Genomic DNA, 55,103 nt, shown 5'->3' on the forward strand with positions numbered 1-55,103 from the left:
TGACCACCGGCGCCATGGTGCTGGGTGCCTTGCCGCTGGCGACGGCGCATGGTGCGGGCGCTGAAAGCCGCGTCCAGATTGGCTGGGTCATTGTGGGCGGCATGTCGCTGGGCACCCTGCTCACCGTGTTCGTGGTGCCCACCATGTACACCCTGTTTGCCCGCAAGGCCATACCGGGCGCCAACAAGGCGGCGGTTAAGGAACGGCCGGATGCGCACCCGGAGCATCCGGAGCTTGTGGCGAAGTAAGGTCGCTTGGTTCCGCTGAAAAATCGCTGAAAAGGTGCTGGATGGGCGCGTTAAATGGCGCCGTCGAACATCATCACGTCGACCTCGTCGCCCACGGCCACATTGCCCTGGGCGTGGTGCAGCACCATCAAGCCATTGGCCTCGGCCATGGAGCGCAGCACGCCAGAGCCCTGGCTGCCGGTGGTTTTGACCACCAGGGAACCATCGGCTGCCGTGGCAACCCAGCCGCGCTGGTATTCGGTGCGGCCCGGCTTCTTGCGGATGGCTTCGCTGCTGCGGGCCTTGAGCAGCGGCGCCGGTGCGGCGCTGGCGCCCATCATCTGCAGCAGGGCGGGGCGCACAAAAGCCAGGAAAGTCACCATCACGGCCACCGGATTGCCGGGCAGGCCGAACAGAATCGCGCCATGGGTGTTGCTATTCTTTTTGTAGCTTATTGCGCCCGTTGTTCCTGGGGTTGAGGCTGATTTTGTTGCTAATATGCGCCCCACGGCCATGGGGCGGCCGGGCCGCATGGCAATGCGCCAGAACGCCACATCGCCGAGCTTTTTCATCATCGTCTTGGTGAAATCGGCTTCACCCACGCTGACGCCGCCCGAGGTGATGATGGCGTCGGCCTCGGCCGCCGCGCGGGTGAACGCCGCTTCCAGCAGGGCCGGGTCGTCGCGCACCACGCCGAGGTCAATAACCTGGCAGCCCAGGCGGCTCAGCATGCCGAAGACGGTGTAGCGGTTGCTGTCGTAGACGGCGCCTTCGCGCGGTGCCTCGCCCAGCGACAAAATCTCGTCACCGGTTGAAAAGTAGGCCACGCGCAGCGGCCGCCAGCATGGAAGGGTTTTAAGGCCCAAAGAGGCCGCCAGCCCAAGTCGCGCGGGCGTGATTAGCTCACCTTTTCGTAGCGCCGGCTGGCCCTGCATGAGGTCCTCGCCGCGCAGGCGGCGGTTGTCGCCGGCACGCAGCAGGCCGGGCGGAATGCCGATGCGGCTGCCTTCATCGGCCGTGTCGGACGGCAGCCGCTTGACGAATTCCTGCGGCACCACCGTGTCCGCGCCCGGCGGCATGATGGCTCCGGTCATGATCTTGACGCACTGGCCGGCCTGGACGCTGCCTTGCCAGGCTGTGCCCGCCAGCGCCGTGCCCACCACCTGCAGTTCCAGCGCGGCATCCGCCTTGAGCTGTTGGCCGTCAAACGCATAGCCATCCATGGCCGAGTTGTCGTGGGGCGGCACATCAAAGGGCGAAATCACGTCTTCCGCCAGCACGCGGCCCAAGGCTTCGAACAAGAGCCGTTCGACGGCGTCCTGTACCGGCGTCACCAGCCGGGACAAAAAAGCCTGCACATCGGCGGCGGACAGGGCCTGCGGGTCGTAGCCCTCTAGCTCGGCGGCAATCTGGTCGAGTGTTTTCATGACGGGCGCTAATCGAGTCGGGATTCCAGCTGGTGCAGCTCGGCCAGCGTATTGGCATTGAAAAAACCGTGCGCGTCGTCGCCGGGCCGGTCAAACGGCACGACAACGGTTTTGTGCAGCGCGGTCCAGGCGTCAATCTTGCGGCCGCCGCCCTGCGTGAAACGCACCAGGCTTTCGAGCAGGCCGGTGCGCATCAGGCAAAACACCGGCTGCGGCCGCAGTTGCCCGTCTTCTTCCGGCGCGGTGGCCACGGCAAAGTCGGCCTCTTCGCGCGCAAAGGCTTGCGCCATGCGGGCCACCAGGTCTTGCGGAAACAGCGGGGTGTCGCAGGGCACGGTGAGCATGTAAGGTGTTTCGCAGCGCTCCAGGCCCGTGAGGAAGCCGGCCAGCGGCCCGGCGTACTCGCCCAGCGCGGTGCTGTCGGGCCAGACCGGCACGCCAAAGGACTCGTAGGCGGCGAGGTTGCGGTTGGCATTGATCATGATCTCGCCCACCTGGGGCGACAGCCGCATCAGTGTGTGCAAGGCCAGCGGCACGCCATTGAAGTTTTGCAGGCCTTTGTCGACGCCACCCATGCGCGATCCGCGCCCTCCGGCCAGGATCAGGCCCGTGATGGCTTCCGCGTGCAGCACGTCGATGTGGCTCATAGTCATTTCAATTTCTCCCGAAAACACCAACTGCGCTTACCGTCCCATCACTTTGAACCAGGCGGGCGGCTTTGTCAGTAGTTTCTCATGACCGGGCTTACCGCTTGTTAGCGGGACGGCCGGGGCATGCGTCGAAGAAGCGCTGCATTTCGCGGCTGTCCGCCGCATCGCTCGCGTGAGGCCGCGGCCAATCGACAGAAAGCCGCCTTAGCCGCCTATGTAGCTCATCTCCACGCGCTTGGCGCCGCCGTCGGGGCTGGCGTCCGGCGGCAGGGCCGCGCGCAGTTCCGAATACCGGTCGCCACGCGCCTGCCAGATATGGCCCACCGCCGCGGCGATCTGCTGATCGTCGTAGTTGCCGCGCAGCAGCGCGCGCAGGTCATGGCCCTGGCTGGCAAACAGGCACAAAAACAGCTTGCCCTCGGTGGAGAGCCGCGCCCGGTTGCAGTCGCGGCAAAAAGCCTGCGTGACGCTGCTGATCACACCGATTTCGCCGGCGCCATCGGCATAGCGCCAGCGCTGGGCGGTTTCACCGGGATAGTTGGGGTCTATGGCGGTGAGGGGGAACTCGGCCTTGAGGCGTTCAATCACCTGGGCCGAGGGCAGGACTTCGTCCATGCGCCAGCCATTGGTGGCGCCCACGTCCATGTATTCAATAAATCGCAGCACCACGCCGCTGTGGCGAAAGTGCCTGGCCATGGGCAATATCTCGGCGTCATTGGTGCCGCGCTTGACCACCATGTTGACCTTGAGGGGCGCCAGGCCGACTTTTTGCGCCACCTCAATGCCCTTGAGCACTTCGGCCACCGGAAAGTCCACATCGTTCATTTGCCGGAAGGTGGCATCGTCCAGCCCGTCCAGGCTCACGGTCACGCGCTGCAGGCCGGCGTCTTTGAGCGACTGCGCCTTTTTGGCCAGGAGCGAGGCATTGGTCGTCAGTGTGATGTCTAGCGGCTTGCTGGCGTTGGTGGTGAGCCTGGCCAGCATCTCTATCAGCACTTCCAGGTGCTTGCGCAGCAGGGGCTCGCCACCCGTCAGCCGGATTTTTTCCACCCCATGCGCGACAAAAATCTTCGCCAGCCGGGTGATCTCTTCAAAGCTCAGCAGTGAGCTTTGCGGCAAAAAGGCGTAGTCCTTGTCAAACACCTCGCGCGGCATGCAGTAGCTGCAGCGGAAGTTGCAGCGGTCCGTCACGCTGATGCGCAAATCGTGCAGCGGCCGGCCCAGGGTGTCGCTCAGCAGGCCGGTGGGCGCCTGCAACCGGGCAGGGATATGCGGTACGCGGCTTGCGTAGCGGATATCTGCCAGGGGAATTACTTTGTCTGCTTTGTTGGTCATGGTGGAGGGGCCCAGAAGGAGAATTTACTCCATTGGTCGAAACGCCCTCCTGCGGCAGAGCCTTATCCCCAAGGGCAGCGCGTTATTTGCGGCACGATTTTGCGCAGTGGGCCCCAATTTCACCGCAGGGCCGCCCCAAGGTGAAATAGGCATCTCGGGGCAGAGAGCTACACACAATGAGCGAACGTGGGGGCCACATTCACACACAGCGCGCGCCATCCACCTCGATGCACACGCCGCTGATGAAATCGGCCTCGTCGCTGGCCAGGTAAAGGGCGGCGTTGGCCACGTCCAGCGCGGTCGAAAAGCGTCCCAGCGGAATGCTGGCCCGAAAGCGCGCCTTGCGCTCTTCATCGAGCGGGCCGCCGGCAAACTCGGCCGACAGGCCGGTGTCGGGGTTGAACACCGGGTTGATGCAGTTCACCCGTATGTTGTCGGGCCCGAGCTCGGCCGCCAGCGACTTCGAGGTGGTGATGACCGCGCCCTTGGAGCCGTTGTACCAGGTCAGGCCGGGGCGCGGGCGCACGCCGGCCGTCGAGGCAATGTTGATGAAGCTGCCGCCGCCCTGGGCGCGAAACACCGGCGTGGCGTGAATCGTGGAAAGGTAAATGCTTTTGACATTGATGGCATAGCATTTGTCAAAGTCGTCTTCGCTGACGTCAAGCGCCGGCTGGTTGCGGTGCGTCCAGCCGGCGTTGTTGACCATCACGTCCAGCCTGCCATGGCGCTCGACGGCCGCCGCCACCAGCGCCTTGACCTCGCCTGACTTCGTCACGTCGGCGGCAAAGAAGGACGCCGTGCCGCCCAGCTTGACGATGGTGGCCGCCACTTTTTCGCCCAGTGCCGCGTTGATGTCGTTCACGATGACTTTGGCGCCCTCGGCGGCCAGCCGCCTGGCGATGCCTTCACCAATACCGCCGCCGGAGCCGGTGACGATGATGGATTTGTCTTTGACCCGCATGTTGATGGTCCTTCTGCTAATTGCTGGTTCTGCTGTCAGCTGATGTGATGGGGCTTGCCTTTTTGGGGCAAGAGGTTTTCGTCGACTTGCCTATTGTTGCTGATTGCGCGTTGAGGGTTTCCCTGCATGCCGAGATGCAGGGATACAGCCTCCTTCCACCTAGAATGCACGCACAAGGAACGGGGGGATTCATGAAATATCCATTTGCTCGCGCTAGTGCGGGTGTGTTGTTGTGCGCGTTCGCGCTTTTTACTGCATCCGTACAGGCGCAGCAGTCCAAAAATCTGGCTCCTGGGTTCTCGCAGCGAACTGCTGCATCCAAACTGGTGGTGGTGCCGGCTGATCTGGAACTGTTTTCAATTGGTGCGGGCGGCGTGCCAGAGCCCAGGGCCGACTGGACGCTGGCCGCTCAGAAAAATGTCAAGTCCGGCCTTGCTTCACGCAAGCTCCAGCTTGGTGCCGACGTGTTGGGGCTCGAAGAAAAAGACATGGACGAGCTTGCCGACATCAATTCGCTGCATGGCGCCGTCGCCCAGTCCGTCTTCCTGCACCACATGATAGGGGGCGCCCTGAAGCTGCCCACCAAGAACGATGCGCTGAACTGGTCCATGGGGGATGCCGTCAAGCCACTGAAGGACAAGACCGGCGCTGACTACGCCTTGTTCATCTGGATCCGCGACAGCTACGCCAGCAGCGAACGCAAGGCTGCGATGATCGCATTGGCGGTGCTGGGTGTCGGTATTGCGGGTGGCTCCCAGGTCGGTTACGCCTCACTTGTCGATTTGAACGACGGGCGGATTGTCTGGTTCAATGATTTGCGCCGGGCTTCGGGCGATTTGAGGGAGGCCGAGCCAGCGAAAGAGACGATTGAGGCTCTTCTCCAAGGCTTTCCAGTTTCCCGATGATGGGCATGGCTTCCAGCGGGCGCCGTGCATTTTTACGGTCAGCCTGCAAGCACTGCCTCGGCATGGGCGCTCTGTTGCCGGGCCTGCCGGCATTGGCGCAAGACAGCGCAGCAACGGCCGACGACGCCAGCTCGCCGCTGCCGGCGGAACGCTTCACCCGCCCCGCGCTGGAGACGGACGAGGGTGGTTTATGGGGAATGATGGACCGTGAAGAGACGCGGCTGCGGCGCAGCCCCTTCGTGGTTCGTGACCCCGAACTGAGCAAGTACCTGCAGGACCTGGTGTGCCGGCTGGCGGGAGACCATTGCCCCGACATCCGCGTGCATGTGGTGCGGACACCGCTGTTCAACGCCTCCATGGCGCCCAACGGGATGATGCAGGTCTGGACCGGGCTGCTGCTGCGCGCAGAAAACGAAGCGCAACTGGCGGCCATCCTGGGGCATGAGATTGGCCATTACCTCGAGCGGCATACCCTGGAGCGCTTGCGCGACATGCGAAGCCGGGCCGCCTTCGCCCAGTTCATGGGGATGTTCGGCGTGGTGGGGGCGATCGGCCAACTGGGGGCGCTTGCAGGTGCCTTCGCCTTTTCCCGGGAGCACGAAACACGTGCCGACCGCCTGGGAATGCGCCTGATGAAGCGCGCCGGCTACGACGGCCAGCAGGCGGCCCAGGTATGGGACAACCTGCTGGGCGAGCTCAAGATCACCGGTGGTCGGGACGTCGGCAAGCGCAGCCCCATGATGGCCACACATCCACCCGTTGAGACGCGCCGGGACGATTTGCTCAAACTTGCGGGAGATGCTTCCGGAAGCACCGGCGCCGCGGAATACCAACAGGCCATCTCGCGCCACCGTTTTGGCTGGCTCCAGGACGAAATCCGGCGCGGCCAGTTTGAGGAAAGCCTGGTTCTGTTCAACCGCCTGCTGGCGCGTAACGCCCAGGATTCCCAGGCACTGTACGCGCGCGGCGAAGTCTATCGGCTGCGCGCGGGCAAGGGCGACCTCCAGGACTCCCTGAATGACCTGACGCGCGTGACGGCATTCGAGCAACCACCCGCCGAGGCTTTCAGGGCGCTTGGCCTGGTGCAAAAGCAGCGAACCAACGCTGCCTCTGCGGCTCAGGCGTTTGAAAAATATCTTGCAGCAGCCCCCGAGGCCGCTGATGCCGGTCTCATCAAAAACTATATTGCGGAACTCAAACCATGAAAAAAATCCTGATCCTTCTTGTGCTCGCCTTCCTGTCAGGCTGCATGTCCATCTCCAAGGTCGAAGGCGAGCAGGTGGTCAATAGCCGCATGGTCGTCAAGGTGACTGATGCGTGGAACAAGGTGTCCCCGCCGGGAACCAAACAGCCTTTTGACATGTGGACGCAGGAGGGCATGACGCTTGACCATCTGCGCCTGTGGGCAGCAGTCAAGCCGGGCCAGGCCCTGGTGATACGTCCGGCCGGCAATGTGCCGGTTGGCCAGAAAGCCCCCCGCGTGCCGACCTACAAGTCCGGCATGCAACTGGATCAGCTGGTCAATCTCTTTGAGGTCATGTATTCGGCGGACGGCTCAATTGTCAACACGACCAAGGTTGAACCCACTGTATTCGCCGGCGAAAAAGGCGTGCGTTTTGAATTTTCTGTAACGCGAAAGAGCGATGACGTTCAGCTCAATGGCGTGGGCTGGGTCAGCCAGCGCAAGGGCGAGCTCTTCGCCGCCACCTTCATCGCGCCCAGGCTCTCATTCTTCCCGCGGCTGTTGCCCATGGCCGAGAGCATTGTTCGGACGGCGCAAATCAGGGGTTAATCAAAAGTCGCCGGCAAAGGAGGCCGGCTCTGGCGGCGGCATGATACTCGCCGGCACGTCAACCGTGCCGCACGGCCACCGTCTTGAGCGTCGTAAACCCGTAAAGCGCCTCAAAGCCCTTTTCGCGCCCATAACCTGAAGACTTCACGCCGCCAAACGGCAGCTCGACGCCGCCGCCGGCGCCATAGTTGTTGATGAAGATCTGGCCGCTTTTCACGCGCTTGGCCATGCGGAACTGGCGCGCGCCGTCGCATGTCCAGATACCGGCCGCCAGGCCGAATGGCGTGGCATTGGCGAGTTCAATGGCATGCGCTTCATCCTTGAAGCTCATCGCGCACAGCACCGGGCCAAACACTTCTTCCTGTGCCAGCCGGTGGTTCACGGGCACATCGCGCAGCAGCGTGGGCGCTTGGTAAAAGCCGGTATCGGGGGCTTCGTCCACGATCTGGCCTTGCGCCACCATGGGGATGCCGGCGACATGTGCGTCGCTTAAAAAGTCCCACACGCGCTGCTGCTGGCTCTGGCGGATCAGCGGGCCGACGTCGAGGTCCATGGCGGCGGGGCCGACGCGCAGGTTGGCAAATGCCTGCCCCAGGCGCTCCAGCAGGGGTTCGTAAATGGACTGCTCCACCAGCAGGCGTGAGCCGGCCGAGCAGGTTTGCCCGGCGTTTTGCACGATGGCGTTGATGATGGCGGGCAGGGCGGCGTCGAGGTCGGCATCGGCAAACACGATTTGCGGGCTTTTGCCGCCCAGCTCCAGGGTGACCGGGCAATGGCGCTCCGCCGCCGCTTGCTGGATCAGCGTGCCGACGCCGGGGCTGCCGGTAAAGCTGATGTGGTCAATGCCGGGGTGGCGCGCCAGCGCATCGCCGACCTCATGGCCGTAGCCGGTCACGATGTTGAGGGCGCCCGCCGGAAAGCCGACCTCGGCCGCCAGTTGGGCCACGCGGAGGAGGGACAGGCAGGCGTCTTCGGCCGGTTTGACCACGCAGACATTGCCGGCAGCCAGCGCGCCGCCCACGCTGCGGCCAAAAATCTGCATCGGGTAGTTCCAGGGAATGATGTGGCCGGTGACGCCGTGCGGCTCGCGCCAGGTCATGACGCTGTAGCCGTCCAGGTAGGGAATCGTGTCGCCGTGCAGCTTGTCGCAGGCGCCGGCGTAAAACTCGAAGTAGCGAGCCAGCGCCGCGGCATCGGCTCGGGCTTGCCTGACGGGTTTGCCGCAGTCGCGCAGCTCGATCAGGGCCAGTTCTTCGGCATGCTCGGCCACCTTGGCCGACAGGCGCATCAGCAGGCGGCCGCGCTCCGCGGCGCTGAAGCGGCTCCAGACCAGTTCCAGGCAATCCCGGGCGCTGTGCACGGCCACATCGATGTCGTGCGCGTTGCTGCGCTGGATCTCGTCAAAGACCTGGCCGTCGGAAGGATCGATCACCGGAATGGTTTTGCCGGAAGAAGACGGAACGGATGCGTTGGCGATGTAATTGAGCTGCATGCATCTCATTTTGCTTCAAATCGGTCCAGGGCCAGGTGCCTGGGAAATGATGGCGAAAAATGGCTCTAGCCCAATGTAGTCGGGCGCAGGTAGCTATCAATCCTGTAGCGACCTAGGGTTTACGTGGGCGCGCTGTCGGCAAAAGCAGAAAAGCGGCCGCAGCGGCCCGTGCCGCTAAAACCGTCAGGCAACCATGTCCGCTTGTCTGAACGATTTCACTTCATCGCTTTGTTGATGGGGCAGGACATCCGCTCTTCCCATTCGCCGCTGCCGTCCCAGATAGTGGGACTCCATCCGATGTGCTGGGGCAAGCACTCTTGATGCCCGCCCAGCCCTGATCTCAAAATGAACGCGCGTCCATAAAGGTGCACGACCGCCATGGCGTTCAGTTTTCAACCAGTGAGACAAACATCGGCATGTACATCGGAGAACAACTCATCAATCCCGGCGCCGAGCGCTTGCGCCTGTCGGCCCAGCTCGGTGTGGAGCAGGTCGTTATCGACAACCGCGGCACCGGGCTGGTGACGCCCGGCGGCCTCTGGGACGCGGGCAAACTGCGCGAATACCGTGAGTGGGTGGAGAGCTTCGGCCTGAAGATCGACCTGTTCGCGCTGGATGTAGGTTCCATCCTGCTGGACTTTCTGACCGACGAAGACGGTGCCCGCCGCCAGGCCGAGGTGCTTCAGAAGAACATCCAGATCGCGGCCGATGCTGGTCTCACTGCCCTGAAATACAACGTCCAGATGGTGGGAATTACCCGCACCGGCCTGCGGCCGGGGCGCGGCGGTGTGCAGTACTCGGGCTTCAAGCTCGCAGCCTACACCCCCGAGGCCGACCGCCAGCATTCATACTGGGGTGTGGGTTATCCGACCAACCAGGACGAGGGCGACGCAGAATCCGCGTTGCTCTGCGGACAGAAGATGGCCAGGGAAGTGCCGCCTGTCACGGAGGCGGCCGGCTGGCGCGCGATTGAATTCCTGGTGTCCAGCCTGGTGCCGGCGGCTGAAAAAGCCGGCATCAGGCTCGCCTGTCATCCGCATGACCCGGCCTATCCCGTGGGCGGGCTCAACGGTGTGGAGCATGTGCTGGGCTCCATCGAAGGCCTGCGCAGGTTCCTGCGTTTAAGCGACAGTCCCGTGCACGGCCTGAACTTCTGCCAGGGCACGGTGGCCGAGATGGCGCCCGAGCCGCACGCCTATGTGATCCGCGCCATTGAAGAATTCGCGCCGCGCATCTTCATGGTCCATTTCCGCAACATCAGGGGCGGCTACCTCGACTTTGCCGAGGTCTTCCCCGACGAGGGCGATGTCGACATGAACGAGGCCATTAAAGCCTACCAGCGCGCAGGCTATGCGGGCATCCTGTGCCCCGACCATGTGCCGCTGTCGGAACTGGACCCGAACCGCGAGCGCTTCATGTCGTTCGCGCTGGGCTACACGCGCGGCCTGCTGCACGCGGCCGGCTACCGCCCCAGGATCACCACGCTGGCCGGCTAAGAGTCCTTTTTTTCACAATAAACACTACAGCAGGAGACATCCATGATTCGACGCAACCTGATTGGTCTCGCAACACTGGTTGCATTTGGCACGGCCCTGCCGATGGCCGTGCAGGCGCAGACCGACTACCCGACCAGGCCGGTCAAGCTGATCGTGCCCTTCCCTGCGGGCGGCACCAGCGACATCATGGGGCGCATGATCGCGGACGAGTTGTTCAAGGCCCTGAAGCAGCCTTTTGTGGTGGAAAACGTCGGTGGCGCGGGGGGTGTCATCGGCACCGAACGCGCGGCCAAGGCCGCGCCGGATGGCTACACCCTGGTGCTCAGCGGTGTCGGCCAGAACGCGGTGGCGCACGGCCTGAATTCCCAGCTGGGCTACGACTCGATCAAGGATTTCGTTCATATCACCCAGATCCATTCGGGCCCCAATGTGCTGGTGGCCCACCCGAGCGCGCCCTTCAAGACCTTCAAGGAATTGATCGATTACGGCAAGGCCAACCCTGGCAAGCTCAATTACGGCTATACCCATGCGGCATCGGGTCACATGGCAATGGAATTGCTCAAGCAGACCGTGGGCACCTGTACCGGCACCAAGGGTAACCAGAACTGCAAGGGCCTGTTCATGGTGGGCATTCCCTACCGCGGCGGCGGCCCGATGATGACCGACCTGCTGGGCGGCCAGATTCCGATGATGTTCATCAACCAGGACGTGGCCCTGCAGCATGTGAAGGCCGGCAAGCTGCGGGCTCTGGCCGTCTCCAGCCTGTCACGCAACCCGCTTTACCCTGACGTGCCGACCATTGCCGAGTCGGGCTACCCGGGCTTCTCGGCGCTGTCATGGTCGGGCCTGTCGGCGCCCAAGGGCACGCCCAAGGTCATCGTAGACAAGCTGGAAGCCGCCGCCGTCAAGGCCATGCAAAGCCCGGCGATCCAGGCCCGCATGGAATCGCAGGGCTTTGTGGTGCCGCCGCTTGGCGCCGCCGACTACACGCAGTTTGTCCGGAAAGAACTGGACCGCTGGACCCGCGTGATCAAGATCGCCGGCATCAAGGCCGAATAAGTTAGCTCCACCTATCCCAACCCCCACCGCAAGAAAAGGAATTTATTGTGAATACCGAAACCGCCGCCGGCGCCGACCGCATTGAATGGGTCGAGGTCTCGCTCGTGTACCTGCCGCTGGCTGCGCCCATCAGCGACGCCAAGGTGCTGACCGGCCGCCAGAAGCCGCTGACCGAAATCGCCTTCATCTTTGCCGAGATCCGCACGCGCGACGGTTTTGACGGCATTGGCTTCGGCTATTCCAAGCGCGCCGGTGGCCCCGGCATGTATGCGCACGCCAAGGAGATCGCGTCCAATCTGCTGGGCGAAGACCCGAACGACATTGCCAAGCTGTGGGACAAGCTGATGTGGGCCGGCGCCTCCATGGGCCGCAGCGGGATGACCTCGCAGGCCATCTCCCCGTTCGACATCGCGCTGTGGGACCTGAAGGCCAAGCGTGCCGGCCTGCCGCTGGCCAAGCTGCTGGGCGCGCACCGCGACAGCGTGCAGTGCTACAACACCTCGGGCGGCTACCTGTCCATGCCGCTCGAGCAGGTGCTCAAGAACGTGGAGGCCTCGCGGGCCAGCGGCATTGGCGGCATCAAGATCAAGGTCGGCCAGCCTGACCTGCCGACCGACCTCAAGCGCGTGAAGGCCGTGCGCGAGCTGTTGGGCGAAGGCTTCCCCCTGATGGTGGATGCCAACCAGCAATGGGACCGGCCCAAGGCGCAGCGCGCCTGCCGGGCCTTTGAGCCCTTCGACCTGACCTGGATCGAAGAACCGCTGGACGCCTATGACTTCGAAGGCCACGCCGCGCTGGCCGCCAGCCTGGACACGCCGATTGCCACCGGCGAAATGCTGACCAGCTTTGGCGAGCACGCGCAGCTGATCATGGGCAACTGCAGCGACTTCGTGCAGCCAGACGCCCCGCGCGTGGGCGGCATCACGCCCTTTCTGCAGATCATGAGCCTGGCCTCTTTCAAGGGCCGCAAGCTGGCGCCGCACTTTGCGATGGAAATCCACCTGCATCTGGCGGCTGCCTACCCGGAAGAGCCCTGGCTCGAGCACTTCGAGTGGCTGGAGCCCATGTTCAACGAGCGGCTGGAGCTCAAGGATGGGCGCATGCATGTGCCGAACCGGCCGGGCCTGGGCTTCTCACTGAGTGAACAGGCGCTGGCCTGGACGGCGGAGAAGGCTGCGTTCGGCAAGCGGCCTTAGGGCAGGGCGGCCTTCAGTCCCAGACCCGAAGCCCTATCCAGGCCACGCCCGCGACGGTCGCCATGGGGAGCGACATCACACCGGGCACGTAGAAGAAGGCGGAGGCCACAGGGCTGGAGTGCTCGATCAGCCAGCCGATCGCGAAGAGCAGGGCGCCGCTGACCAGATAGCGCTTGATATAGCGCGGTAGCCAGCGGGCCTGGCCCTTGTTGTGGTGCCAGGCGGCCGCGCGCGCGAACAGGTCGCACTGGTTGACGTCCATGAACAGCCAGGCGAAGAAGAAATACCGGTACAGCAGCGAGTGGAAAGGGAGTTCCATCAGCCATCACTTTCGACTGTGCGATCAGATTACTCCGATCGCCGGTCTGGCTCAAGCCGCTTGCGAAAAAATACCTTCAGCCGGCGTGCCCTCGCTGGAAGCCATGGCCGTGACCGTTGCGCGCAGCGGCGCGCTGGATGCCCACCCCCCCCAGGCAGCGACGCCGGTGCGGGCGGGTGGCGGTACCAGGGCGGCAGCGCAGCGACCGCAGCCGGCCGGCAGCCGGCGATGTGGAGCCGCGGCGGGCGAGACGAATGCGTTGCGGTCGGGGAATACCGATGTGTGAGCGTCTGGCCGCCGCGCACAAATGCCGCAGAAGCCCACGGCGGTGATCCGCCGCTATTCGAGCGGCCGCAACTCCTGCAGCAGCGTGGGCACCAACTCGGACACCGTGGGATGGATGTGCATCGCGCGGCTGATGGTGGTGTAGGGTGCTTGGGCGTACATCACATCGAGCAGCGAGTGAATCACCTCGTCGCCGGTCACGCCGAGGATCGCGGCGCCGAGGATCGCCTGGGTTTGCGCGTCGACGACCACCTTCATGAAGCCCTGGCTCTCGCCTTTCTCCACCGCGCGCGAAACGCGCGTCATGGGCCGGGTGCCGACCAGCACCTTGCGCCCGGATTGCCTGGCTTCCGATTCGGTCATGCCGGCGCGGCCTAGCGGCGGGTCGATGAACAGGGCGTAGGCTGCGATGCGGTCCGACACCTTGCGCGGGTCGTTGTCGAGCAGGTTGGCGGCGACGATCTCGTAGTCGTTGTACGCGGTGTGGGTGAACGCGCCGCGGCCGTTGCAGTCGCCCAGTGCCCAGATCCCCGGCACGTTGGTGCGCAGTTGCTCGTCCACGGTGATGTAGCCGCGCGCGTCGGTCGCGACCCCCGCCCGGTCCAGCCCCAGGTCGTCGGTGTTGGGCACGCGCCCGACCGCTAGCAGCAGATGCGAGCCCGCCACGTCGCGCTCCCCGGAAGCGCAGTCCAGTCCGACGATGAGGCGCTCGCCCTCCCTGCGCGCAGTCATGCACTCGGCGTTGAGGCGGATCCCGATTCCCTCGCCCTCCAGGATGTCCTGCACCGCCTGCGACACGTCCTCGTCCTCGCGCTGGATCAGGCGCGGTCCTTTCTCGACAATGGTCACCCGGGAGCCGAAGCGCCGGTACATCTGGCCGAACTCGAGGCCGATGTAGCTGCCGCCGATGACGATCAGGTGCTCCGGCAGAAAATCCACCTCCATCATGCTCGAGTTGGTGAGATAAGGCACCTGATCCAGCCCGGGCATGGGCGGAATCAGGGCCCGGCCGCCAACGTTGACAAAGATCCGGTCCGCCTCCAGCAATTCGCCGTTCACCCGCACGGTACGGGGGCTCTCAAGGCGGGCGTGGCCCTGGTAGACCGTGCCGCTCGCCAAGCCGCGCATCCACTGTTCCACACCGCGGCTGGAGCGGCCGGAGATCTCATCCTTGCGTGCCTTCACCCGCTTCATGTCGACGCCCACCTCGGTGCCTATCGTCACACCGTACTCGGCGGCGCGGCGCGCCAGCTGGGCAGCGTAGGCGCTTGCGACCAGGGTCTTGGTGGGGATGCAGCCGGTGTTCACGCAGGTGCCGCCGAACGACTTGCGCTCGATGACCGCTACCTTCATGCCCGCGCCCGACAGCCGCCCGGCGAGCGCGGGGCCGGCTTGGCCGGTACCGATGATGATCGCGTCGAAGCGTTGAGTCATGGCTTTCTCCTTGGCGTCTTCCACAGTGTCAATTGCCGCGCAGGCTGCAGGACGCGCAGCGGACGGTGCGGCGGCGGATCAATTGCCCCGGTTGATGCACGTGGCGAAGGGCACATTTCGCGCCTTGGCCCGGACCCGTTACCGGGTGACTCCTTATTTTCCCCCAATCGCAAAAATTGCTCGCACGGGCACGCACGGACAGGAAATTCAGGCGCCCCAGGCAAAGTATCAGACCGGCCTCCATCGGGACGCCGCCTTGTTGCTACCCGGCCATTACTTTCGCATCAAGCTTTTCACCGGCTGAGCAGGCGCTGGCGTGGGCGGCGGACAAGGCGGAGTTCGGGCAATGAGAAGTCAAATCGGCCGCCGGCCCTTATAGAACAGGCGCAACCAGCTATAAAAAATATAGCTACTTTTTATGCGCTCTCGTGCTCAATGATCTGGAGCCCCGGGTCCGTCACCTGCGGCACGGCCACCGGCTTGCGTTCATCATCGAGCGCCACCATCGTGAAGCAGCCGCTGTGGGTGCGTTGGAAAATGCACCGGTCACTTTATGGTTTTGGTGGATGGCCAGGGTTCGAGCCCCTGCCTTTGTGTGCAAGGGCTGCTCTAACAATTGGCGAAACGGCGATGCCATGTGACGGTCATCGCAGTGCCCAGGCTGCCTGTGCGCTGGCGACGATCATCCCTGATCCGTGGATCAGGACACGGAAACCCATGGATTGGCGCGTCAGCACCGCATGGGCTTGGCAGGCTTATTCGGCCTTGATGCCCGCCGTCTTGATCACCTTGGTCCAGCGTGCTTCTTCACTCTTGACAAAGGCCGTGTAGGCTTTGGAGCCCAGCGGCGGCACCACAAAGCCCTGCGATTCCAGCCGTTGCTTCACAGTGTCAGACTGCAGGGCCTGAACCATGGCGGCTTCGAGCTTGTCGATGATGGGCTGGGGCGTTCCTTTGGGGGCCGAAAGGCCGGACCAGGACAGTGCTTCAAAGCCCTTGTAACCGGACTCGGCCACGGTCGGCACGTCGGGGTACAGCGGATTGCGCTGGGCACTCGTGACGGCCAGGGCGCGCAGCTTGCCGGCCTTGACGTGCTGCAGTGCCACGTCCTGGTTGATGAACATGATCTTGATCGTGCCACCCAGGATGTCGACCATCATCGGGCCGCCGCCACGGTAGGGAATGCCCAGCATGAAGATGCCGGCGGTCTGCTTGAACTGCTCCATCGCCATGTGGCCCGAGGCGGCCGGCGTGTAGCCGTAGTCCAGCTTGCCCGGATTGGCCTTGGCGTAGTCCACCAGTTCCTTCAGTGTCTTGAATGGCGTGCTCGGATGGACCACCAGCACATTGGGGCCGGAATGGACCTGCGAAATGTGAATGAAGTCGGTGTTCGAGTTGTACTTCAGGTTGGGGTCCAGCCCGTGGGCGACGGCGCTTTGGCCGACACCGGTCTGAGTCAATGTGTAGCCATCGGGCGCGGACTTGGCGCCCCGCTCCGTGCCAATCACGCCGCCGGCGCCGCCGACGTTGTCGACGATGAAGGGCTGCTTGAGAATTTTCCCGAGTTGCTCGGCCATCAGGCGTCCCATCACGTCACTGGTGCCACCGGCCGGGAAGGGCACGATGATCCTGACCGGCTTGTTGGGGTAGTCCGTCTGGGCCCATGTGGCCCCTCCGAATGCTATAAAACCGATAGCTGCACACGCCATTTTTACAAGGGTAAGACGCCTGTTTGACATAAATTTGTCTCCTGTTTATTGACGGAAATTCTTGAACCGCGACGCCACGGATTTCGTCGGCAACAAAAAGATGGCCGATGATCGCGAGCCCTCAAACTGGCGACGACGGGTTACGACGAAGTGTTCATCCGGATTGATTGACCGCTTCTCAGCGTCCCTCTCAGCGTCCGTTAGCCTTGCGCCAGACGGCGAAGTCGTCTTTCGATTGCTGCTCGGTGGGCGGGTACAGGCCGATGATGGAGCGGCCCTTGAGCACTTCCTCCGTCACGAAGTCCTCGAACGCGGTCATCTCCACCGCCTCGTCGGCAATCTCGTCGGCCAGGTGGGCCGGGATCACAAACACGCCTTCCTTGTCGCCGACGATCACATCGCCGGGAAATACCGCGACGTCACCGCAGCCGATCGGCACGTTGATGTCCAGCGCCTGGTGCAGCGTCAGGTTGGTCGGTGCCGAGGGGCGCTGGTGGTAGGTTGCAAAGGGCAGGGCCGCGATTTCGGGCGAATCGCGAAAGCCGCCATCGGTGACGATGCCGGCGGCGCCGCGCACCATCAGGCGCGAGACCAGGATGGAGCCGGCCGAGGCCGCGCGGGCGTCCTTGCGGCTGTCGATGACCAGGACCGCGCCTTCAGGGCATTGCTCCACGGCGACGCGCTGCGGGTGCTTGGGGTTCTGAAACACGGTGATGGGGTTCAGGTCCTCGCGTGCCGGGATGTAGCGCAGGGTGAAGGCTTCACCCACCATGTTGGGCAGGTTCGTATTGAGCGGGTGCACGTCCTGCATGAACTGGTTGCGCAAGCCGCGCTTGAAGAGGGCGGTGCACAGCGTGGCGGTGCTGACGGTTTTGAGCTTGTCGCGGGTTTCGGATTTGAGTGTCATGAAGGTCTCTCTTCTTTCTTGTCAGTAAATGTCGGGCTCGCCGACTGGCGCGCCAAACGAGGTTTCCAGAAAATCAAAATCACAGCCCTTGTCGGCCTGCTGGATATGGCGCGCGGCCATCCAGCCGTAGCCGCGTTCATAGCGCTTGGGAAGCGGCGTCCAGGCAGCCCGGCGCTGCGCCAGTTCTTCGTCGCTGACTTCCAGGTGGATGCGCCGGCCCGGCACATCCACCGTGATCAGGTCGCCGGTTTTGACCAGCGCCAGCGGGCCGCCGATATAGGCCTCGGGCGCCACATGCAGGATGCAGGCGCCGTAACTGGTGCCGCTCATGCGGGCGTCGGAGATGCGCACCATGTCCTTCACGCCCTGCTTGACCAGCTTGAGGGGAATCGGCAGCATGCCCCATTCGGGCATGCCGGGGCCGCCCTGCGGGCCGGCGTTGCGCAGCACCATGACATGGTCGGCCGTGACATCGAGGTTCTCGTCGTCGATGGCCGCTTTCATGGCGGGATAGTCGTCGAACACCAGCGCCGGGCCGGTGTGGTTGAGGTACTGCGGCGCGCAGGCGCTGGGCTTGATCACGCAGCCGTCGGGCGCCAGGTTGCCGCGCAGCACGGCCAGCGCGCCTTCGGCATAGATCGGATTGTCCAGCGGACGGATCACGTCGTGGTTGTAGACCTCGGCACCCACCAGGTTCTCGCCCAGTGGCTTGCCGGTGACGGTCAGCGCCTCAAGCTTGAGGTGGTCCTTGAGCACGCTCATCATGGCCAGCATGCCGCCGGCGTAGTAGAAGTCTTCCATCAAATAGGTGTCGCCACTGGGCCGGATGTTGGCAATCACCGGTATCCGGCGGCTGGCCGCATCGAAGTCGTCCAGACCGACCGCGCAGTGCTCTCCCGCGCGGCGCGACATGGCGACCAGATGGATGATGGCATTGGTCGAGCAGCCCATCGCCATGGCCACGGTGATGGCGTTTTCAAACGATGCGCGGCTGAGCATTTTGGCGGGGGTCAGGTCGTCCCAGACCATGCTCACCACGCGGCGTCCGCATTCGGTTGCCATGCGGATGTGGTTGGAATCAACCGCTGGAATCGACGAAGCGCCGGGCAGCGTCAGGCCTATCGCCTCGGCGATGCCGGTCATGGTGCTGGCGGTGCCCATGGTCATGCAGTGGCCGTGGCTGCGGGCAATGCCGCCTTCGACTTCCAGCCATTGAGCCTGGTTGATCTTGCCGGCGCGCCGTTCGTCCCAGTATTTCCAGGTGTCGGAGCCGGAGCCCAGCACCTTGCCTTTGACGTTGCCGCGCAGCATGGGGCCGGCGGGCATGTAGATGAAGGGAAGGCCGGCGCTCAAGGCGCCCAGCACCAGGCCCGGGGTGGTCTTGTCGCAGCCGCCCATCAGCACCGCGCCGTCGATAGGGTGGCTGCGCAGCAACTCCTCGGTTTCCATCGCCAGCATGTTGCGGTACAGCATCGTGGTGGGCTTGACCAGGGATTCGGACAGCGACAGTGCCGGCAGCTCCAGCGGAAAGCCGCCGGCCTGCAGCACACCGCGCTTGACGTCTTCCACGCGCTGCTTGAAGTGGCCATGGCAGGTGCCGATGTCGCTCCAGGTGTTGATGATGGCGATGACGGGCTTGCCCTCCCAGTCTTCAGGGCCGTAGCCCAGCTGCATCACCCGCGAGCGGTGGCCAAAGGACCGGACGTCATCCGGTGCGAACCAGCGCGCACTGCGCAGTTCCTTGTAGGTTTTCTGGGTCATGAGGTTCTGTTTACTTGAGTTCAATTCAATGAATGGCGGGCACCGTGCGCCCGGCGGGCAAGGCATTAATCAACCGTCAGCCTGTTGTCGATGATGATGCGTGCGTAGCGCTTGCGGTCAGCCGCAATCAGCTGGGCAAATTCAGCGGGCGTGCCGCCTTTGGCGACCGCACCCTGGGCCAGCAGCTGCTGCTGGATTTCAGGCGCCGCCACGGCTTGCCGAAGGCCCTGGGAAACCTTGTCGATAATTTCCTGGGGTGTGCCGGCGGGCGCCAGCAGGCCAATCCAGGAACCTGATTCGGCGCCGCTCACGCCGCTCTCCTGCAGGGTCGGTACATCGGGCATGGCTGAAACGCGCGACTTGCTGGTGATGGCCAGGGCCTTGAGCTTGCCTGACTTGATGAAACCCGAGGTCTCCAGCACGGATGCAAAAATCATGTCGACGTTGCCGGCCATCAGGTCGGTCATGGCCGCGCCGCCGCCCTTGTAGGGAACGTGAAGCATCTTGGTGCCGGTGGCAATCTTGAAGGTTTCGCCGGACAGGTGCGGCGAGCCGCCGTTGCCCGAGCTGGCATACGTCAGCTTGTCGGGCTGGGCCTTGGCCATATCGACCAGCTCTTTCACGTTCTTGACAGGCAGCGAAGGCGTGACGGCCAGCACAAAGGGCAATTCGGCGAACTGGCCCACCGGCACAAACGAGGTGTCGGGGTTGTAGCTGAGTTTCTTGTACAGCGTCGGGTTGATGGACTGCGTCCCGACGTTGCCGACCAGCAGGGTGTAGCCGTCGGGCCTGGCGCGCGAAACCAGCTCCAGCCCGACGTTTCCACCGGCGCCGCCCTTGTTGTCAATCACCACGGCTTGCCCCCACATTTGCGACAGGCGCTGCGCCAGGATGCGTGCGCCGATGTCGGTGCCGCCGCCCGCCACGAACGGAACAATGATGGTGACCGGTTTGGCAGGCCAGGCGGTCTGTGCCTGGGCACCGGCGCATAAAAGCAGCGAGGGGAGCAGCAGGCTGAAAAGCCGCTTGCGCAAGCGGGGTGGGGTGATCGTGAACATGGTTTGTCTCCTTATATCTTTCAAATAGTTCAAACTTCAGTGGTCAAGACATGGTTGAGAGTCTTGATTGCTGAACCGGTTGACTCACCGCTGTGCAGCCTGTGTCTCCGTTGCAAGATGCTGGCTTTGGGCATCTCTGTCAGGGGTCTGGCGAGGAATTAAAGCACTAATATATTAGTATGTCAATGCTATGATTTGTCTTTCCCGGCGCCCAATTTCATCCCATTTGACCCAACCCATCACTCAACTGCATGAACGCCCTCGCGAAAGTTGCTCCGCTCAAACTGGACCGCACCCGTCAGTCTGCCCCCCAGGTTTTCGAGGCGCTGCGTGAATTGATCGTGTCGGTCCAACTGCAGCCCGGCACCGTGCTGCAGCGCGCGGAGCTGGCCGAACACTTTGGCATCAGCCAGACCCCGATACGGGATGCCTTGCTGCGCCTGGGTGAAGAGCAACTGGTGGACATCTTTCCGCAACATGCCACGGTGGTCAGTCGTATTGATTTGTCGGCCGCATTACAGGCACATTTCCTGCGGCGGGCCATCGAGCTGGAAATCCTGACGACGCTTTGCGGATTGCCGGATGCAAAGCACCGCGAACTGGTGCAGCGTTTGAACACGAATCTGCTGTTGCAAGAAGCAGCCCTCAAACCGCTGGACCTTGCGAAACTGGCGTTGGCCGACCAAGCCTTTCACCAGGAAATGTACGAGGCCGCCAACGTGGGCCCGCTTTGGACCCTGGTGCGCAAGCAAAGCGGGCACGTTGACCGGCTGCGTCACCTGAACCTGCCGGACGAAGGCAAGCCCCAGGCCATCGTGCGAGACCACCGGGCCATCGTTGAAGCCATTGCGCGCAAGGACGCCCAGGGCGCGGAAAAAGCCTTGCGCCAGCACTTGGCGGGAACCCTCGCCTTTGTCGATGACATCAAGCACCGGTTTCCCGAATGGATCACTTCTGCTGACCAATAAGTAAGCCAATAGGTCATGAGCCATCCGGTTTCCGGTAAGCAACTGATCCCTGCACTAGACGGTGTAATCCACCGCCGCCCATTCAAAGTAGGTCTTGAAGTCAGCCACCAGTGCCTGGTGCGGCGGGTGGAACAGACGATTGGCGGGAACAGTGCGTTGCGCATTCATCTGCTGTCTCTAATGAGGGTGAACTGACAAGATTGAGAGAGTAAGAGCATTCACGCTGGTCGGAGACGATTCTCGCACCGGATGGTCTGGACCATCGCCGATCCGCACCGGACCTTCCATCCCGCGAAAGCCGGTGACGAGTTGCTCGACACTCGCGCTGAAGAGCCGGTACTTGGCGAAAGACGGGTCGAGGATGACGACGGCCGGATCCGGGTAGCGCAGGGACGGCATCCACTGGGCACGCACGCCGCCGGCGGCAAGCGCAAGGCCCGTCTTGATGAGATCGCGCCGGTTCGCACGATTGGCGGGAATTGTGTGTTGTGCATTCATCTGTTGTCTCCATTAAGGGTGGGCTGACAGGATTTCGGCTATTCGTTGATTTCACCGAGATTTCTTCCTCACCCCAGCCCCATCTCCAACTGCCCGCAATGAAACAGAATCCTTGCTCGGTAGTTGGTGAAGTTCCTGAATCCTCGGGCACTGGCATTGATGAGTTGGATGGCGCTATTGAAACCTTCAGCACAGGAGTTGGTAATTCGGTGCACGCTATGGTTGCGCAGACCTTGCTCGTGGCGACGCAGCATTTTTGCGACCCTCTTTACCAGCTTCAGCTGGCTGCGCATTGCATGATTGCTCCTAGGGAATTTTCGAGCGTGCAGCGAGTGACGCGACTGCCAAGTAACGGCGACAGCCTTGGCCATGCAGAGCCTTGATGGCGTTCACCAATAGTGTTCATCTCAAGGTCCTTGGTGTTATGGCTGCGATATTGCCTCCATCGATTCCGGTTTGGACCCAGTGCGGGTTAAGGGTAAACGAGAGTTCATGCATTTCCGTCCCGCACAGTGGGATGAAGTTGACTCGTAGCCCGTGCGCCGTCTTGCGAATGGGCGCATGGACTTTAATAATTCGCCAACCTCACAAACCGGAGACACCAATGCTGAATCTCATTCGCCCCGATGCCGACTTGGCCGCGGCACCATATCTGAAATCCCGTCGCGATTTTCTGCAGGCGGTGACAGCCACAGCTGCTACGGTCGCGCTGCCTTCTGCATGGGCGCGGGCTACGCCCCAGTTCGGCACCGCGCCGGTGCCGATCGGGATCATTGATGTGGCGGGTAACCTGGCCCTGACACAGAAGATTTTTGACAGTTACGCCAGTACTCACACTAACCGTGTGTCCCGTTTCAGCTTCACGCGTGCACCTGCTCCAGAACTAGCAGGCAAGCTTCGCGCGATGCAGGCCGCCAACCGGGTTGAGCTGCACATTGTGCTGACGGGGCTTGACGGCATCGCCGCGGGCATCGAACAGGGGGTCTGGCAAGACCTTAGTCCATACCATGCACAGATCGGCGCCCCCTCTGCGCTATATGACGGTGGCGCGGCGGCAATCCAGAGCCAAGCTGGTGGCAGCGGCATGCTCGTCGCCTATTCGCAGCAGGGGCCCGTTCTTGAATATATTCCCTCGCGCCTTGCCAAGCCGCCCAAAACCCTGGACGAGCTGCTCGCATGGACGCGGGCGAACCCCAAAAAGTTCTTTTACGCCCGTCCGGCCAACTCGGGGCCGGGCCGCACCTTCGTGATGGCGCTGCCCTACATGCTGGGGGACAAGGACCCGATGGATCCGGTCAAAGGCTGGGACAAGACCTGGGCTTATCTCAAGGAACTCAACAAAAACGTCGAGTACTACCCCTCGGGCACCACCCCCACGATGCGGGAGCTGGCCCAGGGCTCGCGCGACCTGATCGCCTCCACCATGGGCTGGGACATTTATCCACGCGTGCAGGGCATTGTGCCCAAGGAAGCCGCCGTGGTGGCTTTTGACAAACCCATTTTTGTCGCCGATGGCCAGTTTGCGGCCATCCCCAAGGGGTTGTCGGAAGACCGGCTCGCGGTCGCGCTGGACGTGCTCAAGTTCATGCTGCAGCCTACCCAGCAGGCCATGGTCTATGCGGACGGCTATCTCTATCCGGGTCCGGCGCGTAAGGGCATTACGCTGGCACAGGCGCCAGCCGAGAGCCAGAAGGTGCTCGGTGAGTTCGGTCGCTTGCCGTTTTATGAACCGCTGTTGGCCAGCACGCCGGTCAAGGCGCCGCTGGAGCCCAAGTCGCTCATTGCCATGTTCCGGGCCTGGGACGAGCAAATTGGTGGCCAGAAGGTCAAGAGCTGATATGCAAAAATTTCAAGAATTGCGGCTGGAGAACATCAACCTGAACTTCGGGTCGTTCAAGGCGTTGGAGGATTTCTCGCTCACCGTCAAGGCAGGCGAGTTCATTTCGTTGCTCGGCCCGTCTGGCTGCGGCAAATCGACGGCCTTGAACTGCCTGTCCGGGCTGCTGCAGGTGAGCTCCGGCAGCATCATGCTGGACAACACCCGCATCGATGTGTTGCCGCCTGAGCGTCGCGGCTTCGGCATGGTGTTCCAGAACTACGCGCTGTTCCCGCACCTCACGGTGCGCTCCAACGTGGCTTTCGGGCTGGAGATGCGCAAGGTGCCGAAGGCCGAGATCGACCAGCGTGTCGAGCGCGCGCTGGCCACCGTACAGCTCGCCAACCAGGTCGACAAACTGCCCGGCCAGCTTTCGGGTGGCCAGCAGCAGCGCGTGGCCATTGCGCGCGCGGTTGCGATCGAGCCGCCGCTGGTGCTGATGGACGAGCCCTTGTCGAACCTGGATGCGAAGCTGCGGCTGGAACTGCGCCACGAGATCAAACGGCTGCACCATGCGCTGGGTCTGACGACGATTTATGTCACGCACGACCAGGACGAGGCCTTGTCGTTGTCGGACCGCATCGTCGTGATGCGCGACGGACGCATCCAGCAGCAGGGTGCGCCCGAGATGCTCTATACCAGCCCCGCCAACCTGTATGTCGCGCGCTTCATGGGCTACCGCAATGCTTTCGCCACTTCGGTCGAGACGGTGGCGGACGGCCGGACGATAGCGCGCGTCGGTGATGGGCCAGGCGCGATGCGCTTCCATGGTCTGGTGCCTGCACCCGGCGCCGGCGCGGCGTCGCTGGCCTTCCGGCCCGATGATGTCGAGCTGGCGGATGAAGGCATTCCCGCCCAAGTCGCACAAGTGGAGTATTGCGGCCAGCTTTGGATGGTGGATCTGCGCACGGCGGATGGCACGCATGTGACCATGGAAACGCACGAGCGGGTGGCGATGGGCCAGCAGGTGCACTTCCGCGTGCCAGTGGAGCGCATCCGGCTGTTCGCCGACGCCTTTGTACCGGAGGCGGCATGAGCGGCGTTAGCGTCATTAAGGCACCGGCAGCCGTGCATCGGCATACCAGCGGCGCCGTGGCGGGACGCGACCTGCGCGTGCTGCTGGTCATTCCGGCGGTGCTCGCCATCGTGCTGCTGTTCATCTACCCGTTCGGCTACGGCCTGCTGCTGTCGCTGCAGCCGGCCGAGGGAGGCTGGCTGGAGAACTACGCGCGTTTCTTTTCGGAGCCGCGTCTGTACGACACCATTAGCACTACGCTCAAGATATCGTTGCCCGTCACGGTCTTTAATATCCTCATCGCGCTGCCTATGGCCTACATGCTGCGGGTGCCAAGTCTGCAGCAGCGCCTGATCGCGGCGCTGCTGGTGATTCCGATGACGCTGGGCACCGTACTGGTCGCGCAGGGCATGCTCACCTATCTCTCGCCGAATGGCTGGCTCAACCGCAGCCTGCTGGTGTTGGGACTGGTTGCCGAGCCGCTAGAGATTCTGCACGGGCCATTGGCGGTTGAGCTGTCGCTGGTCATCACCGGATTCCCGTTTGCCTTTCTGATGCTCCTCTCGTACGTGACCGGTATCGACCCTTCGCTGGGCCGTGCGGCTGCCACGCTCGGCGCTTCGCCGCTGGAGCAGTTCAAGCGCGTCTACCTGCCACTGCTGGTGCCGGGACTGGTGACCACCTTCTGCCTGGTGTTCGTGCAGGCCTTCGCGGTGTTTCCGTCGGCGGTGCTGCTGGGCTCACCGGCCGGCTCGACGCGTGTGATCTCGCTGGCGGCCTACGAGGCGGCTTACGAGGACTTCAATTACTCCATGGCCTCGTCGATTGCCATCATCATGGGCGTGGTCCAGCTGATTGTGGTGCTGCTGGCGCTCGGCATCCGCCGCGCCGCCTACCGTGGCCCGGCAAGTGGCGGGAAAGGTTAATCATGTATTCAAGCGAACTGAGTCAACGCGCCTTCCGCATCGCCTTTGGCATGCTGATGGCCTTCATCATCCTCAACGTGGTCGCCATCGTCGCGGTGGTGATGGTCAACTCCTTCGGAACCCACTGGTTTACCGGCTGGCTGCCCGAAGGCTTCGCCACCAGCTGGTACCTGCGTGCCTGGAAGGAATTCCAGCTCGCCGACGTGCTCTGGACCACCGCGCTGACAGTCGGTGCAGTGGTGCTGTCGTCGGTCCTGCTCGGTGTGCCCGCCGCGTATGTATTGGCACGGGTGGACTTCCGGGGCAAGCGGCTGGTCACGCTGCTGTTCCTGCTGCCGCTGCTGGTGCCGCCCATGACCTATGGCATTCCGCTCGCCACCACGCTCTACCAAGTCGGCCTGGGCGGCACGATCTGGGGCGTGATCCTCGCCAATATCGTCCCTTGTGCGCCCTTCGTGGTGATGGTCATGACGCCCTTCATCGAGCAGATCGACACCCGCGTCGAGGTGGCGGCGCGCGTGTTTGGCGCCGGCACGTTCACCATCTTCCTGCGCATTCTGATGCCGCTGCTGCTGCCCGGCATCATGGCTGCGTCGCTGTTGGTGCTGGTACGGACCATTTCGATGTTTGAGTTGACTTTTCTGACCGCAGGCGCCGACAGTCAGACGTTGGTGGTGGCGCTCTATTACGCAGTCTTCGCGGCGGGTATCCGATCCGCTCAGTCGATAGACGCGATGGCTGTGTTGTACATGTTGACCACGCTGGTGTGGGTGCTGATCGCTTTCCGATTCATCGACCCGACCCAGATGGTGGGTAAGGTGCGGGTGCAAAAGTCTGCCTGATTTCAAGGAAAGTAAACATGAAATGAATCGTAATCACCGGCGCGGCAGGCATTGTTGGCATGGTCATGTTGATCAACTGCGCGCTAGGTCTGAACATGCCGTCCGTGGGCATCACGCAGTTCGTCGGCTGCGCCATCGGCGGTGTCACCGTCAGCCAGGTGATGAAGTCCAACTGGCCGTTTTAAGGCGCATTGATGGTATGCCTGCTGCTGATGGTGACTTATGTGCCCGCGTACTTCATGACGCTGCCGCGCTTGTTCATGGCCGGTTGAGCTACAACTATATGGAAAGACACACATGACCATTTTGATCACCGGAGCTGCAGGCATCGTCGGCAGCGGCTTGCGCCGCGAGCTCGCGGCCGACGGCCAGACGTTGCGCCTGCTGGACCGCCAGCCCATCGCCCAGCTCGCAGCCCATGAGGACGCGCTGGTCGGCGATATCGCCGACCGTGACACGCTGCGCCGCGCCATGCAGGGTGTGCGCGGTGTCGTGCACCTAGCCGGTTGCACCACCGATGCCGACATCGAAGCCCAAATCGACGGCAATGTTCGCGGCGCGTTCAACGTGTTCGAGGCCGCGCGCGAAGCGGGTGTCGAGCGCGTTGTGTTCGCCAGCTCGCACCACGTGGTCGGCTACTACCCCCGCACGCGCCGCATCGGCACCAATGTGCTGCTGCGCCCGGACAGCCGCTATGGCCTGACCAAAGGCTTCGGCGAGCAGGTCGGTGCGATGTTTGCTGACAAGTACGGCCTGCGCGTGCTGTGCATCCGCATCGGCTATGTGGACGACAAGCCGGTGGACCGCCGCCGCCTGTCGATCTGGTCGAGCTGGCGCGACCTGGCGCAGCTGGTGCGCATTGGCTTGACGCACGAGGACCTGCGCTACGCGGTGGTTTACGGCGTGTCCAACAACATCCGCGGTTTCTTTGACAACGACACTGCCTTCAAGCTCGGCTACCGTCCGCACGACGATGCCGAGAAGTACGCCGCCGCCGTGCTCGCCGAAGTGCCGGCGGAAGACCCAAGTCTCGTGGGCACGCACGCCATGGGTGGCTGGGGCGCGAACAACGAATACGTCGGCCCCGTCGAACGCATTTACGAGTGGTAGCCATGAAGATCACCGCCATTGACCCCATCACGCTCTCCATTCCGTTCGAGGACGGCGGCGCCGGCGTCGGCATCACGCCGCAGCGCTGGCACACGCTGGACATGGTGCTGGTGCGTATCCAGACCGACACCGGCCTGACAGGCTGGGGCGAAGCCTTCGGCTACTTCTGCCGGCACGCGGTTGCGGCCCATATCCGCGATCTCGTCGCGCCGTCGTTGATCGGCCGCGAGCTGTCCGACCCGACCGCGCTCAACCTCGAGCTGCAGCGCAAGCTGGCCCTGTTCGGTCGCTACGGCCTGACGATCTTTGCGTTGTCGGGCATCGACATCGCGCTGTGGGACCTGAAGGCCAAGGCCGAGGGCGTGGACCTCGCCACGCTGATCGCCGGCCGGCGTGTGCGCGAGCGCGTCGATGCCTATGCGAGCCTGGTGCGTTATGGCAGCCCCGACCTCGTGGCGCGCTTTTGCGAAAAGGCCACGCGCGAAGGCTACAGCTCGGCCAAACTGCACGAGATCACCATGCCGGAGATCCGCGCCGGGCGCGCCGCCATCGACCCTGCCATGAGCTTCACCGTCGACGTGAACTGCGCGTGGACCGAGGAGTACGCCGCCAGCGTGATTCCTGAGCTGAAGGCGCTGAATACGCTGTGGCTGGAAGAGCCCATCTTCCCGCCCGAGGACTGGGAGGCCATGCGGCGCCTGGGCGCGCAGGGCCTGGCGATCGCGGCGGGCGAGAACGCCTGCACCGCGATGGAATTCAGCCGCCTCGTGCCATCGGTGAGTTACCCGCAGCCGAGTGTGACCAAGGTCGGCGGCATCAGCGAGTTTCTGCGCATCGGCGAGATCGCCCGCCAGCATGGCAAGACGCTGATGCCGCATTCGCCGTACTTCGGCCCCGGCTACTACGCCACCTTGCAGCTCGCCGCAGCGGTCGACAACTTCGGCCTGTTCGAGCACCTGTACGTGGACCCGCGGGCCTGGATCGGTGGCGAGCCGTTGCAACCGGTGCGTGGTCAGGTTGCGATTCCCAAGCGTCCCGGCATCGGCTTCGAGCCGGACCCGGACGTGTTGCAGCGCTACGCGGATTGAGCGGGATGCCATGGTGCTGATGACCGAAGAGCGGATCGGCGATATCCCCGCCATCCACGCCGCGCCAAAGGAGCGTTTCGACGCGCCGCTGCCCACCATCTTTTTGTTCCACGGCTACACCTCGTCGAAAGAACTCAACAGCTACCTCGGCTACATGCTGGCGCAGGCCGGCTTTCGCGTGATCCTGCCCGAGGCTGACCTGCACGGCGCGCGCTTTGACGGCAACGAGGCCTACCGTCTGACGCGCTTCTGGGACATCCTCCGGCGCAACATCGACGAGCTGCCGCTGTACCGCGACCACTATGCCAGCCGCGGCCTGATAGAGGGCGGGCGCATCGGTGTGGCCGGTACCTCGATGGGCGGCTTCACCACGCTCGGCTGCATGGCGCGCTACCGCTGGATCAAGGCGGCGGCGAGCTACATGGGATCGGGCTACTACCTGGACCTGTCGCGCACGCTGTACCCGCCGCTGGGCCTGTGCCATGCGCAGAACGAAGCCGAGCACGCGCGCCGCATGCAGCCGCTCACTGAATACGACGTGTCAACGCAACTGGACAAGCTCGCCGACCGGCCGCTGCTGGTCTGGCACGGGATGCGCGACGAGATCGTGCCGTTCGGCGAGAGCGAGCGCCTGCGTGCTGACCTCACATCGCGTGGCCTCGCCGGGGATCTCACCTACATGGCCGACCCGAATGCCACCCACAAGCTGCCGATGTCCGCTGCCACAGGGGGCGTGGCGTTCTTCACGCGTTATCTTTGACTGACTTCAGTCGTTACCTGCGCATGTGATCTCGATGGCCCCACGCAACGCCTCGCCCGGTGCGAGGATGCGGGTACCGGTGCCGGGCACGCCGCGCGCATGCAGGTTGAAACCGTCGGCCACATGGCTCACGGGCTCGATGCAGACATAAGGTGCCTGCGCCGGGCGGTGGATTACCAGGTGGTCCAGGCTGCCGCCCGCGATGAGGCGCAGGTGCGTGCCGTCGCCCTGGCGCAGGTTCACTTCGCCGGCCCACTGGCCATGAAACAGCGTGACCTCCCCCGCGTCAAACTGCGCGGGCGATACGGCTACAGTCCGTCGCGCCCCAGCGGCTGCGGGGACAGGCTGTGCGAGACAGTCGGCGTCAAAAGGCCAGGGCGGACCCGCCTCGAACTGCAGCGCGTCGCCATTCACATACGGTACATAGGGATGCAAACCGATGCCTCCTGGCATGGTGTGCGTGTCGGTGTTGACCAGCGATACGCCGATGCGCAAGCTTTGCGGCTGCAGCATGATGTTCAGCCCAGCCTCGAAATGCCAGGGCCAGTGCGCGTCGGGCTGGTGCCGGTAGCGCAGCGTAGCGTGGTCTTGGGTAGTGTGCATCAACTCCCAGGCGCGTTGCTGCGAAATGCCGTGCAGCGTATGCGGTTCGCCGCCAGGGTGAGCGGCCAGCGGCAGGTTGCGCCCTTCGTGCAGGAGAATCGCCTGGCGGATGCGCCCGCTATAGGGAATCAGCGGGTACAGCCCGCCCTTGGTCCAGGGCAGCAGGTCAACCACCGATTCGGGATAGGGGTGCAACACCGGTCGGGTCACGCCGTCTGCGCCTTCCAGCCAAGCGGCTGTGAGCCGCCCGCCGAGCGTGGGGGCGATGCGCGCACGGGCACGTCCGGCCCGCAGTTCGGTCACCGGTGGTGCGGCGGGACCGCTCACAGCGTGTAGTCGACTGCCGCCCATTCGAAGTAGGGCTTGAGGTCAGCCACCAGCGCCTGGTGCAGCGGGTGGAACAGGTACTCATTCAGCGCGTTCGTGTCGTCAAACCTAGACTCGAGCACGTAGCCCCAACAAATCGGCCGGTCCAGTTCGTTGGTGCTGAGTTTCCAGCCACGAATACCGGTGATTTGAGTGCCGAGTGCGTCCATGCGCTCGACCAGCGATTTCTCCAGTCCGTCGTTGGCCACCACGTCGGGCTTGCGGCGAAACAGCACGATGTGGTTCAGCATGGCAGCCCCTTGCGCGCCAGCAGCCAGGCGGGGGCATCCTGCAGCGCCACGGGGCGCAGGAAGCGCTCCAGCGCCGCATCGCCCACCGACGTGCTCATGGGCTGGGTGGACGAAGGCCAGGGGCCGCCATGCTGCTGCGCGGCCGTGACGGCCACGCCCGTGGGCACACCGGCAAACAGCACGCGCCCGGCAATGGCGGTGGCGCCGCGCACCAGCGCGCGGGTGTCGGCGTTGTCGTCTTCCGCACCCCAGAGGGTCACCGTCAGGCTGCCTCCGACGGCGTTCAGCACATCCAGCGCCTCGGCCACGGAAGCGGCGCGCACGATCAGGCTGGATGGGCCGAAGACTTCTTCGCGCAGTTGGGTTCTGGCGATGAAATCCGCCGCATCCACCTGGGCAAGAAAGGGGCGCGGCGCCTCGGCGCTGCCCGCTTCGTGCAGCAGGGGCTGTGCGCCGGCGGCGGCCATGTGGGTCACGCCGACATCAAAGGCGCTGCGCATGCCGGGGGTCAGCATGGCATGAGGTTTCTGCCCGGCCAGGGCGGTTGTCAACTGCTGCACGAAGGCATCACTGGCCGGGTCGTTGAGCAGCACGATCACGCCGGGGCTGGTGCAGAACTGGCCGCAGCCCATGGCAATCGAGCCGGCAAGCGTGCTGGCCAGTTCGGCGCCGCGCGTGGCAAGGATGGCAGGCAGGGCGACGACCGGGTTGATGGATCCCAGCTCGCCATAAAACGGAATTGGGCGTGGCCGTGCACTGGCCTCGGCCTGCAAAGCCGCGCCACCGCGCGTCGAGCCGGTAAAGGCGCCGGCAGCAATCGACGGGTGGCGTACCAGGCGCACGCCCACATCGGAGCCGCCGCCCTGGATCATGCCGACCAGGCCGGCCGGGAGGTTTTGGCTTTTGAGGACTTGCTGCACCAGGCCGAACACCCGGTTGGACAGCAGCAGGTGGCCCGAGTGCGCCTTGACGACGACCGGGCAACCGGCGGCCAGCGCCGAAGCGGTGTCGCCGCCCAGCACCGAAAAGGCAAAGGGAAAGTTGCTGGCCGAGAACATGGCGACAGGGCCCAGCGGCACACGCAGCCGCACCATGGCCGGATGCCCTGCGGGGGGCGGGCCCGCCACGGCGGGGTCATTCGTCGTGGCAAACGGCACGCCGCGCTCGGCGATATCGGCAAAGCGGCGCAACTGGAAGGCGGTGCGGTCGAGCTCGCCGTTCAGCCGGACCGGACCCAGCGCGGTTTCCTCGTCGGCCAGCGCCACCAGGCCTTCACGGTCGGTTTCCAGCGCAGCGGCGAGTGCGCGCAGCAGCGCTGCGCGGGTGCTGCCGGGGCTGGCAGACCAGCTGGCAAAAGCGGCATTGGCCGCAGCCGCCGCGGCATCCACCTGCTCCGGCGTGGTTGCGGGCAAGGGTGCGCCAAAGGGTTCACCCGTGCGGGCCTTGAAGGATTGCAGTGTTTTCATGTGTTGGGTGTCGTTTATGTCGTTTGGGGTTGCTCAGATCATTCGGTACAGATCATTCGCAGCGCAGGTGGTAGCCGCGGCCCGCATAGTCAAAAGCGACCAGCTCGCCCATGTGCGTGCCGTGCACGACGGGCAGCTCGGCCGTGTCCTTGACGGCAGGAGCTGCATAGTAAGCCCGAATTTCCTTGATGAGGCCGGTTGTCTCGTCAAACACATACCACTCGTCACCGCGCTGGGCGGTGTTGAACTTGCGCTTCCAGTGGGTCCACTCGATCACCGCCTCGTTCGAGTTGTGGCTGACCAGCACTTTCTCGATGGTCCATTGCGAGCCGAGGTTTTCCACGCACCAGAGCCATTTCTTGCTGATGGTGTCGGCGCTGCGCCAGGGAATTTCGGGCAGGCCGGGCGGGAAGTAGTGGACGGCGTCGGGCGTGAAGCAGCTCATCAGGGCCTGGTAGTCGGCGGCGTTGCAGGCGTCGAAATAGCGGCGGATCAGGGCTTCGTGCGGGTGCGGGGTGGGGGGCGTCGCGGTCATAGTGGTTCCTGGATGGCCGTACTAGGCCTTGGCGGGTTCTGCGGCGGCAATGCGGGGGCGGCCGGCGGCCACCCAGGCCTTGTGCTGAGCCCGGGTCTCGGGGCTGGGCGGGTACAGGCCCCAGAGTTTTTCGCCGGCCTGCACGCGCAGCGCCAGGTAGGCTTCCAGGTCGTCCTGCACCTCGCACAGGTTGGCCATCTCCTCGGCGCAGTGCGCCGGAATCACGCTGATGTTGTCGCCGTCGCCGTGGATCACGTCGCCCGGGTAGACGGCCACACCGGCGCAGCCTATGGGCACCTGCAGGTCGGCCACGTGGTGGTAAGAGAGGCGCGTGGTGGCGGTGACGCCGCCGCTCCAGATGGGGAAGTCCATGCCGGAGAGTTCGGTGCCGTCGCGAAACGCGCCGTCGGTCACCACGCCGCGGGCGCCGCGCATCATCATGCGGGTGACCAGCATGTTGCCCATGGAGGCGGCACGCGGGTCGCGGTTGCTGTCTATCACCACCACTTCGCCGGGGCGCACCTGCTCCACGCCCACCCATTGCAGGTTGTTGATGTGCGGCTCGGTCGTGAGGGTGGCGTAGGTGTCGATGTCTTCACGCGCCGGGATGAAGCGCATGGTGTAGGCACGGCCCGCAAAGGGCTTCATCTTCCTGTTCAGCGGCGTCAGGCCCACCAGCACCGGCTGGCGGTAGCCTTTCTTGTAGAGCTGCGTGGTCAAGGAGCCGCTGGACACCTTGGCGAGGCGGTCAAGCACCGAATCAGGCACAAAGACCGGCGCCGGGCGGACGGGCGTAGGGGTGATGGTGACGGAAGTCATGGAGTCTCCTTGGCGGAAAGTTAAGGGGAAGGCTTGTCAGTGGCGCAGGGTTATGTCTCAATATGCGGGACACGGGCATCGAAACTGTTGACCGGACTCGCGCGGGAATGGCATGCTGCGATGGTAAGGATACAGACGGCCCCTGCCAACGCGCCACGCCGCAGGTTGGGGCGAGTTGTCCCACATGTTGGAAACAAGCCCCATGAACGCAAACATTGGTGATGGAACAGCCTCGCTGGACAAGGCGATGGACATCCTGGAAGCCGTCGGCGCCTCGCCGCAGGGCCTGAGCCAGACCGAGCTGTCGGCGCGCCTGGCCGTGCCGCGCACCACGCTGTACCGGCTGCTGGCCACGCTGGTGGCACGCGGCATGATCCGGCGCGACCCGCTGCGCCGCGTCTACTGCCTGGGCTTTCGCTGCTTTGAACTCGCGCGCAGCGCCTACGCCATGCCCGATCTCGCGGCGGCGGCCAGCGTGGAGTTGCGCGCGCTGCGCGACCTGACCGGGGAGACGACGTATCTGGCCACGCTGGACGGCCTGGATGTGCTGTCGCTGGAGCGCTGCGACGGGGCGCACAGCCAGCGCTCACAGGCGGCGCTGGGCCAGCGCAAGCCGCTGCACTGCACCAGCCAGGGCAAGGCCATCCTGTCGGCGCTGGACGAAGCCACGCGCGACGCGCTGGTGCGCGACATCACGCTGAAAGCGCTGACGCCGCGCACCATCACCGACCGGCGGCGCCTGCAGGCCGAACTCAAGATCACCGCCGCGCGCGGCTGGTCTGTGGATGACGAGGAAATCGTGCTGGGTGTGCGCTGTGTGGGGGCGCCAGTGGTGGACGCGGCCGGCAAGGTGCGTGGCGCCATCAGCGTGGCCGGCCCGGCCTATCGCATGACGATGGAGCGCGTTCAGGGCCTGGGGCCGGAAGTGGCCGAGGCGGCGCGGCGCATCGGTGCGCAGCTGTCGGTCAGCGCGCCGGCGCCGGCCTCCGCGGTGGCCCGCGCCGTGGACGGGCCCTGGGCTTTCCGGGGCGAGTTTGCACGCTGGAGCGCGCAGCACCGCTGCCTGTTCTGGGCCGACAGCCTGGCGCCGGCGGTGCGGGTGTTCGACGGCCAGCAGGACCGCGAGGTCGCGGTGTTCGACGCGCCGCTGACGGCCATGGTGGTGCTTGAGGGCGTACTGCTGGTGGGAAGCCAGGGCGGGTATTGGCGGATCGACAAGCCGGACAGCCAGTCACCGCAGGTCGGCCCGCTGCAGCCATGGGCCTCGGGCGCGCCTTCGGCCCTGTGCACCGGCCCCGATGGCGCGGTGTGGGCCTGCGAGGGCGTGGGCGGGTCACGCTGGCGTGTCGGCCCCTGGCCTGCCGCCGGGGCGAGCGCCGCTGAAAGCAGCTGGACGCTCGGTGAACCGCTGGATGCGCTGGCCTGGGATGGCGCGGGCCAGTTGCTGTACGGACTGTCGCGCGAATCGGGGGTGATTCTGGCCATGCAACGCGGCCAGGCCGCGGTGCGCCGGCTGGCCACCGTGCCCAAGGGCTCGGGCCGCCTGAGCGGGCTGGGCGTGGACAGCGCAGGCGGCATCTGGACCGCCTTGCAGGACGGCTGGAGCGTGGTGCGCTTCTCGCCCGACGGCAACCAGGACCGGGTGATAGGCCTGCCGGTTCCTTGCCCGAGCGATGTCGCATTGGGCGGAGAACACTTGGACACGCTGTATGTGACCAGCGCACGCCAGCCCGTGTCGCTGGAGGCCTTGGGCGATGCGCCCTTGTCCGGGCGGCTTTTCCGTATCGACGATACGGAGTAAATCGGCCACGGCCCATGTGGGTATTGTGCAGTCAGCTATCAAATAGAGAGCAAACGGAGCGCCAATAGAGAGCCCATAAGAAAAGCCCGCCGAAGCGGGCTCTTGACGAAGCAGGGCTCTTTTATTTGGACGCTGGTGCCACCGGTGCAGCCACCCCAGGCGCGTCGGTAGGGGCAGGTGCCGTTACGGCAGCGGGCGCCACCATCGGTGTTACCGGTGCGGCGTGGGCCGTTCCACCGTGGACCTTCATCATCAGCGGCACGATCAGCAGCGCCACGATGTTGATGATCTTGATCAGCGGGTTCACGGCCGGGCCGGCGGTGTCTTTGTAGGGGTCGCCCACGGTGTCGCCGGTCACGGCGGCCTTGTGCGCCTCCGAGCCCTTGCCGCCGTGGTTGCCGTCTTCAATGTACTTCTTGGCGTTGTCCCAGGCGCCGCCGCCGGTGCACATCGAAATCGCCACGAAGAGGCCGGTCACGATGGTGCCCATCAGCAAGCCGCCCAGCGCCTTGGGGCCCAGCAGCAGGCCGACCAGAATCGGTACGACCACGGGCAGCAGCGAGGGAATGACCATCTCCTTGATGGCCGCGGTGGTCAGCATGTCGACGGCGCGGCCGTACTCGGGCTTGGCTGTGCCTTCCATGATGCCCTTGATCTCCTTGAACTGGCGGCGCACTTCCACCACCACCGAGCCGGCGGCGCGGCCCACGGCTTCCATGGCCATGGCGCCGAACAGGTAGGGAACCAGGCCGCCGATAAAGAGGCCGATGATCACCAGCGGGTCGCTCAGGTCAAAGCTGATGGAATTCCCAAAGCTCTCCAGCTTGTGGGTGTAGTCGGCAAACAGTACCAGCGCGGCCAGGCCGGCGGAGCCGATCGCATAGCCCTTGGTCACGGCCTTGGTGGTGTTGCCCACCGCGTCGAGCGGGTCGGTCACTGCGCGCACCTCGGGCGGCATGTCGGCCATTTCGGCAATACCGCCGGCGTTGTCGGTGATGGGGCCGTAGGCGTCGAGCGCCACCACAATACCGGCCATGCTCAGCATGGCGGTGGCGGCTGTGGCAATGCCGTACAGGCCGGCCAGCGAATAGGCCGTCATGATGGCGATGCAGACGCAGAGCACCGGCCAGGCGGTGGAACGCATGGACACGCCCAGGCCGGCAATGATGTTGGTGCCATGGCCGGTGGTGGAGGCCTGTGCGATGTGGCGTACCGGCGAGTACTGCGTGCCGGTGTAGAACTCGGTGATCCAGACCAGCGCGCCGGTCAGCAGCAGGCCCACGGCGCAGGCGCCGAACAGCCTGAGCTGGCTGCCACTGGAGGCAATCGCGTTGTCAGGGATCAGCCACATCGTGACGAAGTAAAAAGCGATCAGCGACAGCACGCCGGCAATCGCCAGGCCCTTGTACAAGGCCGGCATCACGTTTTTCATGCCGGGCGAGGCTTTCACGAAAAAGCAGCCAATGATGGAGGCAACGATGGACACCGCGCCCAAGGCCAGCGGGTACAGCACGGCGTTGACCGGAGCCGCGGCCACCAGCAGGGCGCCCAGCACCATGGTGGCAATCAGCGTCACCGCATAGGTTTCAAACAGGTCGGCCGCCATGCCGGCGCAGTCACCGACGTTGTCGCCCACGTTGTCGGCAATCACGGCCGGGTTGCGCGGATCATCCTCAGGAATGCCGGCTTCGACCTTGCCCACCAGGTCGGCACCGACGTCGGCACCCTTGGTGAAAATGCCGCCGCCCAGACGGGCGAAGATGGAAATCAGCGAGGCGCCAAAGGCAAAGCCGATCAGCGGGTTGAGCAGGGTGGTGAGGTTTTTGTCGGGCGTGTAGTTGCCGTTGCCCACCAGGAACCAGAAAAAGCCCGTCACGCCCAAGAGGCCCAGGCCCACCACCAGCATGCCGGTGATGGCGCCGCCACGGAAGGCGACGTCCAATGCGGGGCCGATGCCGCGCGTGGCGGCCTGTGCGGTGCGCACATTGGCGCGCACCGAGACGTTCATGCCGATAAAGCCGCAGGTGCCCGACAACAGCGCCCCGACGGCAAAGCCGATGGCGGTTTTACGGTCAAGAAAGAAACCGATCAGTACCGCAAGGACGACGCCGGCAAGGGCAATGGTTTTGTACTGCCGTGCCAGATAGGCCGCGGCGCCGGTCTGGATGGCGGCAGCAATTTCCTGCATGCGCGCGTTGCCTGCGTCCTGGGAAAGAATCCATCCGCGTGCCCAAATGCCGTAAACCACGGCGATAAGTCCACACACTAGCGCAAGAATGAGCGCCGAGTTGCCTGTCATAGAAACCTCCTACGTTGTTTTTCGCTTGGAGGGGGCGCCACGCGAGCGGTGCCCCCGCTGCGTTGCTTCCTCGCTGCTCCCAACATGTCGTGGAGACGATTGGCCAACTCTCGAAATTTAAGGCCAAAACATGACAACTTGGCGACGTGTCAGGTACGAATCAGTAAAATGAGGGTAAATACCGACCGTCTTCTGTTAACCCTTTCCAACACTTCAAAGCGACCATGTCCCTCGAAAAAGTTTCCCCCGGTAAAAACGTCCCCGAATCGTTCAACGTGATCATCGAAATCCCGATGAACGCCGACCCGGTGAAATACGAAGTGGACAAGGAGTCCGGTGCGATTTTTGTGGACCGTTTCATGAGCACGGCCATGCACTACCCAACCAACTACGGCTATGTGCCCAAGACCATCAGCGGCGACGGCGACCCGGTGGACGTGCTGGTGATCACCCCCGTGCCCCTGATTCCCGGCGTGGTGGTGACCTGCCGCGCCATCGGCATCCTGAAAATGGAAGACGAAGCCGGCGAAGACGGCAAGGTGCTGGCCGTGCCCATCGACAAGAAATGCTCGCTGTACACCCAGTGGCAAAAACCCGAAGACATGAATCCGCTGCGCCTGAAAACCATCGCGCATTTCTTTGAGCACTACAAGGACCTGGAAGAAGGCAAATGGGTCAAGGTGCTGGGCTGGGAAGGCCCGGAGTCGGCCAAGAAGGAAATCACCGACGGCATCGCCAATTACGCCAAGGCCAACAAGGCCTGAGCCTGTTTTAAGCTCTTTTGGCCTCCCGCCCATACAGCGCGGGCGCAAGAAGCTATCAAAAACAGAGCGAAATCGCTCGAAAAAAAACGCCTGCCGCTGAAAACGGCAGGCGTTTTTTTGTTTCACGATGACTCCAGCCTGGCATTTCGCTGGACTGCGCCGTAGCTAGATACAGCAGGTTTATCAATAACTTACGCGCGTCCATCATATGCCGGTGCTTTCCGAAACCTGACCCGGCTTCCGCTCTCGCGGCCCCTATGTGGCTCTTGGAAACCGGGTCGTTCCGAGGAGTCATCATGGCCAAGATCAAGCTCACCAAAACCGCCGTGGAGGCGGCACAACCCCAGGCGCATGACGTCGAACTGCGGGACACCGTGGTGCCCGGCTTCCTGTGCAAGATTACCCCGGCGGGTCGCCGGGTGTTCATGCTCCAGTACCGCACGAACGCGGGCGAGCGCCGCAAGCCCGCCTTGGGCTTGTTCTGGGAATTGACCGTCGAACAAGCCCGCGTCATGGCACAGGACTGGCTGGCCGAGGTGCGCCGGGGCGACGATCCCGGCGGGGCCAAGGCCGAGGCGCGCAATGCGCCCACGGCGGAGGCGCTGTGCAAGAAGTTCATGGAGGACTACTCCAAGAAGCGCAACAAGCCCAGCACGCAGCGCGGCTACCAAGCCGTCATCGACCGCTGCATCGTCCCGTTGCTGGGCCGCAAGAAGGTGCAGGACGTGAAGAGGCCCGACATTGCCGGGCTGACGGAGAAGCTGGCCTACAAGCCAGCCGAGGCAAACCGCACTTTCGGTGTGTTGCGCAAGATGTTCAACTTGGCCGAAGTGTGGGGTTACCGCCCGGACGGCACCAATCCGTGCCGCCACGTCCCCATGTACCCGCCGGGCAAGGAAACCCGGCTCATCATGGACGAGCTGGCGCTGATCTTCCGTCACCTGGAGAAGCTGGAGGTGGAATGGCAGACGACGCCAGCAGGTGGGCATGCGTGATGGCCCCCGGCACCGCGATGCGCTGGGAGGGCAGCCATGGCGCAACCCGCCGTGCCAGCTGGTAGAAGGTGTAGTGCTCGCCGGAGCTGTTGTAGTTGGAGGCGCTCACGGCCAGAGCCTGCAACTGGCCTGTTGCCATCAGCATGGGCAGGCGCTGAAGCGGTACCACGCGCTGCAACAGCTCGGCCAGCGGCGCATTGTCCAGCAATGAGCGGGGTTGCTGCCTGCGCCAGCGGTTGAGCAACTGGGCCAGGCCGAACAGCATGCGCCAGCCTTGGGCCTCTGCAGGCAGTGCGGCGGAGCGGTAGACCTGCTGCGGCTGTATATGGGCCCAGACATTGGTCAAGACCTTGACCGCATGACTGAAATCATCGGCATGGGAGGCAAGAGCTGCCGCATTGATCGCGCCAGCGGAGGTGCCGGTGATGATGGAAAAGGGGCTGGACGTGGCCTGTTCACCCGCTGTCTGGCGAAGCTCGGCGATGGCCTGTAGCACACCCGCTTGGTAGGCGGCTCGCGCGCCGCCACCGGTAAGCAGCAAGCCGACCGAGCCGGAGCCCCGATTCGGGTGTGGCCAGGTTGGCATGAAGCCTAGAGGTGATTCGGAGGATATCCGCATGATCCACTCCTTCCAGGGCGCGATGCCCTATGGCTTTAGGCTACGAGTGGGCCATTGCCTTCAGTAGCCGTTGCTGGCGGATTGCAGCACTCCATGAAAGGGAATGGAGGAGCTCCGAATGAACGCTGGCGTAGAGACTCCGACTGGATTGGCGTTATCCAGAAAGTGGAACTGGAGTTGACCCAGTTCCGTGCCTTCGCGTGCGCGTCAGGCGGATTCGCTCCGATGGGCTTTCGCAAGAGCCACCGCGTCCGGGCCCGCCGCAAAGCGCAGGCGCGGTGAGGAGTCGTTCGCGGCCCGCCACACCACTTCGGCCACGTCGATTTCTTTCGTCGTGGCCGCTGGCTTGGCAAACGCCTCGAAGATGGGCTGCGCGAAGGAGATGTAAGCCTCTGGAATCAGGCCCTGCATGCGGGCTCCACCGTTCTCGGTGAAGCGGGTCGTGGGGCCGTAACCAGGCTCGACCAATTTGATGCGGACGTTGAAGGCCGACAACTCGAACGCCACCGAGCCGGTCAGCCCCTCGATGGCGGCCTTGCTGGCCGTGTACACGCCGGCCAGCGGCATGGCGGCGAGCGTCACGCTGGAAGTCACGTTCACGATCACGCCGGCCTTGCGTTCGCGGAATTGGGGAATCACCGCCTGCATCATCGCCATGACGCCGAACGTGTTGGTGTCGAACACCTCACGGGCGGTGACCATGGGCGTGGCTTCGAAGGCGCCGACGACACCGATGCCGGCGTTGTTGACCAGCACGTCGATGGGGCCGGCGGCCTGGATCGCTGCGGTGATGCTCTCGGGTCGGGTCACGTCGAGCGCCATGAGCCGCATCCTGTCTCCGGCGGGCAGAAGTCCTTCCCGCGGCTGGCGCATGGTGGCGATGACGTTCCAGCCTTGCGCATGGAAGTAGCGCGCGGATTCCAGGCCATAGCCGGACGAGCAGCCGGTGATCAGTACAGTCTTCATGTCGTTCACTCCATAGGGGTTGGTTGAGGTGGAGTGAACGATATGGCACGATGGACGGATGATCTACGCTGAAGCGTCCTGATATTTTTAGCAATCGTCCATAACGCCGCCATGAGTGATCCGCTCACTGAAGTTGTCCGGCTCCTGCAGCCGCGCGCCGTCCTTGCCAACATCATCAGCGGCAAGGGCAACTGGGCCGTGCGCTATTCCGAGTACGGCCACCCTGGCTTTTGCATCGTGCTGGAGGGCAGTTGCCTGCTTGCGGTCGATGGGCAGGAGCCGATCGCCATCAGCGCGGGCGACTTCGTGCTGCTGCCGACGACGCCGGGCTTCACCCTCTCCAGCTTTGCTCCCGCGCCCCCCGTTTTCATCGACCCGAAGCTGGTGCCTGGAGGCCAAGGCGAGCGGCGCCATGGGGAGCCCAACGGGGAGCCCGACATGCGGTCGCTGGGCGGTGCGTTCATGTTCGACCGCGCCGATCCCGGGTTCCTCGTGTCCTGGCTGCCGCGCATGGTTCATGTGCAGGGTTCAGCACGCCTGGCGCAACTGGTGCAGATGGTCGGCGAAGAGTACGAGGATCAGAAGCCGGGCAGCGAATACATGCTCTCGCGGCTGGCCGGCATGCTGCTCATCGAAGCGATGCGCTCTGCAGCAGCCGGCAGTACACCGCCGGGGCTGCTGCGCGGTCTGGGCGACGAGCGCTTAGCGTTGGCTCTCAAGCAAATGCATGCCCATATAGATCGAGCATGGACGGTCGGGGATCTGGCCGCTGTGGCTGCGTTGTCCCGTTCGGCGTTCTATGACCGCTTCACGCGCATGGTCGGCGTTGCGCCGATGGAGTACCTGCTGGGGTGGCGCATGGAGATCGCCAAGCAGCTCCTTCGCCACGAGGCTCTTCCCGTTGCCGAGGTCGCCGAGCGCGTCGGGTACGGGTCTGCGAGCACTTTCAGTGTGGCGTTCAGCCGGCGCGTGGGGCAGTCGCCAAGCCGGTATGCCCGCTCGGACTAGGCCACGCTCGATAAGCCCCGGTCTGGCAAGCCACTCACGACGCTACCCGGGCCTCGCGCCGCACGGCCTGCGGCGGCATGCCGAAGCCGCGCAGGAAGGCCTCGCGCAGGTGGCGCCGGTCACGGAAACCCGTCTCCCGCGCCACCACCTCCAGCGGATGCCGGCTGCTCTCGATCATCAGCCGCGCCGCTTCGAGCCGCAGCCCCTCCACGGCCTTGGCGGGTGACTGGCCGGTCTCGGCCGTGAACACGCGGCTGAACTGGCGCGGGCTCAGGCTGGCGGCCTCGGCCAGTTCTTCCACGCTCAGCGGCTGCGCGAGGTTGCGCCGCGCATGTTCCAGCGCCTGCTGGATGCGGTCGGACTTGGGCGCGAGCCTGAGCATCTCGGAATGCTGCGACTGCCCGCCCGAGCGGCGCTGGTGCATGACCAGGCGGTGCGCCACGGAGCGCGCGATGTCGGCGCCCAGGTCTTTCTCCACCAGCGCCAGCGCCAGATCCAGCTCCGCCGTCATGCCCGCGGAAGTCCACACCGGCCCATCGGCGATGTAGATGCGGTCGGCCTCGACCTGCACGCGGGGGTGGCGTTGCTGCAAAGCCTCGGCCCAATACCAGTGCGTCGTCGCACGCCGCCCATCGAGCAGGCTCGCGTCGGCCAGCACGAAAGCGCCGGTGCACAGACCCGCGATGCGCCGTGCGCGCGCAGCAACCTTCCCCAGCAACCGGGGCAACTCGGGCGCCATGGGCGTCGATAGCGGCGAGATGACGCCGGCCACCAGCCAGGTATCGGCATGGCTGCGCGCCGTGAGTGCGCGGGCCTGAAGCGCCAGGCCGGCCGAGGCACGCACCGCGCCACCCAGGGCGTAGTTCTCCACGGCATAGAAGGGCTCGCCCGCCACCAGGTTGGCGAACTCGAAAACAGCCTGGGTGCCCAGTCCCATGACCTGGAAGCCTTCGGGGAGCAGGTAGCCGATGCGGTGCATGGAATGCGTCCTTTTTCAATGTCATTATTCATGACTATATACGTCATTTACGCCATTTGCTGGCGAGCGCACCATTCACCTGTCCCTTCCACACATTCATCACTCAAGGAGTTTCACCATGGCACAAACACATCTCGGCACCGCCCTCGTCACCGGCGCCTCCAGCGGCATCGGTGCGTTGTATGCGCAGCGGCTCGCGCAGCGCGGCTACGACCTGATCCTGGTCGCCCGCAACCGCGAGCGGCTGAACGCGCTGGCGAGCAGCATCAGCACCCGCACCGGCCGCGCGGTGGAGGTGCTACCCGCCGACCTGAATGACCGCGCCGCATTGGCGCAGGTAGAGACCAAGCTGCGCCAGGACGCCAGCATCACCCTGCTGGTGAACAACGCGGGCATCGGCACGCACACGCCGTTGCTGCAAAGCGACGTGGAGCAGATGACCCGCATGGTCGAGCTGAACGTCACCGCGCCGATGCGGCTGGCCTATGCCGCCGTGCCGGGCTTCGTGGCGCGCGGCAAGGGGGCGATCATCAACATCGCATCCATCGTCGCCATTGCACCGGAAACCCTGAATGGGGTGTACGGCGGCAGCAAGGCCTTTGTGCTGGCGTTCAGCCAGTCGCTTCAGAAAGAGCTGGCTGGCACGGGCGTGCAGGTGCAGGCCGTGCTGCCCGGCGCCACGGCCACCGACTTCTGGGCCATTGGCGGCTTGCCGGTCGAGCACCTGGATCCGGGCATCGTCATGCGCACCGAAGATTTGGTCGATGCCGCGCTGTTGGGTTTCGAGCGCGGCGAGAAGGTCACCATCCCCTCGCTGCATGCGGGGGAGAAGTGGGACACCTATGAGGCCGCGCGCCAGGCCATGGCGGGCCATCTGTCCAGCAATACCGTCGCGCCGCGCTATGCGGTGGTGCACTGATCACTGCAAGGAGCCAACACCATGAAAGCCGTTATTGCCGCCTATGCGCGCTCGCCATTCCACTTCGCCCGCAAGGGCCGCCTGGCCGAAGTGCGTCCCGACACGCTTGCCGCCCAGGTCGTGCAAGGCCTGCTGCGGCGCACCGACCTGGATCCGGCGCTGCTGGAGGACGTGATCCTCGGCTGCGCTTACCCCGAGGCCGCGCAGGGCAACAACCTGGCTCGCATCGTGGGGCTGCTGGCCGGCCTGCCCGAGGCCGTGGGCGGCATGACAGTGAACCGCTTCTGCGGCTCGTCGATGCAGGCGGTGCACATTGCGGCAGCGCAGATCGAGGCGGGCATGGGCGAGGCCTTCCTGTGCGTGGGGGTGGAGTCGATGACGATGGTGCCGCAGGGCGGCTTCAACTTCTCGCCCAATCCCGAGCTGCAGGTGAACACCGATGCCTACATCTCCATGGGCGAGACAGCGGAGAACGTGGCACAGCGCTGGGGCGTGAACCGTGCCGACCAGGAACTGCTCGCGCTGCAGTCCCACCAGAAGGCCGCTGCTGCCCGTGAACAGGGGCGCTTGGCCGGGGAGATCGTGCCCATCCGCCTGGCGGATGGCGAGGTGGTCGATGCCGATGGCTGCATCCGCCCCGGCACCACGCTGGAGGCGCTCGCCAGCCTGAAGCCTGCCTTCCGTCCCGATGGCACGGTCACGGCGGGAACTTCGTCACCGCTGACCGATGGCGCGGCGGCGGTGCTGGTCGTTCGCGACGATTTTGCCGCGCGCCACGGCCTGCAGGCGCTGGCGCGCATCCGCAGCTTTGCGACCGTGGGGGTAGACCCAGCCATCATGGGCATCGGCCCGATCCCGGCCACGCGCAAGGCGCTGGCGCGGGCCGGCCTCGCGGTGGCCGATCTGGACGTGGTGGAGATCAACGAAGCATTCTCTTCGCAGGCGTTGGCCTGCATCCGCGACCTGGGTCTCGACATGGCCACCGTGAACATCGATGGCGGGGGCCTGGCCATCGGCCATCCGCTGGGTGCCACCGGAGCGCGTATCACGGGCAAGGCCGCAGCCCTGCTGGCGCGACAGCAGGGGCGCTACGCGCTGGCCACGCAGTGCATCGGCGGCGGACAAGGCATCGCCACGGTGCTGGAGCGGGTTTGAACCATGAACACTCCAACTTCCCTTTCCGTCGCGCGAAGCGGTCCCACCCCGTTGCGCCTGAGCGGCCCATTGCTGGCCGTGCTTGCAGGGCTGGCCGCGCTGGGCGCGCTCTCTACCAACATCATCCTGCCGGCCTTGCCGCGCATGGCGTCCGATCTGCGTGCAAGCACAGACGACGTGGGCTGGGTGCAGTCGGGCTTCTTCCTAGCCTTTGCAGTTGGGCAGTTGTTCGTCGGGCCGGTGTCCGACCGCTGGGGCCGACGTGCTCCGGTGCTCGGCGGGCTGGCGCTGTTCATCGCGGGCAGCGTCCTGTGCGCCTGGGCGCCGACCCTGCCGCTGCTGGGCAGCGCGATGGAGTACGGGCCCGGCTGGTGCGCCAGCTTTGCGCTGGTTGCTCTATTGGGCCTGCTACTGGCGTTGGCCTATATGACCGTGGTGGGAGAAACGCATCCGTCCGACCGCCGCGCGGCAACGACGCCGGGTGAGGTACTGCGCGGCTATGCGGCCTTGGCGCGTGATGCCCGCTTCATCAGCCCCGCGTTTGCCGTGAGCGTGATCATTGGCGGCCTCTATGCCTTCTTCGCGGCCACACCGGCTGTGCTCATGGGGCGCATGGGCCTGAGCGCGCTGCAACTGGGGCTGTTCTTTGCCGGCACGGTATTCGTGGTCTTCGCTGCAGGCATGCTGGCACCGCGCCTGGCCCACCGTTGGGGCGCGGCCAGGGTGGCGGGTGCTGGCTGTGTGGTGGCACTGGTCGGCGCGTTGGCCCTGCTGGTGGGCGCAGAGGGCAGTGGCTTGGCGTACTTCACCGGGGCGGTCGTGCTGTACCTGCTGGGCATGGGGCTGGTCAACCCGCTGGGCACGGCCATGGCGCTGGGGCCGTTCAGCCGTCAAGCCGGGCTGGCTTCTTCTCTGCTGGGTGCTTTGCAGATGGCCTGTGCAGGCGGCATGACGGCGCTGGCCAGTCTGGCTGGACGCAACCCTGCGATGGCGCTGGGCCTTGTGCTGACGGCTGCCTCGGTATTGGCGCTTGCCGCGTTGACGGTGCGGCGCCAGAGATAAGACATGCCAACATCATTGGCGCACGCCGCATGTGAGAGCTGTCCGCTCCGTGAAACCATGCGGTCGTCCGAAGTTGAACTACTATAGGAAAGCAAGTCGGTTTCCAGTTGGGCACCGTGCCCGATGCAATGCGATCCGACTCTCTCTCCCGACGCTCTTATGTGGCCCTAGCCCACCAAGCCGCAATCCTGCGCCGCGGCCCCGAAAAGAGCTAACCTACTGTCCCATATACGGTTTCAAGCCTCGCGTGGTTTGCACGCAAGACTTGACACCAGAACTTTTTTGTGCTGCCAGGCCTAGCGCTTCAACCGGCCGTGGCGCGCCAGCACCGCGCGCAACTCATCATGGGGCAGGGCATGGACCACCGTGCCATTCAATCCGGTCATGGTGTCGGCGGCGAGCATGGCGTTGACGATGGCTTCTTCCATGGCCTCTACCGTGGCCTGGAACAGCGGGTCGATCGCACTGCCATGCGGCAGGGCCTGCCAGACGGACAGGCCATCGGCCGTGTCGGCGGGCTGCTGCGTCGAAAATGCCAAAAAAATATCACCGCTGGAATGCATCGCCACACTGCCCACGCGCGCCAGGCCCATGCAAGCGCGGCGCGCCAGCCGTTTGCACTGGTGCGGCAGCAGCGGGGCATCGGTGGCGATGCAGGCAATGATGGAGCCGTCCTTGCTGGCCTGCACGCCCGGCAGCGAGTGCGTGATTTCGCGGCCCACCGGCACGCCGGCAATGGTGAGTTGCTGCCTCTCGCCGTAATTGCTCTGCACCAGCACGCCCACGGTGTAGGCCTGGCCCAGCACCGTCACTTGGCGGCTGGAGGTGCCTATGCCGGCCTTCCACTTGTGCGTGATCATGCCGGTGCCGCCGCCCACGCAGCCTTCGGCCACCGGGCCCGTGCGGGCCTGGTCCAGCGCGGCATGGGCATGTTCGGCGCGCACATGCTGGCCGTTGATGTCGCTCAGCACGCCGTCATAGGTTTCGGCCACTACCGGCAGGTAAAAGCGCGAGCCGCCGCCCGGCGGGGCATTCTGGTGCAGCCAGGCGACCGTGGCATCGCGCACCACGCCCACGCTGTGGGTGTTGGTCAGCATCACCGGGCCTTCCAGCAGGCCGGATTCTTCCAGCCAGTGGGAGCCCGTCATTTCCCCGTTGCCGTTGAGCGAGAAGCAGGCGCCCGGCAGCCGGGCATGCGCCCCCTCTTGCCCCGCCGGCAGTATGGCGGTGACGCCGGTGCGAACGGCGCTGCCCTCAATCAGCGTGGTGTGGCCCACGGCGACGCCGGCCACGTCGGTGATCGCGTTGAGCGGGCCGGGCGTGCCGTCAAAGGGGATGCCCAGGTCGCGGGCGCGGGGTTTGTTGGGCATGGTCAATCCTTGGCTGGGCGGAAACCCCGCAACCTTACCGCACCGAGTGCCGGATAGCGGGCCCTGTGCCCACCCTCGCCGGCCTTAAACCTTGCGTGCCGGGTCCGGGTACACCAGGCCGTGCAGGCGGCCCTTGTCTTCCCGCGCAAAGGGCTGCCAACGGCCTTCAGCCTGCGCCAGCCGGTCGGCCACGGCCCACAAGGCGCTGGGGTTGACGCCCAAGCCAATATGGCTGGCCCGCACTTCGATGTTCTCGGTGTGCGGATTGGCTGGGCTGGGCGACTGGATGCTGGCCTGCCATGCCACGATGCCGTCGGTGCGCGAGTAAATGCTGGTGGTCGGCACGGGCGGTGCGGCGGGCAGGTCGTAGTTGGCGGACTCGCGCTCCAGGTTTTGGCCGCTGGCCAGTTCGTAAATACGCCATGCGTTGGTGGATTTGTGCGAGCCGGCAAAGGGCGTGCCCAGCGTGATCACGCCGCGCACCATGTGCGGCAGCTCCTTGGCCAACTCGCGCGCGTACACGCCGCCCAGGCTCCAGCCGATCAGGCTCACCTTGCGGCCCGTGGTTTCATACGTGTCAATGAGCTTGCTCCTGGCTTCGTCGATCACGCCTGTGCGCGGGCCAAAGTTAAAGCCCTGTTCCCAGCCCCAAGGCTGGTAGTTGAGCGACTGCAGGTAGTAGCGCAGCGGCACGGTCGACACGTCGTTGGCCGACAGGCCCGGAAACACCATCACCGCATGGCCGTCGCCTCTGGGGGCACGCGCCAGCAGGGGCCACGCGGGCAGCAGGGCGCCAAACTCCCCGAAGGCACGCAGCTCCAGCGCCAGCAGCCAGGCGCCAGGCGGCGGAATGTCATGCCGGGACGGCTTGTCTGGAGCCTGGCCTGGGGTTTGTTTTGCGCGGGATGGGTTTCGTGGAGGCGGCTTGTATGACGGACTGGCCATGGCTTGAAGCACTGAATGTTTTTGGCGTGGTGGGGGCAGAAACAGTATCGGGGCGCTTGCCGCGTTTGACAGAGGGAGGCCTCTCTAACTTCGCCGTTTTGCTGACCGCCGTCTTGCTGGTTTTTTTGGGGGTGGTGGGCGTTGCAGCAGGGGACGTTGTGGCCATCAAGCCCTGCGCTTCCTGGAAGGCGGCCTCGATCGCCCTGGCCAGGTCCTTGGCCTGCGGCAGCGCTTTCCTGTCGGCAATGATGCCGAAATCGACCTGGCCGGCATAGGTCTGGATGGTGATGTTCAGCGCCAGCCCGTGGAGGATGATGGACAGCGGATGAAAGGTCAAAAACTTCGCCCCGGCCAGGTACAGGGGCACCGGCGGGCCCGGCACGTTGGAAATCGCCAGGTTGGCCACCCTGGGCAGGCGGCTGGCCATGCCGCTTTTGCCATAGGCGTTCAGCGCCAGCTTGGCGGCCCCACCCACCAGCCACGGCGCCAGCAGCGAAGGGTAGTCGGTCGGCAGCAGGCCCTTGAGGCTTTGCATCGACGTTTTCACCTTGGCGGTCGATGCCATGATGGCGCTCATGCGCTTGAGCGGGTGCGCCAGGTGCGTGCCCAGCTCCACCAGGCTCAGGCTCACCTGGTTGCCCAGGTTGCTGGCGTCGGTGGCACCGGCTTCGCGCAGCGACACCGGCATGGCCGCCACCAGCGACTTTTTCGGCAGGCTGTGGTGCTGCGCGAGGTAGTCGCGCAGGGCGGTCGAGCAGATCCACAGCACCATGTCGTTGAACGAGCCGCCCACCGCCTTGCCCATGGCCTTGCACTCGGCCAGCGGAATGGTGGCCGTCACAAACACCCGGCCCGTGCTGATGCCGGTGTTGAAAGGCGTTGGCGGCGCGAGCTTCATCGGCATCTTGGGCCGCACCCCCGTGGCCGAGCTGGCCATGGACTGCCGGGCCAGCGTGCTGCCGAAAGTGCTGGCCGCCGCAGGCAGCGATTTGGCCGCCTTGACCAGCTGGCCGAACGAGCTGGAAAACACCGAGCCAATCATCTTGCCCAGCTTGAGGTCGGACTCTAGCTTGCGGCGCCGGCTTGGGTCGGGCGGCGGCACCTCGCGCGGCACCGGGCTTAAATCAAGAATGGCGTTGGCCAGCATCACGCCGCCTTTGCCGTCCAGCGCGGCGTGGTGGATTTTCGAGAAAAAGCCCGCCACCAGCTTGCCGTCCGGTAACTTGATGCGGTCAAAAATATAGAACTCCCAGAGCGGGAAGTTGCGGTCAATCAGTTCGCTGTGCAGCTGTGCGCACAGCTTGTGCACTTCGGCCAGCGTCATGGGGGCCGCGCCTTTTTTGGCCGGATCGGCGCGGCGGATATGAAAGCCGATGTCCACCGAGTCGGCCTCCACCCACAGTGGATGGCCCAGGTCCAGCGGCATGAACACCAGCTTGCGGCTGAACACCGGCGCCAGGTGCATGCGTTTGGCAATATGTTTGGTGACCTCTTTGTGAAAGCTGCCCTTGAAGCCGGCCGGCAGCTCACACAGGTTGAGCGAGCCCACATGCATGGGCATCTCGGGCGTTTCGAGGTAGAGAAAGGTCGCGTCCAGGCCGGTGAGGGATTTCATGGTTATTGTCTCCGTGGGGAGACCTTAACCGGGCGCGGCGGGTTGTGGCACTAGGGTTTGCCGTAGAAGTTATGGGCAGTTATTTAATGGGGCGCAGTGAGGCGTTCGAGCAGCGCCCGGCTCCCCGCTCGCCTCGAAAATGAGAACTGGGATTGGGAGTTCCTGCTACCTGCTTACAGCGCTGGCAAAAGAGATTAAATGCACATACAATAAATGGCAATGAACACCACGTTCGATCCTGCGAAAGACGCCGTGAATCTCGCGAAGCATGGCATCTCCCTCGCAGAAGTGGCGCGGCTCGATTGGGACAACGCCTTGGTGTCGCTGGATGATCGCCGTGAGTATGACGAGCTTCGGCAAGTGGCTCTGGCGCCCCATGGATGATCGGCTGTGGGTGGTGGTGTTCACGGACCGGCCAGAAGGCCGACGAGTGATCAGCCTGCGCAAGGCCAACTTACGGGAGTACCGCCGTTATGAACAAGCGCCCTAAGCTCACACCGCCAACACCTCAAGAAGATGCCTCCATCACGGCGGCAGCCTTGAGCGATCCGGACAATCCACCGCTGACCGATCAGCAACTGGCCCAACTGCGACCCATGCGGGGACGCCCACGGCTTACACGCCCCAAAGTTGCCCTGACCATGCGAGTGGATGCCGAAGTCATGGACGCGCTCAAAAGCAGCGGGCCAGGTTGGCAAACGCGTGTTAACAGTCTGCTGCGCGACGCACTTGCACTAAAGAGCGGTGGTATTTGAAAAAATACTGCACTCTATGCGTAAAAGGCTTTGCAGATATCTGCAAGGCCTCTACTTTTTGATGGCGCCCCAACGCGTGTAATGAGCTACCTGGATGCACATTGAGTGATAGCCGGAATGATGACTGACAGAAAAGCTGCGATGGCGGCCCACATGGTCCAGCGCGCCGACTGTCGAGAGGCTTCAGCAGCCTTTCAGATGCACGAGCCGAAGCCTCGGACGCCGCAAGCGCACGCTTATTTCGCTTGTTATCCTCCGCTTCCGCTGTTGCTGTCACCCCGAAAACAGAGGAGGCTACAAATTCAGTCGCCAAGCAACTGATTGCCATTGACCTCAGCACTGCCCAACATCCCCTGCTCATCCTCATTCAACCCCGCCACAGGCGTGGCCTTGGCCAGCGCCAACCACACCCCAAACGGCAACTGCTGTCTTGAACGCCGTGGTGCGGCACGGGCAACCACCAGCCGACTGCCCTCCATCACCATCACGCCACACTCCAGCGGGATTTCCTTGGCGACACCAATGGGCCGGCCCTTGGCATCGCAGCCCAGCACATACCAACACTCGCCGCCCAAGTCGAGGTAGGCGGCGCGCTTTTCCGGGCGGCGCAGGTCGCCCAGCAGGTCAGAGCGGTGCACCTTGATCTCGTGGACTATGGGGTCCACATATTCCTGCACCGAGGTATTGCGGATGGAAAACACGTCGGGCCGCACCATGCACCAGCGCACCGGTTCGCCTTCGCCCACCGGTGACAGCTGGGCGCGCAGGCCCAAACCGCGCCAGGTGATGCGGCCGGCGCGCACCATCTCGCAGGCGACGCGCTCGACCAGGGCTTCATGCTTGGACAGCGCCGAGCGGTTGCGCGCCAGTGTGGCGGCGAGGTAGGCCACGCCCGCATCGGTGACGCGCAGGGTTTCATGGCCCGTCGGGCCGGCGATGCGCTGCAGCAGGCCGGCGGCCAGCAGTTCAATTTCCAGCAAATCCTGGCAGGGCCACCCGGCGGAGCGGTAGACCTCGCGCAGGCGCCGGGCGTGCATGCGGCCCAGCGGCGCTGTCTCGGCAAGGGCTTCCGTGGGGGGCTTTGAGTCAGACATGGCCAACTGAATTCATGTTGCCTGCGGGTCTGCATTCTGGCTCAATTTTTAGTCCCTACCCAGGGAACAGACCGTGACGTTTGGCGGGGCAATGCCTTTGGGCTCATCGCACGACAGAAAAATCCGTAACGCCACAGGCTCCCCGACCATCTAATGCTAACAAACATTATTCGCCGTGCTTCGCCGCACGGCCTTGGGCGCACGGCGCCGAAAGGATGAACATGAGTGCACGTGAACCATTGAACTTGTCGGAAATTCCGGATGTTCAATCGCAAGTCGATGACCGCAACCTCCGCATCGACGATGTCGGGGTCAAAGGTGTGCGGTATCCATTGAGCATTACCTCGGGTGGCAAACCCATGCCGACCATTGCCACGCTGGCATTAGCCGTGGGTTTGTCCGCCAGCGACAAGGGGACCCATATGTCCCGCTTTCTTGAACTTCTGGAAGCGCAGGCTGATGCACTGGATCCGGCCGGATACAGAGGCATGGTGTTCAATATGCTGGATAGGCTGGGGGCACGCACGGGCGCGATTGAAATGTGTTTCCCGTATTTCGTGCAAAAAACCGCGCCAGTCTCGGGTGTCAAAAGCCTGCTTGATTGCGACGTGCGCTGGCGCGGGGCGGTGTCGGAGGCCGGACGCTGTGCCTTCTCGATGCAGGTGATGGTGCCGGCGACCAGCCTCTGTCCCTGTTCGAAGGAAATCTCCACTTACGGCGCCCACAACCAGCGCTCGCATATCACCATTGAGGTCGGGCTGGAGGATGATATGGCCATCGAGGAACTGATTGCCATCGCCGAAGGCAGCGCCTCCTGCGAGGTTTACGGCCTGTTGAAGCGGCCGGACGAAAAGTATGTGACCGAGCGCGCCTACGACAATCCCAAATTTGTCGAGGACCTGGTGCGTGACGTTGCCGTGGCACTGGACCGGGATCCCCGGGTAGGGGCGTACGTGGTCGAAGCGGAAAACTTCGAATCGATACACAACCACTCCGCCTTCGCCAGAATCGTGAAGCTAGGTCCTGCCCGCGGCGTCAAGCGGCAAGTGGAGGCGCATGCGCATTGTTCAGCGATTGGAGGCTAGACATGAATACCTGCCAGGTACGACTACAGGCACGCGAGGAAGTGGCCGGCGGCACGATGGCGTTTCATTTTCAGCGGCCAACCGACTTTGCTTTCAAGGCCGGTCAGGCGATTGATCTGATTCTTCCCGCCGCCGTGGCGGCCGACGGGGCAAACCAACGGCATGCATTTTCTCTCGTGAACGCGCCGTTTGAGAACGAGCTGGTGATCGCGACACGCATGCGCGACAGCGTTTTCAAGCGGGCACTCAAGATGTTTCCCATTGGCGGGCAGGTGGAAATAGAAGGGCCTTTCGGTTCCCTTACCCTGCATAACGAGCGCGCGCGGCCGGCGATATTCATCGCGGGTGGCATTGGCATTACCCCGTTCATGAGCGTGCTGCGCCAGGCGACGCATGATCGACTGCCGCAGGAGATGGTGCTGCTCTATTCCAATCGGCGTCCCGAAGATGCGGCGTTTCTTCTGGAACTGCAAAACCTTGCGCGGCAGAACGCCAATTTCCAGCTGTTGCCGACCATGACGGAGATGGATAAATCCGATAGGCCGTGGCAGGGGGAAACCAGTCACATCAGCAAAGAGCTGTTAAGAAAAACCATGAACGGTCTTCAGAAACCGGTTTTTTATGCAGCGGGACCTCCCGGCCTGGTCGCGGCCATGCGCGAGGTGTTAAATCGCGTCGGTGTCAATGACGACGACATTCGCAGCGAGGAGTTTTACGGGTACTGAGCAGTCGTCGCTACAGTTTTCAAGAGAAATAGCGCGCTAGCCCAATTGGCTTGGACGCAATTAGCTATCAAAAAAGAAGCGAGAAGGTCTTTTAGATATTGATCTCGAAGCGCGCATCGCCCATGTCCCGGTTCAGGGGCTTTAGCGCGGTCATGATGGCCTTGTCTTCGGCGTTTTCCCACAGGGCAATCACTTCGCGCTCGGCGCTGTAATCGTCTTCAGCGAGCTCTTCGGGTGTCAGGTCGCCGAGCAGCGAGCGTGCCAGCATGCAGGCTTGCAGCGCGGGCACCACATAGTCGGGGCCGCCGACGCCAAGCTCCAGCGCCATGCGAAAGCGCAGTTCGGCGGCGCTGCGCTGGGCCGCACTCAGGCCGGTGGCATCGACCATTTTGACGGTATAGGTTTGGGCTTTTTCACTCATGGGGTGTTCCTTGCTGATTTTGTTGCCGGGGCCGCTGGGGAGGGCGCCTTGAAGGGGCTGCGCCTTTCCAGATCGTCCAGGTAGTTGTCTATGCCCGCGCCTTCGCGTTCCAGGAAGCGCTCGACTGCATCCGCAAACGCCGGATGCGCCAGCCAGTGCGCGCTGGTGGTTTTCACCGGCAGCAGGGCGCGGGCCATCTTGTGCTCGCCCTGGGCGCCGCCTTCAAAACGCTGGAAGCCATGGTCTATGCACCACTGCAGCGGCTGGTAGTAGCAGGCTTCAAAATGCAGGCAGTCCACACGGGCCAGCGCGCCCCAGTAGCGGCCGTAGGCGGTCAGGCCTGACGAGGCATCTTGTGCGTTGTTTTGGCCTCCAGCCCTTTCCGGATATGCGCTGATAGCTATCAAACTGCTAGCAATTGGCTGGCGTTTGCCGCCCGCGCCGGTGTGCTCGGCGACAAACAGCAGCCAGTTCTCCGGCATGCTGTCCTGCATGCGCCGGAAGAAGTCGCGGCTGAGGTAGGGCGCGTTGCCGTGCTCGTAGTAGGTGCGCTCGTAGCAGCGGTAGAAAAAATCCCAGTCGGCGTTGCTGATGTCTTTGCCCAGCGACCAGCGGAAGCTGATGCCGGCGTCAAGCACCTTGCGGCGCTCCTGGCGGATTTTCTTGCGCTTTTCCTGGCTCAGCGACATCAGGAAGTCGTCGAAGTCGCGGTAGCTATTGTTCTGCCAGTGGAATTGGACGGTATGGCGCAACATCAGTCCGGCTTCTTCGCAGGCCGCTACGTCTTCGTCGGCGCTGAACAGCAGGTGCAGCGACGACAGTTTTTCCTCCTCGCACCAGGCCAGCAGCGCCTTGAGCAGCCGCAGGCGCTCGGCGGCGTTGCGCGCCAGCAGCCGGGCGCCGGGCACGGGCGTGAAGGGCACGGCGACCACGGCCTTGGGGTAGTAGGCCAGGCCGTGCTGCGCGTAGGCATTGGCCCAGGCGTGGTCAAACACGTATTCGCCGTAGGAGTGGTCCTTGAGATACAGGGCGCAAGCGCCCGCCAGGGTGCTGCCCCGCCAGAGCGTGACAAAGCGCGGCGTCCAGCCGGTGTCTGGCGCGGCGCAGCCGCTTTCGTGCAGCGCGGCCAGGTATTCGTGGCGCATGAAGGGGCTGGGGGCGCCGTCCGGGCTCTGCGCGGCGAGCAGCGCATTCCACTGCTCGCCAGGGACCTCCAGCGGCGAATCCAGCACGCGGATGACATAATCGTTTGAGCTGTTTTTCACGTGTCTTATTGTGCTATTTGTGCTGTTCTGGGGTTGATTTCTACATGCCACTCAAAATTTGCGTTGCCCAACTGAACTACTGCGTGGGCGACATGCCGGGCAATGCGCAAAAAATCATTGATGCG

General features: G+C 64.1%; 54 protein-coding genes and 3 pseudogenes (2 of these 57 only partly in view). 29 read left to right on the top strand and 28 right to left on the bottom strand.

Going from position 1 to position 55,103, the window contains the following annotated elements:
• Positions 1–248, top strand: partial view of an efflux RND transporter permease subunit gene (locus PJE01S_RS07250; protein WP_068832477.1) — the 3' portion only. The gene continues 2,911 nt to the left of window position 1, outside the view; 248 of the gene's 3,159 nt are visible here — the last part of the coding sequence; its start codon lies off the left edge, out of view; the stop codon is at positions 246–248.
• 50 nt (positions 249–298) lie between these two features.
• On the opposite strand, the gene moeA is transcribed toward PJE01S_RS07250, so the two are convergent.
• The 4 genes from moeA to PJE01S_RS07270 all read right to left on the bottom strand — a co-directional run bounded on the left by moeA (position 299) and on the right by PJE01S_RS07270 (position 4,600).
• Positions 299–1,654, bottom strand: coding sequence for a molybdopterin molybdotransferase MoeA (moeA, locus tag PJE01S_RS07255; RefSeq protein WP_068832478.1), 1,356 nt, complete (start codon positions 1,652–1,654; stop codon positions 299–301).
• Positions 1,655–1,662: 8 nt separating this feature from the next.
• A complete protein-coding gene (mobA, locus tag PJE01S_RS07260; RefSeq protein ID WP_068832479.1) occupies positions 1,663–2,307 on the bottom strand; it encodes a molybdenum cofactor guanylyltransferase MobA in 645 nt (214 codons plus the stop codon).
• 201 nt (positions 2,308–2,508) lie between these two features.
• Positions 2,509–3,639 carry a GTP 3',8-cyclase MoaA gene (gene moaA, locus PJE01S_RS07265; RefSeq protein ID WP_068832480.1) on the bottom strand — a complete coding sequence of 377 codons (1,131 nt, stop codon included), beginning with the start codon at positions 3,637–3,639 and terminating at the stop codon, positions 2,509–2,511.
• 199 nt (positions 3,640–3,838) lie between these two features.
• Complete coding sequence (locus PJE01S_RS07270) at positions 3,839–4,600, bottom strand: SDR family oxidoreductase (protein ID WP_068832481.1); 762 nt, start codon at positions 4,598–4,600, stop codon at positions 3,839–3,841.
• A gap of 20 nt (positions 4,601–4,620) precedes the next feature.
• Here PJE01S_RS07270 and PJE01S_RS07275 point away from each other — a divergent pair, with 20 nt between their 5' ends.
• From PJE01S_RS07275 to PJE01S_RS07285, 3 genes are all read left to right on the top strand, one after another.
• Positions 4,621–5,505 carry a hypothetical protein gene (locus PJE01S_RS07275; RefSeq protein WP_157090256.1) on the top strand — a complete coding sequence of 295 codons (885 nt, stop codon included), beginning with the start codon at positions 4,621–4,623 and terminating at the stop codon, positions 5,503–5,505.
• Positions 5,506–5,567: 62 nt separating this feature from the next.
• Positions 5,568–6,710 carry a M48 family metallopeptidase gene (locus tag PJE01S_RS07280; protein ID WP_218017505.1) on the top strand — a complete coding sequence of 381 codons (1,143 nt, stop codon included), beginning with the start codon at positions 5,568–5,570 and terminating at the stop codon, positions 6,708–6,710.
• Positions 6,707–7,297, top strand: a complete 591-nt coding sequence (locus PJE01S_RS07285) for a hypothetical protein (protein WP_068832484.1) — start codon at positions 6,707–6,709, stop codon at positions 7,295–7,297. Before PJE01S_RS07280 ends, PJE01S_RS07285 begins: the two co-directional genes overlap by 4 nt.
• 58 nt (positions 7,298–7,355) lie before the next feature.
• Here the strand turns inward: PJE01S_RS07285 and PJE01S_RS07290 are convergent, their stop codons facing one another.
• A complete protein-coding gene (locus PJE01S_RS07290; protein WP_068832485.1) occupies positions 7,356–8,789 on the bottom strand; it encodes an aldehyde dehydrogenase family protein in 1,434 nt (477 codons plus the stop codon).
• A 416-nt stretch (positions 8,790–9,205) separates the two neighbouring features.
• Here PJE01S_RS07290 and PJE01S_RS07295 point away from each other — a divergent pair, with 416 nt between their 5' ends.
• The 3 genes from PJE01S_RS07295 to PJE01S_RS07305 are packed head-to-tail and all read left to right on the top strand — an operon-like array spanning position 9,206 to position 12,540.
• Positions 9,206–10,285 carry a mannonate dehydratase gene (locus tag PJE01S_RS07295; RefSeq protein ID WP_068832566.1) on the top strand — a complete coding sequence of 360 codons (1,080 nt, stop codon included), beginning with the start codon at positions 9,206–9,208 and terminating at the stop codon, positions 10,283–10,285.
• Positions 10,286–10,327: 42 nt separating this feature from the next.
• Positions 10,328–11,344, top strand: a complete 1,017-nt coding sequence (locus PJE01S_RS07300) for a Bug family tripartite tricarboxylate transporter substrate binding protein (protein ID WP_068832486.1) — start codon at positions 10,328–10,330, stop codon at positions 11,342–11,344.
• A gap of 47 nt (positions 11,345–11,391) precedes the next feature.
• Positions 11,392–12,540, top strand: a complete 1,149-nt coding sequence (locus tag PJE01S_RS07305) for an L-talarate/galactarate dehydratase (protein ID WP_157090257.1) — start codon at positions 11,392–11,394, stop codon at positions 12,538–12,540.
• 13 nt (positions 12,541–12,553) lie between these two features.
• Here the strand turns inward: PJE01S_RS07305 and PJE01S_RS07310 are convergent, their stop codons facing one another.
• Positions 12,554–12,859, bottom strand: a complete 306-nt coding sequence (locus tag PJE01S_RS07310) for a hypothetical protein (protein WP_245660662.1) — start codon at positions 12,857–12,859, stop codon at positions 12,554–12,556.
• A 339-nt stretch (positions 12,860–13,198) separates the two neighbouring features.
• Positions 13,199–14,578: an FAD-containing oxidoreductase gene (locus PJE01S_RS07315; protein ID WP_068832489.1), complete on the bottom strand. Its 1,380-nt coding sequence runs from the start codon at positions 14,576–14,578 to the stop codon at positions 13,199–13,201.
• Between PJE01S_RS07315 and PJE01S_RS07320 the strand changes: the two genes are divergently transcribed.
• Positions 14,577–14,882 (top strand): hypothetical protein, encoded by a 306-nt coding sequence (locus tag PJE01S_RS07320; RefSeq protein ID WP_068832490.1) that lies wholly within the window; start codon positions 14,577–14,579, stop codon positions 14,880–14,882. The genes PJE01S_RS07315 and PJE01S_RS07320 overlap by 2 nt on opposite strands.
• 451 nt (positions 14,883–15,333) lie before the next feature.
• Here PJE01S_RS07320 and PJE01S_RS07325 read toward each other — a convergent pair whose 3' ends face one another.
• The 4 genes from PJE01S_RS07325 to PJE01S_RS07340 form a co-directional block, all read right to left on the bottom strand.
• Positions 15,334–16,317: a Bug family tripartite tricarboxylate transporter substrate binding protein gene (locus PJE01S_RS07325; RefSeq protein ID WP_068832491.1), complete on the bottom strand. Its 984-nt coding sequence runs from the start codon at positions 16,315–16,317 to the stop codon at positions 15,334–15,336.
• Positions 16,318–16,477: 160 nt separating this feature from the next.
• Positions 16,478–17,194 (bottom strand): ribonuclease activity regulator RraA, encoded by a 717-nt coding sequence (locus PJE01S_RS07330; RefSeq protein WP_068832492.1) that lies wholly within the window; start codon positions 17,192–17,194, stop codon positions 16,478–16,480.
• 21 nt (positions 17,195–17,215) lie between these two features.
• Positions 17,216–18,955 (bottom strand): L-arabinonate dehydratase, encoded by a 1,740-nt coding sequence (gene araD / locus PJE01S_RS07335; protein WP_068832493.1) that lies wholly within the window; start codon positions 18,953–18,955, stop codon positions 17,216–17,218.
• Positions 18,956–19,020: 65 nt separating this feature from the next.
• Positions 19,021–20,013, bottom strand: coding sequence for a Bug family tripartite tricarboxylate transporter substrate binding protein (locus tag PJE01S_RS07340; RefSeq protein ID WP_068832494.1), 993 nt, complete (start codon positions 20,011–20,013; stop codon positions 19,021–19,023).
• 251 nt (positions 20,014–20,264) lie between these two features.
• Between PJE01S_RS07340 and PJE01S_RS07345 the strand changes: the two genes are divergently transcribed.
• Positions 20,265–20,981, top strand: coding sequence for a GntR family transcriptional regulator (locus PJE01S_RS07345; RefSeq protein ID WP_068832495.1), 717 nt, complete (start codon positions 20,265–20,267; stop codon positions 20,979–20,981).
• 177 nt (positions 20,982–21,158) lie between these two features.
• Here the strand turns inward: PJE01S_RS07345 and PJE01S_RS07350 are convergent, their stop codons facing one another.
• Positions 21,159–21,479: a hypothetical protein gene (locus PJE01S_RS07350; protein WP_068832496.1), complete on the bottom strand. Its 321-nt coding sequence runs from the start codon at positions 21,477–21,479 to the stop codon at positions 21,159–21,161.
• Between the two features lie 68 nt (positions 21,480–21,547).
• Positions 21,548–21,784 (bottom strand): annotated as a pseudogene (locus tag PJE01S_RS07355) (transposase); the annotation flags it as partial.
• 299 nt (positions 21,785–22,083) lie between these two features.
• On the opposite strand from PJE01S_RS07355, the gene PJE01S_RS07360 reads away from it, so the two are divergent.
• The 8 genes and pseudogenes from PJE01S_RS07360 (at position 22,084) to yjfP (ending at position 29,096) form a co-directional block, all read left to right on the top strand.
• A complete protein-coding gene (locus PJE01S_RS07360) occupies positions 22,084–23,316 on the top strand; it encodes an ABC transporter substrate-binding protein (protein WP_068832498.1) in 1,233 nt (410 codons plus the stop codon).
• Between the two features lies 1 nt (position 23,317).
• Positions 23,318–24,391 (top strand): ABC transporter ATP-binding protein, encoded by a 1,074-nt coding sequence (locus PJE01S_RS07365; protein ID WP_068832499.1) that lies wholly within the window; start codon positions 23,318–23,320, stop codon positions 24,389–24,391.
• Entirely contained in the window at positions 24,388–25,296 is a 909-nt protein-coding gene (locus PJE01S_RS07370) for an ABC transporter permease (protein WP_068832500.1), read from the top strand. Before PJE01S_RS07365 ends, PJE01S_RS07370 begins: the two co-directional genes overlap by 4 nt.
• A gap of 2 nt (positions 25,297–25,298) precedes the next feature.
• A complete protein-coding gene (locus tag PJE01S_RS07375; protein WP_068832501.1) occupies positions 25,299–26,138 on the top strand; it encodes an ABC transporter permease in 840 nt (279 codons plus the stop codon).
• 56 nt (positions 26,139–26,194) lie between these two features.
• Positions 26,195–26,410: pseudogene (locus PJE01S_RS24385) on the top strand (TRAP transporter large permease subunit); the annotation flags it as partial.
• 25 nt (positions 26,411–26,435) lie between these two features.
• Positions 26,436–27,248, top strand: a complete 813-nt coding sequence (locus tag PJE01S_RS07380; protein WP_068832502.1) for an NAD-dependent epimerase/dehydratase family protein — start codon at positions 26,436–26,438, stop codon at positions 27,246–27,248.
• A gap of 2 nt (positions 27,249–27,250) precedes the next feature.
• Positions 27,251–28,336 (top strand): mandelate racemase/muconate lactonizing enzyme family protein, encoded by a 1,086-nt coding sequence (locus PJE01S_RS07385; protein ID WP_068832503.1) that lies wholly within the window; start codon positions 27,251–27,253, stop codon positions 28,334–28,336.
• A gap of 19 nt (positions 28,337–28,355) precedes the next feature.
• A complete protein-coding gene (gene yjfP, locus PJE01S_RS07390) occupies positions 28,356–29,096 on the top strand; it encodes an esterase (RefSeq protein ID WP_218017506.1) in 741 nt (246 codons plus the stop codon).
• Between the two features lie 6 nt (positions 29,097–29,102).
• On the opposite strand, the gene PJE01S_RS07395 is transcribed toward yjfP, so the two are convergent.
• The 5 genes from PJE01S_RS07395 to PJE01S_RS07415 are packed head-to-tail and all read right to left on the bottom strand — an operon-like array spanning position 29,103 to position 33,136.
• Positions 29,103–30,026, bottom strand: coding sequence for an aldose epimerase family protein (locus PJE01S_RS07395; RefSeq protein ID WP_068832505.1), 924 nt, complete (start codon positions 30,024–30,026; stop codon positions 29,103–29,105).
• Positions 30,023–30,316, bottom strand: a complete 294-nt coding sequence (locus PJE01S_RS07400; RefSeq protein WP_068832506.1) for a Dabb family protein — start codon at positions 30,314–30,316, stop codon at positions 30,023–30,025. Before PJE01S_RS07400 ends, PJE01S_RS07395 begins: the two co-directional genes overlap by 4 nt.
• Entirely contained in the window at positions 30,310–31,782 is a 1,473-nt protein-coding gene (locus PJE01S_RS07405) for an aldehyde dehydrogenase (NADP(+)) (protein ID WP_068832507.1), read from the bottom strand. Before PJE01S_RS07405 ends, PJE01S_RS07400 begins: the two co-directional genes overlap by 7 nt.
• 52 nt (positions 31,783–31,834) lie before the next feature.
• Positions 31,835–32,317, bottom strand: a complete 483-nt coding sequence (locus tag PJE01S_RS07410) for a nuclear transport factor 2 family protein (protein ID WP_068832508.1) — start codon at positions 32,315–32,317, stop codon at positions 31,835–31,837.
• 21 nt (positions 32,318–32,338) lie between these two features.
• Entirely contained in the window at positions 32,339–33,136 is a 798-nt protein-coding gene (locus tag PJE01S_RS07415; RefSeq protein ID WP_068832509.1) for an RraA family protein, read from the bottom strand.
• Positions 33,137–33,338: 202 nt separating this feature from the next.
• Between PJE01S_RS07415 and PJE01S_RS07420 the strand changes: the two genes are divergently transcribed.
• Positions 33,339–34,937, top strand: a complete 1,599-nt coding sequence (locus PJE01S_RS07420) for an IclR family transcriptional regulator domain-containing protein (RefSeq protein WP_068832510.1) — start codon at positions 33,339–33,341, stop codon at positions 34,935–34,937.
• A 121-nt stretch (positions 34,938–35,058) separates the two neighbouring features.
• On the opposite strand, the gene PJE01S_RS07425 is transcribed toward PJE01S_RS07420, so the two are convergent.
• Positions 35,059–37,236 (bottom strand): sodium-translocating pyrophosphatase, encoded by a 2,178-nt coding sequence (locus PJE01S_RS07425; RefSeq protein ID WP_068832511.1) that lies wholly within the window; start codon positions 37,234–37,236, stop codon positions 35,059–35,061.
• Between the two features lie 224 nt (positions 37,237–37,460).
• Here PJE01S_RS07425 and ppa point away from each other — a divergent pair, with 224 nt between their 5' ends.
• Entirely contained in the window at positions 37,461–38,000 is a 540-nt protein-coding gene (gene ppa, locus PJE01S_RS07430) for an inorganic diphosphatase (RefSeq protein ID WP_068832512.1), read from the top strand.
• A 296-nt stretch (positions 38,001–38,296) separates the two neighbouring features.
• A pseudogene (locus tag PJE01S_RS07435) lies at positions 38,297–38,962 on the top strand (site-specific integrase family protein); the annotation flags it as partial.
• Here PJE01S_RS07435 and PJE01S_RS24390 read toward each other — a convergent pair.
• Both PJE01S_RS24390 and PJE01S_RS07445 read right to left on the bottom strand, forming a co-directional pair.
• Positions 38,910–39,614, bottom strand: a complete 705-nt coding sequence (locus PJE01S_RS24390) for a patatin-like phospholipase family protein (RefSeq protein WP_339374664.1) — start codon at positions 39,612–39,614, stop codon at positions 38,910–38,912. The pseudogene PJE01S_RS07435 and the gene PJE01S_RS24390 overlap by 53 nt on opposite strands.
• Before the next feature lie 207 nt (positions 39,615–39,821).
• The gene (locus PJE01S_RS07445) at positions 39,822–40,580 is read right to left on the bottom strand and encodes an SDR family oxidoreductase (RefSeq protein ID WP_068832514.1); all 759 of its coding nucleotides are present in this window, start codon (positions 40,578–40,580) and stop codon (positions 39,822–39,824) included.
• Between the two features lie 111 nt (positions 40,581–40,691).
• Between PJE01S_RS07445 and PJE01S_RS07450 the strand changes: the two genes are divergently transcribed.
• Entirely contained in the window at positions 40,692–41,588 is an 897-nt protein-coding gene (locus tag PJE01S_RS07450) for an AraC family transcriptional regulator (protein WP_068832515.1), read from the top strand.
• A 34-nt stretch (positions 41,589–41,622) separates the two neighbouring features.
• On the opposite strand, the gene PJE01S_RS07455 is transcribed toward PJE01S_RS07450, so the two are convergent.
• The gene (locus tag PJE01S_RS07455; RefSeq protein ID WP_068832516.1) at positions 41,623–42,567 is read right to left on the bottom strand and encodes a GlxA family transcriptional regulator; all 945 of its coding nucleotides are present in this window, start codon (positions 42,565–42,567) and stop codon (positions 41,623–41,625) included.
• Between the two features lie 118 nt (positions 42,568–42,685).
• Between PJE01S_RS07455 and PJE01S_RS07460 the strand changes: the two genes are divergently transcribed.
• The 3 genes from PJE01S_RS07460 to PJE01S_RS07470 are packed head-to-tail and all read left to right on the top strand — an operon-like array spanning position 42,686 to position 45,703.
• Positions 42,686–43,486 carry an SDR family NAD(P)-dependent oxidoreductase gene (locus PJE01S_RS07460; protein ID WP_068832517.1) on the top strand — a complete coding sequence of 267 codons (801 nt, stop codon included), beginning with the start codon at positions 42,686–42,688 and terminating at the stop codon, positions 43,484–43,486.
• 21 nt (positions 43,487–43,507) lie between these two features.
• Positions 43,508–44,641: a thiolase family protein gene (locus tag PJE01S_RS07465; RefSeq protein WP_068832518.1), complete on the top strand. Its 1,134-nt coding sequence runs from the start codon at positions 43,508–43,510 to the stop codon at positions 44,639–44,641.
• A gap of 3 nt (positions 44,642–44,644) precedes the next feature.
• Positions 44,645–45,703 (top strand): MFS transporter, encoded by a 1,059-nt coding sequence (locus PJE01S_RS07470; RefSeq protein ID WP_068832519.1) that lies wholly within the window; start codon positions 44,645–44,647, stop codon positions 45,701–45,703.
• Between the two features lie 296 nt (positions 45,704–45,999).
• On the opposite strand, the gene PJE01S_RS07475 is transcribed toward PJE01S_RS07470, so the two are convergent.
• The 3 genes from PJE01S_RS07475 to PJE01S_RS07485 all read right to left on the bottom strand — a co-directional run bounded on the left by PJE01S_RS07475 (position 46,000) and on the right by PJE01S_RS07485 (position 49,633).
• Positions 46,000–47,073 carry a DmpA family aminopeptidase gene (locus PJE01S_RS07475; protein WP_068832520.1) on the bottom strand — a complete coding sequence of 358 codons (1,074 nt, stop codon included), beginning with the start codon at positions 47,071–47,073 and terminating at the stop codon, positions 46,000–46,002.
• Between the two features lie 84 nt (positions 47,074–47,157).
• Positions 47,158–48,018, bottom strand: a complete 861-nt coding sequence (locus PJE01S_RS07480) for a lipase family protein (protein WP_068832521.1) — start codon at positions 48,016–48,018, stop codon at positions 47,158–47,160.
• Complete coding sequence (locus PJE01S_RS07485; protein ID WP_068832522.1) at positions 47,927–49,633, bottom strand: wax ester/triacylglycerol synthase family O-acyltransferase; 1,707 nt, start codon at positions 49,631–49,633, stop codon at positions 47,927–47,929. Before PJE01S_RS07485 ends, PJE01S_RS07480 begins: the two co-directional genes overlap by 92 nt.
• A gap of 213 nt (positions 49,634–49,846) precedes the next feature.
• Here PJE01S_RS07485 and PJE01S_RS26380 point away from each other — a divergent pair, with 213 nt between their 5' ends.
• Both PJE01S_RS26380 and PJE01S_RS24395 read left to right on the top strand, forming a co-directional pair.
• Positions 49,847–50,017: a BrnT family toxin gene (locus PJE01S_RS26380; RefSeq protein ID WP_422630673.1), complete on the top strand. Its 171-nt coding sequence runs from the start codon at positions 49,847–49,849 to the stop codon at positions 50,015–50,017.
• An 89-nt stretch (positions 50,018–50,106) separates the two neighbouring features.
• The gene (locus PJE01S_RS24395; RefSeq protein WP_084389412.1) at positions 50,107–50,388 is read left to right on the top strand and encodes a BrnA antitoxin family protein; all 282 of its coding nucleotides are present in this window, start codon (positions 50,107–50,109) and stop codon (positions 50,386–50,388) included.
• A gap of 302 nt (positions 50,389–50,690) precedes the next feature.
• Here the strand turns inward: PJE01S_RS24395 and PJE01S_RS07495 are convergent, their stop codons facing one another.
• Entirely contained in the window at positions 50,691–51,482 is a 792-nt protein-coding gene (locus PJE01S_RS07495; protein ID WP_068832567.1) for a hypothetical protein, read from the bottom strand.
• 221 nt (positions 51,483–51,703) lie between these two features.
• Between PJE01S_RS07495 and folE2 the strand changes: the two genes are divergently transcribed.
• Both folE2 and PJE01S_RS07505 read left to right on the top strand, forming a co-directional pair.
• On the top strand, positions 51,704–52,567 hold the full coding sequence (gene folE2 / locus PJE01S_RS07500) for a GTP cyclohydrolase FolE2 (RefSeq protein WP_084389413.1): 864 nt from the start codon (positions 51,704–51,706) through the stop codon (positions 52,565–52,567).
• 2 nt (positions 52,568–52,569) lie between these two features.
• Positions 52,570–53,292 carry an FAD-dependent oxidoreductase gene (locus tag PJE01S_RS07505; protein ID WP_068832523.1) on the top strand — a complete coding sequence of 241 codons (723 nt, stop codon included), beginning with the start codon at positions 52,570–52,572 and terminating at the stop codon, positions 53,290–53,292.
• Between the two features lie 91 nt (positions 53,293–53,383).
• Here PJE01S_RS07505 and PJE01S_RS07510 read toward each other — a convergent pair whose 3' ends face one another.
• On the bottom strand, positions 53,384–53,713 hold the full coding sequence (locus tag PJE01S_RS07510) for a hypothetical protein (RefSeq protein WP_068832524.1): 330 nt from the start codon (positions 53,711–53,713) through the stop codon (positions 53,384–53,386).
• Entirely contained in the window at positions 53,710–54,978 is a 1,269-nt protein-coding gene (locus tag PJE01S_RS07515) for a GNAT family N-acetyltransferase (RefSeq protein WP_068832525.1), read from the bottom strand. Before PJE01S_RS07515 ends, PJE01S_RS07510 begins: the two co-directional genes overlap by 4 nt.
• Positions 54,979–55,022: 44 nt before the next feature.
• Here PJE01S_RS07515 and PJE01S_RS07520 point away from each other — a divergent pair, with 44 nt between their 5' ends.
• Positions 55,023–55,103 carry the beginning of an NAD+ synthase gene (locus tag PJE01S_RS07520; protein ID WP_068832526.1) on the top strand. 1,608 nt of this gene lie beyond the right edge of the window, so only the first 81 of its 1,689 coding nucleotides appear in the window; its start codon is at positions 55,023–55,025; its stop codon lies beyond the right edge, outside the window.

Source organism: Polaromonas jejuensis NBRC 106434, assembly GCF_001598235.1.
In the GTDB taxonomy this organism is placed as follows: domain Bacteria; phylum Pseudomonadota; class Gammaproteobacteria; order Burkholderiales; family Burkholderiaceae_C; genus Polaromonas; species Polaromonas jejuensis.

Excerpts from the sequence above, each read along its gene's own strand:
- PJE01S_RS07295 (WP_068832566.1), top strand. The coding sequence starts at position 9,206 with ATGTACATCGGAGAACAACTCATCAATCCCGGCGCCGAGCGCTTGCGC.
- PJE01S_RS07465 (WP_068832518.1), top strand. The coding sequence starts at position 43,508 with ATGAAAGCCGTTATTGCCGCCTATGCGCGCTCGCCATTCCACTTCGCC.
- PJE01S_RS07315 (WP_068832489.1), bottom strand. The coding sequence starts at position 14,578 with ATGACTCAACGCTTCGACGCGATCATCATCGGTACCGGCCAAGCCGGC.
- PJE01S_RS07375 (WP_068832501.1), top strand. The coding sequence starts at position 25,299 with ATGTATTCAAGCGAACTGAGTCAACGCGCCTTCCGCATCGCCTTTGGC.
- PJE01S_RS07290 (WP_068832485.1), bottom strand. The coding sequence starts at position 8,789 with ATGCAGCTCAATTACATCGCCAACGCATCCGTTCCGTCTTCTTCCGGC.
- PJE01S_RS07330 (WP_068832492.1), bottom strand. The coding sequence starts at position 17,194 with ATGACACTCAAATCCGAAACCCGCGACAAGCTCAAAACCGTCAGCACC.
- PJE01S_RS07360 (WP_068832498.1), top strand. The coding sequence starts at position 22,084 with ATGCTGAATCTCATTCGCCCCGATGCCGACTTGGCCGCGGCACCATAT.
- PJE01S_RS07310 (WP_245660662.1), bottom strand. The coding sequence starts at position 12,859 with ATGGAACTCCCTTTCCACTCGCTGCTGTACCGGTATTTCTTCTTCGCC.
- folE2 (WP_084389413.1), top strand. The coding sequence starts at position 51,704 with ATGAGTGCACGTGAACCATTGAACTTGTCGGAAATTCCGGATGTTCAA.
- PJE01S_RS07415 (WP_068832509.1), bottom strand. The coding sequence starts at position 33,136 with ATGACTTCCGTCACCATCACCCCTACGCCCGTCCGCCCGGCGCCGGTC.
- PJE01S_RS07350 (WP_068832496.1), bottom strand. The coding sequence starts at position 21,479 with ATGAATGCACAACACACAATTCCCGCCAATCGTGCGAACCGGCGCGAT.
- araD (WP_068832493.1), bottom strand. The coding sequence starts at position 18,955 with ATGACCCAGAAAACCTACAAGGAACTGCGCAGTGCGCGCTGGTTCGCA.
- PJE01S_RS07450 (WP_068832515.1), top strand. The coding sequence starts at position 40,692 with ATGAGTGATCCGCTCACTGAAGTTGTCCGGCTCCTGCAGCCGCGCGCC.
- PJE01S_RS07425 (WP_068832511.1), bottom strand. The coding sequence starts at position 37,236 with ATGACAGGCAACTCGGCGCTCATTCTTGCGCTAGTGTGTGGACTTATC.
- PJE01S_RS07460 (WP_068832517.1), top strand. The coding sequence starts at position 42,686 with ATGGCACAAACACATCTCGGCACCGCCCTCGTCACCGGCGCCTCCAGC.
- PJE01S_RS07455 (WP_068832516.1), bottom strand. The coding sequence starts at position 42,567 with ATGCACCGCATCGGCTACCTGCTCCCCGAAGGCTTCCAGGTCATGGGA.
- PJE01S_RS24395 (WP_084389412.1), top strand. The coding sequence starts at position 50,107 with ATGAACAAGCGCCCTAAGCTCACACCGCCAACACCTCAAGAAGATGCC.
- PJE01S_RS07400 (WP_068832506.1), bottom strand. The coding sequence starts at position 30,316 with ATGCTGAACCACATCGTGCTGTTTCGCCGCAAGCCCGACGTGGTGGCC.
- PJE01S_RS07325 (WP_068832491.1), bottom strand. The coding sequence starts at position 16,317 with ATGTCAAACAGGCGTCTTACCCTTGTAAAAATGGCGTGTGCAGCTATC.
- PJE01S_RS07475 (WP_068832520.1), bottom strand. The coding sequence starts at position 47,073 with ATGCCCAACAAACCCCGCGCCCGCGACCTGGGCATCCCCTTTGACGGC.
- PJE01S_RS07345 (WP_068832495.1), top strand. The coding sequence starts at position 20,265 with ATGAACGCCCTCGCGAAAGTTGCTCCGCTCAAACTGGACCGCACCCGT.
- moaA (WP_068832480.1), bottom strand. The coding sequence starts at position 3,639 with ATGACCAACAAAGCAGACAAAGTAATTCCCCTGGCAGATATCCGCTAC.
- PJE01S_RS07420 (WP_068832510.1), top strand. The coding sequence starts at position 33,339 with ATGAACGCAAACATTGGTGATGGAACAGCCTCGCTGGACAAGGCGATG.
- PJE01S_RS24390 (WP_339374664.1), bottom strand. The coding sequence starts at position 39,614 with ATGCGGATATCCTCCGAATCACCTCTAGGCTTCATGCCAACCTGGCCA.
- PJE01S_RS07365 (WP_068832499.1), top strand. The coding sequence starts at position 23,318 with ATGCAAAAATTTCAAGAATTGCGGCTGGAGAACATCAACCTGAACTTC.
- PJE01S_RS07280 (WP_218017505.1), top strand. The coding sequence starts at position 5,568 with ATGGGCGCTCTGTTGCCGGGCCTGCCGGCATTGGCGCAAGACAGCGCA.
- PJE01S_RS07510 (WP_068832524.1), bottom strand. The coding sequence starts at position 53,713 with ATGAGTGAAAAAGCCCAAACCTATACCGTCAAAATGGTCGATGCCACC.
- PJE01S_RS07370 (WP_068832500.1), top strand. The coding sequence starts at position 24,388 with ATGAGCGGCGTTAGCGTCATTAAGGCACCGGCAGCCGTGCATCGGCAT.
- PJE01S_RS07410 (WP_068832508.1), bottom strand. The coding sequence starts at position 32,317 with ATGACCGCGACGCCCCCCACCCCGCACCCGCACGAAGCCCTGATCCGC.
- PJE01S_RS07505 (WP_068832523.1), top strand. The coding sequence starts at position 52,570 with ATGAATACCTGCCAGGTACGACTACAGGCACGCGAGGAAGTGGCCGGC.
- ppa (WP_068832512.1), top strand. The coding sequence starts at position 37,461 with ATGTCCCTCGAAAAAGTTTCCCCCGGTAAAAACGTCCCCGAATCGTTC.
- PJE01S_RS07320 (WP_068832490.1), top strand. The coding sequence starts at position 14,577 with ATGGCTTTCTCCTTGGCGTCTTCCACAGTGTCAATTGCCGCGCAGGCT.
- PJE01S_RS07485 (WP_068832522.1), bottom strand. The coding sequence starts at position 49,633 with ATGAAATCCCTCACCGGCCTGGACGCGACCTTTCTCTACCTCGAAACG.
- PJE01S_RS07380 (WP_068832502.1), top strand. The coding sequence starts at position 26,436 with ATGACCATTTTGATCACCGGAGCTGCAGGCATCGTCGGCAGCGGCTTG.
- PJE01S_RS07495 (WP_068832567.1), bottom strand. The coding sequence starts at position 51,482 with ATGTCTGACTCAAAGCCCCCCACGGAAGCCCTTGCCGAGACAGCGCCG.
- yjfP (WP_218017506.1), top strand. The coding sequence starts at position 28,356 with ATGACCGAAGAGCGGATCGGCGATATCCCCGCCATCCACGCCGCGCCA.
- PJE01S_RS07405 (WP_068832507.1), bottom strand. The coding sequence starts at position 31,782 with ATGAAAACACTGCAATCCTTCAAGGCCCGCACGGGTGAACCCTTTGGC.
- PJE01S_RS07470 (WP_068832519.1), top strand. The coding sequence starts at position 44,645 with ATGAACACTCCAACTTCCCTTTCCGTCGCGCGAAGCGGTCCCACCCCG.
- PJE01S_RS07340 (WP_068832494.1), bottom strand. The coding sequence starts at position 20,013 with ATGTTCACGATCACCCCACCCCGCTTGCGCAAGCGGCTTTTCAGCCTG.
- PJE01S_RS07445 (WP_068832514.1), bottom strand. The coding sequence starts at position 40,580 with ATGAAGACTGTACTGATCACCGGCTGCTCGTCCGGCTATGGCCTGGAA.
- PJE01S_RS07480 (WP_068832521.1), bottom strand. The coding sequence starts at position 48,018 with ATGGCCAGTCCGTCATACAAGCCGCCTCCACGAAACCCATCCCGCGCA.
- PJE01S_RS26380 (WP_422630673.1), top strand. The coding sequence starts at position 49,847 with ATGGCAATGAACACCACGTTCGATCCTGCGAAAGACGCCGTGAATCTC.
- mobA (WP_068832479.1), bottom strand. The coding sequence starts at position 2,307 with ATGACTATGAGCCACATCGACGTGCTGCACGCGGAAGCCATCACGGGC.
- PJE01S_RS07385 (WP_068832503.1), top strand. The coding sequence starts at position 27,251 with ATGAAGATCACCGCCATTGACCCCATCACGCTCTCCATTCCGTTCGAG.
- PJE01S_RS07300 (WP_068832486.1), top strand. The coding sequence starts at position 10,328 with ATGATTCGACGCAACCTGATTGGTCTCGCAACACTGGTTGCATTTGGC.
- PJE01S_RS07270 (WP_068832481.1), bottom strand. The coding sequence starts at position 4,600 with ATGCGGGTCAAAGACAAATCCATCATCGTCACCGGCTCCGGCGGCGGT.
- PJE01S_RS07285 (WP_068832484.1), top strand. The coding sequence starts at position 6,707 with ATGAAAAAAATCCTGATCCTTCTTGTGCTCGCCTTCCTGTCAGGCTGC.
- moeA (WP_068832478.1), bottom strand. The coding sequence starts at position 1,654 with ATGAAAACACTCGACCAGATTGCCGCCGAGCTAGAGGGCTACGACCCG.